This is a genomic window from Streptomyces sp. NPDC048604, from assembly GCF_043199435.1.
GTDB lineage: Bacteria > Actinomycetota > Actinomycetes > Streptomycetales > Streptomycetaceae > Streptomyces.
Window position 1 is genome coordinate 1 of sequence record NZ_JBICVX010000025.1, and the last position, 54,993, is coordinate 54,993.

55 protein-coding genes (1 of these 55 only partly in view) are annotated in these 54,993 nt (G+C 70.6%); 35 read left to right on the plus strand and 20 right to left on the minus strand.

What is annotated here, in order from left to right; translation table 11 throughout:
* The first annotated feature begins 337 nt into the window (after positions 1–337).
* The 3 genes from ACGFMM_RS33930 (at position 338) to ACGFMM_RS33940 (ending at position 1,902) form a co-directional block, all read left to right on the plus strand.
* Positions 338–598 (plus strand): hypothetical protein, encoded by a 261-nt coding sequence (locus tag ACGFMM_RS33930; RefSeq protein ID WP_393650353.1) that lies wholly within the window; start codon positions 338–340, stop codon positions 596–598.
* A gap of 174 nt (positions 599–772) precedes the next feature.
* A complete protein-coding gene (locus ACGFMM_RS33935; protein ID WP_393650354.1) occupies positions 773–1,282 on the plus strand; it encodes a hypothetical protein in 510 nt (169 codons plus the stop codon).
* Between the two features lie 350 nt (positions 1,283–1,632).
* A complete protein-coding gene (locus tag ACGFMM_RS33940; protein ID WP_393650355.1) occupies positions 1,633–1,902 on the plus strand; it encodes a chaplin in 270 nt (89 codons plus the stop codon).
* A gap of 75 nt (positions 1,903–1,977) precedes the next feature.
* Here the strand turns inward: ACGFMM_RS33940 and ACGFMM_RS33945 are convergent, their stop codons facing one another.
* Together ACGFMM_RS33945 and ACGFMM_RS33950 are read right to left on the minus strand one after the other, a co-directional pair.
* Positions 1,978–2,844: a tyrosinase family protein gene (locus ACGFMM_RS33945; protein ID WP_393650356.1), complete on the minus strand. Its 867-nt coding sequence runs from the start codon at positions 2,842–2,844 to the stop codon at positions 1,978–1,980.
* Complete coding sequence (locus tag ACGFMM_RS33950; RefSeq protein WP_393650357.1) at positions 2,828–3,232, minus strand: tyrosinase family oxidase copper chaperone; 405 nt, start codon at positions 3,230–3,232, stop codon at positions 2,828–2,830. Before ACGFMM_RS33950 ends, ACGFMM_RS33945 begins: the two co-directional genes overlap by 17 nt.
* A gap of 177 nt (positions 3,233–3,409) precedes the next feature.
* Between ACGFMM_RS33950 and ACGFMM_RS33955 the strand changes: the two genes are divergently transcribed.
* The gene (locus ACGFMM_RS33955) at positions 3,410–3,907 is read left to right on the plus strand and encodes a DUF5949 family protein (protein ID WP_393650358.1); all 498 of its coding nucleotides are present in this window, start codon (positions 3,410–3,412) and stop codon (positions 3,905–3,907) included.
* A 4-nt stretch (positions 3,908–3,911) separates the two neighbouring features.
* Entirely contained in the window at positions 3,912–4,577 is a 666-nt protein-coding gene (locus ACGFMM_RS33960) for a vitamin K epoxide reductase family protein (RefSeq protein WP_393650359.1), read from the plus strand.
* A 6-nt stretch (positions 4,578–4,583) separates the two neighbouring features.
* Here the strand turns inward: ACGFMM_RS33960 and ACGFMM_RS33965 are convergent, their stop codons facing one another.
* Positions 4,584–5,207, minus strand: a complete 624-nt coding sequence (locus ACGFMM_RS33965; RefSeq protein ID WP_393650360.1) for a TetR family transcriptional regulator — start codon at positions 5,205–5,207, stop codon at positions 4,584–4,586.
* A gap of 26 nt (positions 5,208–5,233) precedes the next feature.
* Entirely contained in the window at positions 5,234–5,920 is a 687-nt protein-coding gene (locus ACGFMM_RS33970; RefSeq protein WP_393650361.1) for a hemolysin III family protein, read from the minus strand.
* Positions 5,921–6,117: 197 nt separating this feature from the next.
* On the opposite strand from ACGFMM_RS33970, the gene ACGFMM_RS33975 reads away from it, so the two are divergent.
* The gene (locus ACGFMM_RS33975) at positions 6,118–7,941 is read left to right on the plus strand and encodes a phosphoenolpyruvate carboxykinase (GTP) (protein ID WP_393650362.1); all 1,824 of its coding nucleotides are present in this window, start codon (positions 6,118–6,120) and stop codon (positions 7,939–7,941) included.
* Positions 7,942–8,101: 160 nt separating this feature from the next.
* Here ACGFMM_RS33975 and ACGFMM_RS33980 read toward each other — a convergent pair whose 3' ends face one another.
* The 6 genes from ACGFMM_RS33980 to ACGFMM_RS34005 form a co-directional block, all read right to left on the minus strand.
* Entirely contained in the window at positions 8,102–8,716 is a 615-nt protein-coding gene (locus tag ACGFMM_RS33980; RefSeq protein WP_393650363.1) for a hypothetical protein, read from the minus strand.
* Positions 8,703–10,286: a substrate-binding domain-containing protein gene (locus tag ACGFMM_RS33985; protein ID WP_393650364.1), complete on the minus strand. Its 1,584-nt coding sequence runs from the start codon at positions 10,284–10,286 to the stop codon at positions 8,703–8,705. Before ACGFMM_RS33985 ends, ACGFMM_RS33980 begins: the two co-directional genes overlap by 14 nt.
* Positions 10,283–11,485, minus strand: coding sequence for a toxic anion resistance protein (locus tag ACGFMM_RS33990; RefSeq protein WP_393650365.1), 1,203 nt, complete (start codon positions 11,483–11,485; stop codon positions 10,283–10,285). The genes ACGFMM_RS33985 and ACGFMM_RS33990 overlap by 4 nt, the downstream gene beginning before the upstream one ends.
* Before the next feature lie 10 nt (positions 11,486–11,495).
* Positions 11,496–12,596 carry a hypothetical protein gene (locus ACGFMM_RS33995; RefSeq protein ID WP_393650366.1) on the minus strand — a complete coding sequence of 367 codons (1,101 nt, stop codon included), beginning with the start codon at positions 12,594–12,596 and terminating at the stop codon, positions 11,496–11,498.
* 160 nt (positions 12,597–12,756) lie between these two features.
* Positions 12,757–13,149: a hypothetical protein gene (locus tag ACGFMM_RS34000; protein WP_393650367.1), complete on the minus strand. Its 393-nt coding sequence runs from the start codon at positions 13,147–13,149 to the stop codon at positions 12,757–12,759.
* 86 nt (positions 13,150–13,235) lie between these two features.
* Positions 13,236–14,447, minus strand: coding sequence for a pyridoxal phosphate-dependent aminotransferase (locus tag ACGFMM_RS34005; RefSeq protein ID WP_393650368.1), 1,212 nt, complete (start codon positions 14,445–14,447; stop codon positions 13,236–13,238).
* 217 nt (positions 14,448–14,664) lie between these two features.
* Here ACGFMM_RS34005 and ACGFMM_RS34010 point away from each other — a divergent pair, with 217 nt between their 5' ends.
* Entirely contained in the window at positions 14,665–15,006 is a 342-nt protein-coding gene (locus tag ACGFMM_RS34010) for a hypothetical protein (RefSeq protein ID WP_393650369.1), read from the plus strand.
* Between the two features lie 11 nt (positions 15,007–15,017).
* Positions 15,018–16,409, plus strand: a complete 1,392-nt coding sequence (gene mptB / locus ACGFMM_RS34015; protein WP_393650370.1) for a polyprenol phosphomannose-dependent alpha 1,6 mannosyltransferase MptB — start codon at positions 15,018–15,020, stop codon at positions 16,407–16,409.
* 16 nt (positions 16,410–16,425) lie between these two features.
* Here mptB and ACGFMM_RS34020 read toward each other — a convergent pair whose 3' ends face one another.
* Both ACGFMM_RS34020 and ACGFMM_RS34025 read right to left on the minus strand, forming a co-directional pair.
* Positions 16,426–18,009 carry an amidohydrolase family protein gene (locus tag ACGFMM_RS34020; protein WP_393650371.1) on the minus strand — a complete coding sequence of 528 codons (1,584 nt, stop codon included), beginning with the start codon at positions 18,007–18,009 and terminating at the stop codon, positions 16,426–16,428.
* 7 nt (positions 18,010–18,016) lie between these two features.
* Entirely contained in the window at positions 18,017–19,279 is a 1,263-nt protein-coding gene (locus tag ACGFMM_RS34025; RefSeq protein WP_393650372.1) for an amino acid deaminase, read from the minus strand.
* A 164-nt stretch (positions 19,280–19,443) separates the two neighbouring features.
* On the opposite strand from ACGFMM_RS34025, the gene ACGFMM_RS34030 reads away from it, so the two are divergent.
* Genes ACGFMM_RS34030 through ACGFMM_RS34040 form a run of 3 tightly spaced genes read left to right on the plus strand, consistent with a single transcriptional unit; the run spans position 19,444 to position 21,613 of the window.
* On the plus strand, positions 19,444–20,448 hold the full coding sequence (locus ACGFMM_RS34030) for a sugar kinase (RefSeq protein WP_393650420.1): 1,005 nt from the start codon (positions 19,444–19,446) through the stop codon (positions 20,446–20,448).
* A complete protein-coding gene (locus tag ACGFMM_RS34035) occupies positions 20,445–21,209 on the plus strand; it encodes an IclR family transcriptional regulator (protein WP_393650373.1) in 765 nt (254 codons plus the stop codon). Before ACGFMM_RS34030 ends, ACGFMM_RS34035 begins: the two co-directional genes overlap by 4 nt.
* Positions 21,206–21,613 (plus strand): RidA family protein, encoded by a 408-nt coding sequence (locus ACGFMM_RS34040; RefSeq protein ID WP_393650374.1) that lies wholly within the window; start codon positions 21,206–21,208, stop codon positions 21,611–21,613. The genes ACGFMM_RS34035 and ACGFMM_RS34040 overlap by 4 nt, the downstream gene beginning before the upstream one ends.
* A 41-nt stretch (positions 21,614–21,654) precedes the next feature.
* Here ACGFMM_RS34040 and ACGFMM_RS34045 read toward each other — a convergent pair whose 3' ends face one another.
* The 7 genes from ACGFMM_RS34045 to ACGFMM_RS34075 form a co-directional block, all read right to left on the minus strand.
* Entirely contained in the window at positions 21,655–23,664 is a 2,010-nt protein-coding gene (locus tag ACGFMM_RS34045) for a serine/threonine-protein kinase (RefSeq protein WP_393650375.1), read from the minus strand.
* 145 nt (positions 23,665–23,809) lie between these two features.
* Entirely contained in the window at positions 23,810–25,144 is a 1,335-nt protein-coding gene (locus ACGFMM_RS34050) for a M14 family metallopeptidase (protein WP_393650376.1), read from the minus strand.
* Between the two features lie 173 nt (positions 25,145–25,317).
* Entirely contained in the window at positions 25,318–27,024 is a 1,707-nt protein-coding gene (locus ACGFMM_RS34055; protein ID WP_393650377.1) for a chitinase, read from the minus strand.
* Between the two features lie 147 nt (positions 27,025–27,171).
* Positions 27,172–27,624 (minus strand): hypothetical protein, encoded by a 453-nt coding sequence (locus ACGFMM_RS34060; protein ID WP_393650378.1) that lies wholly within the window; start codon positions 27,622–27,624, stop codon positions 27,172–27,174.
* 126 nt (positions 27,625–27,750) lie between these two features.
* A complete protein-coding gene (locus ACGFMM_RS34065) occupies positions 27,751–28,173 on the minus strand; it encodes a DUF3592 domain-containing protein (protein WP_393650379.1) in 423 nt (140 codons plus the stop codon).
* 1 nt (position 28,174) lies between these two features.
* Positions 28,175–28,744: a hypothetical protein gene (locus ACGFMM_RS34070; protein WP_393650380.1), complete on the minus strand. Its 570-nt coding sequence runs from the start codon at positions 28,742–28,744 to the stop codon at positions 28,175–28,177.
* Between the two features lie 28 nt (positions 28,745–28,772).
* Entirely contained in the window at positions 28,773–30,323 is a 1,551-nt protein-coding gene (locus ACGFMM_RS34075) for a hypothetical protein (RefSeq protein WP_393650381.1), read from the minus strand.
* 412 nt (positions 30,324–30,735) lie between these two features.
* Here ACGFMM_RS34075 and ACGFMM_RS34080 point away from each other — a divergent pair, with 412 nt between their 5' ends.
* The 19 genes from ACGFMM_RS34080 (at position 30,736) to ACGFMM_RS34170 (ending at position 47,756) form a co-directional block, all read left to right on the plus strand.
* Positions 30,736–31,590: a hypothetical protein gene (locus ACGFMM_RS34080; RefSeq protein WP_393650382.1), complete on the plus strand. Its 855-nt coding sequence runs from the start codon at positions 30,736–30,738 to the stop codon at positions 31,588–31,590.
* A gap of 206 nt (positions 31,591–31,796) precedes the next feature.
* Complete coding sequence (gene cpaB / locus ACGFMM_RS34085) at positions 31,797–32,513, plus strand: Flp pilus assembly protein CpaB (protein WP_393650383.1); 717 nt, start codon at positions 31,797–31,799, stop codon at positions 32,511–32,513.
* A 7-nt stretch (positions 32,514–32,520) separates the two neighbouring features.
* Complete coding sequence (locus tag ACGFMM_RS34090) at positions 32,521–33,774, plus strand: CpaE family protein (protein ID WP_393650384.1); 1,254 nt, start codon at positions 32,521–32,523, stop codon at positions 33,772–33,774.
* 39 nt (positions 33,775–33,813) lie between these two features.
* Positions 33,814–34,224, plus strand: coding sequence for a TadE/TadG family type IV pilus assembly protein (locus tag ACGFMM_RS34095; RefSeq protein ID WP_393650385.1), 411 nt, complete (start codon positions 33,814–33,816; stop codon positions 34,222–34,224).
* A 2-nt stretch (positions 34,225–34,226) separates the two neighbouring features.
* Positions 34,227–34,601, plus strand: a complete 375-nt coding sequence (locus ACGFMM_RS34100) for a TadE/TadG family type IV pilus assembly protein (protein ID WP_393650386.1) — start codon at positions 34,227–34,229, stop codon at positions 34,599–34,601.
* A gap of 87 nt (positions 34,602–34,688) precedes the next feature.
* Complete coding sequence (locus ACGFMM_RS34105) at positions 34,689–36,026, plus strand: CpaF family protein (RefSeq protein WP_393650387.1); 1,338 nt, start codon at positions 34,689–34,691, stop codon at positions 36,024–36,026.
* A gap of 63 nt (positions 36,027–36,089) precedes the next feature.
* Entirely contained in the window at positions 36,090–37,028 is a 939-nt protein-coding gene (locus tag ACGFMM_RS34110; RefSeq protein ID WP_393650388.1) for a type II secretion system F family protein, read from the plus strand.
* Between the two features lie 17 nt (positions 37,029–37,045).
* Positions 37,046–37,930 (plus strand): DUF5936 domain-containing protein, encoded by an 885-nt coding sequence (locus tag ACGFMM_RS34115; protein ID WP_393650389.1) that lies wholly within the window; start codon positions 37,046–37,048, stop codon positions 37,928–37,930.
* A 67-nt stretch (positions 37,931–37,997) separates the two neighbouring features.
* Positions 37,998–39,335, plus strand: a complete 1,338-nt coding sequence (locus ACGFMM_RS34120) for a sensor histidine kinase (protein ID WP_393650390.1) — start codon at positions 37,998–38,000, stop codon at positions 39,333–39,335.
* Positions 39,336–39,354: 19 nt separating this feature from the next.
* The gene (locus ACGFMM_RS34125; RefSeq protein ID WP_393650391.1) at positions 39,355–40,503 is read left to right on the plus strand and encodes a response regulator; all 1,149 of its coding nucleotides are present in this window, start codon (positions 39,355–39,357) and stop codon (positions 40,501–40,503) included.
* A gap of 227 nt (positions 40,504–40,730) precedes the next feature.
* Positions 40,731–40,961: a hypothetical protein gene (locus ACGFMM_RS34130; protein WP_393650392.1), complete on the plus strand. Its 231-nt coding sequence runs from the start codon at positions 40,731–40,733 to the stop codon at positions 40,959–40,961.
* Positions 40,961–41,614 (plus strand): pilus assembly protein TadG-related protein, encoded by a 654-nt coding sequence (locus tag ACGFMM_RS34135; RefSeq protein ID WP_393650393.1) that lies wholly within the window; start codon positions 40,961–40,963, stop codon positions 41,612–41,614. The genes ACGFMM_RS34130 and ACGFMM_RS34135 overlap by 1 nt, the downstream gene beginning before the upstream one ends.
* A gap of 28 nt (positions 41,615–41,642) precedes the next feature.
* Positions 41,643–42,233, plus strand: a complete 591-nt coding sequence (locus ACGFMM_RS34140) for a hypothetical protein (RefSeq protein ID WP_393650394.1) — start codon at positions 41,643–41,645, stop codon at positions 42,231–42,233.
* Positions 42,233–42,871, plus strand: coding sequence for an OmpA family protein (locus ACGFMM_RS34145; RefSeq protein WP_393650395.1), 639 nt, complete (start codon positions 42,233–42,235; stop codon positions 42,869–42,871). Before ACGFMM_RS34140 ends, ACGFMM_RS34145 begins: the two co-directional genes overlap by 1 nt.
* 114 nt (positions 42,872–42,985) lie before the next feature.
* Positions 42,986–43,594 carry a DinB family protein gene (locus ACGFMM_RS34150; RefSeq protein WP_393650396.1) on the plus strand — a complete coding sequence of 203 codons (609 nt, stop codon included), beginning with the start codon at positions 42,986–42,988 and terminating at the stop codon, positions 43,592–43,594.
* Between the two features lie 183 nt (positions 43,595–43,777).
* A complete protein-coding gene (locus ACGFMM_RS34155) occupies positions 43,778–45,790 on the plus strand; it encodes a hypothetical protein (protein WP_393650397.1) in 2,013 nt (670 codons plus the stop codon).
* Complete coding sequence (locus tag ACGFMM_RS34160; RefSeq protein ID WP_393650398.1) at positions 45,768–46,538, plus strand: hypothetical protein; 771 nt, start codon at positions 45,768–45,770, stop codon at positions 46,536–46,538. Before ACGFMM_RS34155 ends, ACGFMM_RS34160 begins: the two co-directional genes overlap by 23 nt.
* A gap of 259 nt (positions 46,539–46,797) precedes the next feature.
* Positions 46,798–47,292, plus strand: coding sequence for a hypothetical protein (locus tag ACGFMM_RS34165; RefSeq protein WP_393650399.1), 495 nt, complete (start codon positions 46,798–46,800; stop codon positions 47,290–47,292).
* A gap of 29 nt (positions 47,293–47,321) precedes the next feature.
* A complete protein-coding gene (locus tag ACGFMM_RS34170) occupies positions 47,322–47,756 on the plus strand; it encodes a hypothetical protein (RefSeq protein WP_393650400.1) in 435 nt (144 codons plus the stop codon).
* A 1,235-nt stretch (positions 47,757–48,991) separates the two neighbouring features.
* Here ACGFMM_RS34170 and ACGFMM_RS34175 read toward each other — a convergent pair.
* The gene (locus ACGFMM_RS34175) at positions 48,992–49,936 is read right to left on the minus strand and encodes a hypothetical protein (RefSeq protein ID WP_393650401.1); all 945 of its coding nucleotides are present in this window, start codon (positions 49,934–49,936) and stop codon (positions 48,992–48,994) included.
* A 244-nt stretch (positions 49,937–50,180) separates the two neighbouring features.
* Between ACGFMM_RS34175 and ACGFMM_RS34180 the strand changes: the two genes are divergently transcribed.
* The 5 genes from ACGFMM_RS34180 to ACGFMM_RS34200 all read left to right on the plus strand — a co-directional run.
* Entirely contained in the window at positions 50,181–51,932 is a 1,752-nt protein-coding gene (locus tag ACGFMM_RS34180) for a polymorphic toxin-type HINT domain-containing protein (protein ID WP_393650402.1), read from the plus strand.
* A gap of 147 nt (positions 51,933–52,079) precedes the next feature.
* On the plus strand, positions 52,080–52,940 hold the full coding sequence (locus tag ACGFMM_RS34185; RefSeq protein ID WP_393650403.1) for a hypothetical protein: 861 nt from the start codon (positions 52,080–52,082) through the stop codon (positions 52,938–52,940).
* A 34-nt stretch (positions 52,941–52,974) separates the two neighbouring features.
* The gene (locus tag ACGFMM_RS34190) at positions 52,975–53,169 is read left to right on the plus strand and encodes a hypothetical protein (protein ID WP_393650404.1); all 195 of its coding nucleotides are present in this window, start codon (positions 52,975–52,977) and stop codon (positions 53,167–53,169) included.
* Positions 53,170–53,228: 59 nt separating this feature from the next.
* Positions 53,229–54,041 carry a hypothetical protein gene (locus tag ACGFMM_RS34195; protein ID WP_393650405.1) on the plus strand — a complete coding sequence of 271 codons (813 nt, stop codon included), beginning with the start codon at positions 53,229–53,231 and terminating at the stop codon, positions 54,039–54,041.
* 91 nt (positions 54,042–54,132) lie between these two features.
* On the plus strand, positions 54,133–54,993 hold the 5' portion of the coding sequence (locus tag ACGFMM_RS34200; protein WP_393650406.1) for a polymorphic toxin-type HINT domain-containing protein. Its footprint extends 672 nt past the window's final position; 861 of the gene's 1,533 nt are visible here — the first part of the coding sequence; it begins with the start codon at positions 54,133–54,135; its stop codon lies off the right edge, out of view.

Consider the following 54,993-nt stretch of genomic DNA (forward strand, 5'->3'; position numbering starts at 1 on the left):
CGGCTTGTCCGCCCCGCGCTTTCGTACCCCCCGACGTGCCCCGGGCGGGCCCCCGCCCGGGCCCCCGGGGGGGCCCCCGGGCGGCCCCCGGGGGGGCGGGCCGGCCGGCCGGGCCCCCCACGGCGCTTTTCGTTTTCCGGTCCGACGATCGCACCGGGTCTCACCGATCGGGTGCAAGGCCCGGAATTCCCCTGACCCGGAGTTTCCGGCGCGAGCAGGGCTCGTTACAGAAGTACGGAAACGACACGCCGGAATCCGACAGGAGAACGGGAGTCCGGTGTGTCCCCTGATGTGCCGGCACGTGCCAGTACTTGACAGCAAGAGGAAGGACTCATTCATGAAGCCCACCAAGGTTGCCGCGGTCGTCGCCGGTTCGATGATGGCCCTGGGCGCGGCGGCGCCCGCCATGGCCGCCGAGGCCACGCCCGGCCTGAACGGTGCGCTCGGTGCGCTCAGCAGCAGCCAGCCCCTCAAGAGCGACGCGCTGAGCAGCACCACCGAAGGCTCCCCGCTCAAGGCCGTCACGGACACAGCCGAGAAGGTCAACCAGGTCGGCCAGGCGGCCCCGCTGCTCGGCGGCCTTCCGCTCCCCAAGTAGTCGCGTCAACCGGCCGCCGCGCCCTCACCGGCAAGGGTCGAGGCGTTGCTGCGATCGGGCGAACTTCGCCACGCGGCGGTCAAGGGACTCGTTCTTGACGACACAGCACCCACCCACCCCACCTCAAGCTCCTGAAGGGCGTGCGCAGTAATGAACCTGCGAAATCGAGCCGGCATGGGAATCCTGATGTCCTGCCTGGCCTCCGCCGCGATGGCGTCGACCGCCTCCTCCGCGTCGGCCGCCGAGGCTCCCGTGGTCCTGCCGCTGCAGGGCCTGGAGACCGCGGCCCCGGGCCTGGACGCGCCGACGGTGGCGAGCGCCGTGCCCCTGCCGGTGCCCGGCGCCCCGACCGGTCTGACGGACGTGCACGGCGGTCTGCCGGACGCCCAGCTGCCCCGGATCCCCGTCGCGGGCTCCGTGCCGGGCACCCTCGTCGAGGCCCCGCTGCCCGAGCTCCTCGACGGCAGCGAGACCGGCAGCGCGCTGCTCACCACGCCGGGCTCGGACCTCGACGCCGTCACGCCGGGCGCCGTCGTCGGCACCCCGGTCGCCGTGCCGGACGGCCGGCCCGGCCCGCTCGGTCTGTCGCTGCCCGGGGTGACCGCGCCGGAGGCCGGGTTGCTCACGCCGGCGCTGTCCGGGGCGCTCGACTCCGGACTGGGCGTCCAGCCGCCGTCGGTCTGACGCCGACGCGGAACGCACCGTACGGCGAATCGTTCTTGTGTGATCGATGGAGGGGTCGTGAAGACACGATTCTTCCCCGCCACTCCAAGGACTTTCGCTCGTTGCGACAGGAGGCTTGTCGCATGGCCGCGGCCCGTGGACCCGGGATTCGTACCGCCGTATCCGACGGCGGGACGGACTCGGGTCCACGGGCCTTCCTTTCGCCCGGCGAAATCGAACGCGAAAGCGTCGGATGATTGATCTGGGCCGGCTGACGTATTGCCCCGTTACCCCTTCCGCGTCACGGCGTTGAACGCCTGTGACGGCCGCGGTTCTCGCGGTCGCGTTTTTCACCGTTCAAGGAGTTCTTGATGTCTCGCATCGCGAAGGCTGCCGCCGTAATCGCCGGCACGGGTGCCGTCGCCCTCAGCGGAGCCGGCCTGGCCGTCGCCGACTCGGGCGCCCACGGCGTCGCCGCCCACTCGCCCGGTGTCGGTTCGGGCAACGCGGTCCAGGTTCCGGTCCACATCCCGATCAACCTGTGCGGCAACACCGTCAACGTCATCGGGCTGATCAACCCGGCGTTCGGCAACACCTGCGCCAACATCGACGGCGACAACGGCGGCGGCTACGGCGGCTGACCACCGCCCCCCGAGCCGAGAGCGGCCCCCCGGTCCGATGACCGGGGGGCCGCTCCGCGTCCGGCCGCGGGGCCCCTACACGTACCGGTAGACGTGCGAGACGTCGAGCAGGTCCGCGGGCCTGACCTGCCACGGTGCCATCGGCTCGTGCAGCGCCGCGACCCGGCCGTGCTGCGGGTCCCCGGACGGCGGCGGCAGGGCCGGCCGGTAGCCGGACCGCGGGTGGCGCCGCTGCCAGCGGGTCCACAGCACGTCGACGAAGGAGTGGTGCAGCCAGAACACCGGGTCGTTGACCGAGGCCCCGCCCAGCATCATCCCGCCGACCCAGCGGTGCACCCGGTTGTGGTTGCGCCAGCTGGCCGGCCCCGAGCCCGGCCCCCAGCCCTCCAGCAGATTCCGGAAGCCGGAGCGGCTGGTGGAGTCCCACGGCGAGACGTCGTACACCGAGTCGCTCAGCGCCCGTTCCACGTCGGCGGAGGTCGGCAGGCCCAGCGGGGCGCGCGGCCGGCCGAGGTCCCGGGTGAGGAAGCGGGTGGTGGTCATCGACACCGTGATCGGCCAGTTGCCGCCGCCGTACGCGAACGGGCCCGTCGTCACCCGCAGATCGCCGGGCCGGCCCGTCCCGCCCATGAAGTCCGCCGCCCACAGCGCGGAGTCCGGGCGGTTGTCCCGGGTCCAGTCCCAGTACGGGACGGTGACCGCCGGGTCGATCCGGCGCAGCGCCCGCTCGAAGTCGAGCAGCAGCCGGCGGTGCCAGGGCAGGAAGCTGGGCGCGCCGTGCGCCAGCCGCAGCCCGCCGTCGCCGTCGGCCCGGTAGTGGTCGATGTGCAGGCGGACGAAGTCGTCGTACGTGCCGCGGCGCTTGAGCTCCAGGACGGCGGAGACGAACCGGCGCCGCTCGGCGGCCGTCAGATCGCGCTGGTTCTTACGCACGTACGCCACGCGGGCTCCCTCCCGGGTGGCCGCCGTGGGCGGCGGCGAGCGGCGACAGCTGCGCGGAGCCGAGCGCGTCGACGGCCGCGCGGGCCGCGTCCAGCGGCGTCGGGCAGGAGCGGTAGTGGTCGAGCGGGGTGAGCCAGCCGCCGTCGGCGCAGCGCATGACGTGCAGTGGGCGGCCGTCGACGCGGACCCGGACGGCGCCGCCGGCGAGCGGCTCGCCCTGGACGCGGCGGCCGCGGTGGACCTCGTCGAAGTCGAAGCCGGGACGGCCGCCGCCGGCGCGGGGTTCGTCGTTGTCCTTGGCGGCGATACGGGCGAGGGCGCCGCCCGTGAAGGCGGTGACGGCCACCGCGAACAGGGTTCGCAGGGCGTAGCGGCGCGGGACGCTCATACGGTTCTCTCCTGGAGTTCTCTCCGGGGCGAAAAGGACGCAAGGGCGAATGCCCTTCTGGGTAGAACGAGAAAACGCCACCGGAGTCACGCGGGAGACACGGGGGCGGGTGAATGTCTGCCGGACGGGTGACAAAGGCTCGGGGCATTCCCCGGCGGACCACTAGCATCCGGCGTCATGACCTCACCGAACGCGATTTCTCAGGCGCGCAGTGCCAATCCGCTGGGAACGCTCACCGTCATTCCCTGGACCATCGGTCCGCACGAGAACGCCTCCATCACGCCCTTTCTGATGGTGTATTCGCTCGGCGACGGCCGTGACGGCCCCGAGGCCGGCGAGGCCGCGATGCGGGCCGCCCTGGAGGGCATGGGTCTGCAGATCGGCGGCGAGGTCGCCGACGGCACCCGGCGGCCCGGTGTGCACCTGCTCGTCGAGGCCCGCCAGGCCGTGCTGACGCTGCCCTTCATGAAGGTGCAGTGCCCGGTGCCGGCGGAGTGGGAGGCGGCCGCGAAGGAGGGCGAGCAGGTGTACCTGATCGTCCCGACGAAGCCGTGGCCCGAGGCGGTGCCGGGGGAGACGGTGACCGAGGCGCGGCTGAAGACCTTCGTCGCCGACGGCGAGGTGGTCCGCGGCGCGGCCCACATGATGCTGCCGGTGCGCCGCATCCAGGGCTGATCCGATGACCGGGGCGGGTGTACGCGACGGGGTGCCGGGTCAGCGGCACCGGCAGGAGAGGTCCCGCGGGACGGCGCTGGAGACGGACGGCGGGCGGATCGGCGCGAGCCGGGCGCTCGGCTGGCTCCTTGTGGTGACCGGTGCGGCGGGCGTGCTCGCCGGCTGGGTCATCACGCTCGACAAGTTCCACCTCCTGGAGGACCCGCACTTCACGCCGGGCTGCAGCCTCAACCCGGTGGTGTCCTGCGGCAGCATCATGAAGAGCGAGCAGGCGGCGGTGTTCGGCTTCCCGAACCCGATGCTGGGGCTCGTCACGTACGGGATGGTGGTGGCGATCGGGGCCGGGCTGCTGGCCGGGGCCCGTTACCGCGGCTGGTTCTGGCTGGGGCTGAACGCCGGCACGCTGTTCGGCGTCGGGTTCTGCACCTGGCTCATGTACCAGTCCCTGTACGAGATCAACGCACTCTGTCTGTGGTGCTGTCTGGCCTGGACCGCGACGATCGTCATGTTCTGGTACGTGACCTCGCACAACGTGCGGACGGGCGTGCTGCCCGCCCCGGCCGGACTGCGCGACTTCTGCGCCGAGTTCACCTTCGCCCTGCCGGTGCTGCACCTGGGGATCATCGGGATGCTGATCCTGACCCGCTGGTGGGACTTCTGGACGAGCTGACCCGCGTCAGGGGCGGGCCCGCAGGGCCGGGCCGCCCCTGAGCGTGTCGACGGTGCGGCCGAGCAGCGGCACCAGCGCCTCCGGGTCGCGGCCGTGCTCGGCCCAGTACACGGTGGCCTCGCGCAGCGCGGCGAGCACGGCCGCGGTGAAGACCCGTACCTCCAGGTCGTCGGCGTCCCGGCCGGTGCGCCGGGCGAGGACGCGGGCCAGCCGCTGCGCGGTCTCCGCCGTGGTCTCGGTGAGCCGGGCCCGTACGGCGGGGAGCTCGACGAGCAGCCGGGCCCGCAGCAGCAGCTGCTCCCGCTGCTCGGTGAGGGCGGCGCTCACGGCGTCGGTCACCACGGCGCGCAGGGAGTCCAGCGGGTCCTCGCCGGGCGGCCGGGCGAGCAGCCGGGCCTCCAGGAGCTCGTCGCCCTCGTCGCTGAGGAGGATGTCCTCCTTGACGGGGAAGTAGCGGGCCACGGTGCTGGGGGAGACGTCGGCCGCGGCCGCGATCTGCTCGGTGGTGGTCGTCTCCCAGGGCTGGGCCTCGGCCAGCCGGTACGCGGCCCGGCGGATCGCGGCCCGGGTCCGGAGCTTCTTGCGCTCGCGCAGGGTGAGCCGGGGCGCCTCGTCGTCGGGGTTCGTCATGGTGCTTCGTGCCGGCCGGGTCGCCGTCAGGCGTGCTGGTAGGCCACCAGCGAGATGCCGACGTAGTGGACGACGAAGGCGGCGAGGGTGAAGGAGTGGAAGACCTCGTGGAAGCCGAACCAGCGCGGCGAGGGGTTGGGGCGCTTCATTCCGTAGATGACGCCGCCGGCGCTGTAGAGCACGCCGCCGACGATGACCAGGACGAGGACGGCGATGCCGCCGGCCCGCATGAAGTCCGGCAGGAAGAAGACCGCGGCCCAGCCCATGGCGATGTAGCAGGGCGTGTACAGCCAGCGCGGGGCGCCGACCCAGAAGACCCGGAAGGCGATGCCGGCCGCGGCGGCCGCCCAGACGGCCCACATGAGCGGGCGGCCGGTGGTGTCCGGGAGCAGCAGCAGGGTGAGCGGGGTGTAGGTGCCCGCGATGATCAGGAAGATGTTGGCGTGGTCCAGGCGGCGGAGCACGGCCTCGCCGCGCGGGCTCCAGTTCCCCCGGTGGTACAGCGCGCTGATGCCGAACAGCAGGCAGGCGGTGAGCACGTAGATGCCGCAGGCGATCCGGGCGCGGGGCGAGTCCGAGAGCGCGACCAGGGTGAGACCGGCGACGACTACAGCGGGGAACATGCCGGCGTGCAGCCAGCCGCGCAGCCGTGGCTTCAGCGGCATGTGCTGGGCCTGCTCCATCTGGGTCTCCTCCGGCACGGCTGCAGTCATGGGCGGAATGCTACCTACGCGCGCGTAGGGTCACGGCCGGAGTGGCCATGCTCACGTGGGCGGCCCTCTGGACATATGGGCACGGAGGTCGGTTACGATCAAATGAGTGCGGTCGGCACCGGATGAGCAGCTACGACGCATCCGGGTCGAGGCCCCCACGGGGCATACATCTGAAAACCCCTCATCAAGGAGCAATCGTGGCGCGCGAGAACGCGGCTCCCACCACCGTCCCCACCCAGCACAAGGAGCTTGTGGCCTGGGTGAACGAGATCGCCGAGATCACGCAGCCGGACGCCGTCGTCTGGTGCGACGGATCCGAGGCCGAGTACGAGCGTCTGTGCGAGGAGCTCGTCGCCAAGGGAACGTTCAAGAAGCTCGACCCGACTCTGCGCCCGAACTCCTACTACGCGGCCTCCGACCCCACCGACGTGGCGCGCGTCGAGGACCGCACCTTCATCTGCTCCGAGAAGGAGGAGGACGCGGGCCCGACCAACCACTGGAAGGCCCCGGCGGAGATGAAGGAGATCTTCGCGGGCTCCGAGGGCATCTTCCGCGGCTCCATGAAGGGCCGCACCATGTACGTCGTGCCCTTCTGCATGGGCCCGGTCGGCTCCCCGCTCTCCGCCATCGGCGTCGAGATCACCGACTCCGCGTACGTCGCCGTCTCCATGCGCACCATGACCCGCATGGGCCGGGCCGTGCTCGACGAACTCGGCACGGACGGCTTCTTCGTCAAGGCCGTACACACCCTGGGCGCCCCGCTCGCCGAGGGCGAGGCGGACGTGCCGTGGCCCTGCAACTCCACCAAGTACATCTCGCACTTCCCGGAGACCCGCGAGATCTGGTCGTACGGCTCCGGCTACGGCGGCAACGCCCTGCTCGGCAAGAAGTGCTACGCGCTGCGCATCGCCTCCGTCATGGCGCGTGACGAGGGCTGGCTCGCCGAGCACATGCTGATCCTGAAGCTCACCCCGCCGCAGGGCGAGGCCAAGTACGTCGCCGCCGCCTTCCCGTCGGCCTGCGGCAAGACCAACCTGGCCATGCTCGAGCCGACGATCCCCGGCTGGACCGTGGAGACCATCGGCGACGACATCGCCTGGATGCGGTTCGGCGAGGACGGCCGGCTCTACGCGATCAACCCCGAGGCGGGCTTCTTCGGCGTCGCGCCCGGCACCGGCGAGCACACCAACGCCAACGCCATGAAGACCCTGTGGGGCAACTCCGTCTTCACCAACGTCGCGCTCACTGACGACGGCGACGTGTGGTGGGAGGGCATGACCGAGGAGGCGCCCAAGCACCTCACGGACTGGAAGGGCAACGACTGGACCCCGGAGTCCGCGACCCCGGCCGCCCACCCCAACGCCCGCTTCACCGTCCCGGCCGCGCAGTGCCCGACGATCGCCCCCGAGTGGGAGGACACCAAGGGCGTCCCGATCTCCGCGATCCTCTTCGGCGGCCGCCGCGCGTCCGCCGTGCCGCTGGTCACCGAGTCCTTCGACTGGAACCACGGCGTCTTCCTCGGCGCGAACGTCGCCTCCGAGAAGACCGCCGCCGCCGAGGGCAAGGTCGGCGAGCTGCGCCGCGACCCGTTCGCCATGCTGCCGTTCTGCGGCTACAACATGGGCGACTACATGGCGCACTGGGTCAAGGTGGGCGCGTCCGCGGACGCCGCGAAGCTGCCGAAGATCTACTACGTGAACTGGTTCCGCAAGAACGACGCCGGCAAGTTCGTCTGGCCCGGCTTCGGCGAGAACAGCCGCGTCCTGAAGTGGATCGTCGAGCGCCTGGACGGCAAGGCCGAGGGCGTCGAGACCCCGATCGGCATCCTGCCGACCGCGGACTCCCTCGACACCGACGGCCTGGACCTGCCGGCCGAGGACCTGGAGTTCCTGCTCAAGGTCGACCGCGACGTCTGGCGCGAGGAGGCCGCCCTGGTCCCCGAGCACCTGAACACCTTCGGCGACCACACGCCGAAGGAGCTGTGGGACGAGTACCGCGCGCTCGTGGAGCGCCTGGGCTAGTCCCCGCACGACTCGTGGCGGGTTGCCCCGAACACCGCCCTGACCAGTGGGGTCACGACGGCTCGCCACGACGCGGGCGGCCCCCGGAGCATCCTCACCGCTCCGGGGGCCGCCGCATGTCCGCCGCACGTTCGCGGACCGGTCGTCCTACAGGCCGCCCTTACAGGTCGTCCTCCGTGAAGATCGTGTGCGCCTGCTGGCGGCGTGACTCGGCGTCCCGCAGTTCGCCCGCGATCGTCGTCATCTTCTGGTGCAGCGCGTTCAGCTGGCGCTCCAGATGCCGCTCCGGCGGCTCCGCGCCCGGTGCCACCCGGTTCCACCAGCGCGTCCGGACGAAGGCGTCCACCGCCTCCGGGATGTCCTGGCGCACCGCCCGGGACAGCGTGTGGACCGACTCCGGGTCCTGCTTCAGCACGTCCGCGACCCAGCGCGGATCCAGCAGCGCCTCCACGACCCCGTCCAGCTCGGTCAGCCGGCCGGCCGCCGCGGGCGGCAGGTCGACCTCCGCGAGATATGTCCGCAGGGTCGCGAAGTTCTCCCGCAGCGCGTCGAGTTCCTCCTCCGGGTCGGGGAAGGGCGGCACCGGCGGAAGGTCGGGCGGGGCGATCAGCGCGCCGGCGCCGTACAACCCGGCGATGACCACCGGCCAGTACGCGCCGGCCAGGCCGGTGAAGGTCAGCACCAGGCCGGCCAGGCCCGCAGCGGAACCGGCCAGGTTCTTGCGGGACTCCAGGTAGCGGAGCACCGGGTTCGAGGTGCGGTCACTGGTAGCCACGGATCTCCTCGAAGGCGCCGTCGAGCGAACCCGTCGTGGCGTCGAACAGCCGGCCGCCGGTGAGGCTCGCGATGCGTTCCAGTTCGCCGCGGTCCGAGTCGCCGAACAGGATCGGGAAGACCGGGGTGCTCCGGCGGTCCTCCGGCAGCCCCTTGTAGTAGGTCTCGAAACCGGACGCCGGGGCGCCCGCGGTGTTCTCGCCGTCCGTCATCAGCACGACCGAGGTGAACGCGGATCGGGTGTCGCCCGAGCCGATGACCCGGTACGCCTCCTGCAGACTGCTGAAGATCGCCGTCTCGCCGGAGGCGGACAGCCGGCCCGCGTCGGCACGGATCGCGGCCAGCGCCTTCTCCGGGTCCTTCGGGTCGACGGTGTGGGTGCGGACCTGGTCCCGCTTCACCGACGAGCCGAACGGCAGCAGCGTGACCTCCTCCCGGTCCCGGAAGTCCTTCGTCAGCTCGGTCAGCGACTTCTTCAGCCGCTCCAGGCGTTCGCCCGACATGGAGCCGGAGGTGTCGAGCACGTACACCGTGCGCGAGGGCCGGCGCAGCCGGTTCTCGTACGCGTCGAGCAGTCCGTCGGCGACCGACCGGCTGCCGGGGAACGGCAGTTCGCGGCGGGCGTCGGCGGCGATCGCCTGCGCCGGCTTCACCCCGGGGACGACCGGGCGGCGCAGCGTCTTCTCGGTGATCAGCCGCTGGGCCTCGGCGCTGCGCAGGTGCGAGGTGAGCCGGCGGGCGGCGTCCTTGGCCTCGGGGCGGGCCGAGGCCAGGGTGGTGAACGGGTAGTCGGCGGTGACGACGCCGTCGCTGGGGCGGACCACCGTCAGCCGCTGCGGCATCGAGAGCAGCACCGACTCGTAGTTCACCAGCGCGTCCACGTCGGAGCGGCGGGCGTACGCGGTGGCCAGCCAGCCCGACGAGCCGGAGGTCAGCTTCTGCCCGGCGAAGAACTCCTTCAGCCGGGGCGTCGCCCGCGCCACGTCCGCGTCGGTGAGCGCGGACTGCGCGCCGGAGAGACCGGAGGCGATCGAGACCAGGGCGGAGAAGCCGGAGTTGGAGCGGACCGGGTCGGTCATGCCGTAGCCGAGCTTGCCGTCGGCGACGGCCCGGTGGACCTGTGCCCAGGTGACCTTCGCCGGGTCCCAGCCGAGCCGGGCGACCGCCTCGGGCCGCAGGCCGAGGGCGACCGGCGAGGTCATGATCGGCGTCTCGCCGGTGATCCGCTTCCCCGCCTCGGGGCGCAGCCGCAGATAGTCGTTGGACGACAGCCAGACGGCGTCGTACGTGGCGTCGGCCCGGCCGGAGGCCACCTGCTCGACGGCGTCGAGGGTGCCCGCGTACGTGGGGCGCACGGTCACGCCGGTGGCCTTCGCGGCGGCGTCCAGGACCGGCTTCATGTCGGCCAGTTCGGAGGAGGCGAGGACGCGCAGGGTGCCCGGCTTGTACGTGTGGTCGTCCTTGCCGTCCTCCTCGCCGCCGCCGCAGGCCGCGGTGCCGGCCAGGAGCAGGGCGGAGGCGAGGAGGGCGGTGGCCCGGCGCAGCGCCCGGCCGGTGTCGGTACGTCTCATCCGAGGCCGCCTTCCAGGGCGCCGGTGCGGCGGGTGCGGTCCAGGTACGCGCTCGCGGTGTGGAGTTCGGCCGTCAGGGACTCTACCGTCGAGGCCATCGCCTCGGTCGCCTGGACCTTGTACGTGTCGATGGCGTCGAGGGTCCGGTAGATCTGCTGGAACGCGGTGCGCAGCGTGTCCGCGGCCACCGCCGGGTCGGCCGCGATCCGCTGGATCTCGCCGGACTGGCCGGCGAGCACGTCCGAGTTGGTGCGGATCAGCTGGTCCGTGGTCGCGGTCAGCGCGTTGATCTGCTCGGTGACCTTGCGCTGGTTCTCCAGCGCGGAGGAGAGCATGACCGCGATCCGCAGCGCGGACACGGTGGTCGTCGCCGCCCGGTCCACGCCCTTGATCAGCTCGTCGTTGTTGCGCCGGACCACGTCCATCGCGAGGTAGCCCTGGGCGCAGACCGCGAGCTGGGTCAGCAGGTCCTGGTGCTTCTGGCGGACGGGGAAGAGCACGTCGGCGCGGAGCGCGTCGGCCGCGGTGGGGTCCGGGGTCCCGGCGATGTGCGCCTCGACGGCGGCGTCCAGGGCCTCGGTGAGCACCGCGTACTCCTGGAGCTTGCCCATGGTCTCCCACAGCCGGGTCCGCTCGGTCTGCAACGCGGCGTTGTCCCGGCGCAGTTCGTCCTGGCCGCCGCGGAGCGTGGTCACGATCCGGTTGAGGGTGGCCTGCGAGGTGGCGTACTTGGCGATGTGGTCGCGGACCTTGTTGCCGCCGGGCAACTTCGCGAGGAGCTTGCGGGCGCCCTTCGCGGGGGTGTCGCGCGGGTCGAGGTCGTCGATGGTGCGGCGCAGCTCGACCAGCGAGGAGCCGACCCGGGAGGAGGCGTCGCCGCCGCCGTCGGACAGCGAGCGGACGGTGCGGTCCAGCATCCGGTTGGTCTGCTGGGCGGCGCTGCGGATGTCGCCGCCGCCGAGCGCGGTGATCTCGCCGATCCGGCCGGCGAACTCGGGCGAGCGGGGGTCGATGCCGGCGAGCGAGCCGACGTAGTCGGCGGCGCGCCGGGTCATCTCCGTCACGACGGTCTCGTCCAGCGGGACGAGGCCGGACGCCTGCTCGCTGCGGACCGGGGCGACCGGCTCGGGCGGGGTCAGGACGAGCGCCGGTTCGTCGCCGGGCGGGGTCAGGAGCGGCCCCTGCGGGCTGGTGGTCATGCGTGTCCCCCTAGGAGCGGGCCCGCCGCGCCATCTCGTGCAGCACCTCGCTGGTGGGCACGGGCGCCTGGCGGACTCCGGTGAGCGTCTGGTTGATGCGGTCCTTGTGGGCCGCGGTGGCGGCGGTGAACTCGGCGGCGGCGCCCTGCGGGCGGAAGCCGTGCCGGACCGCGAGCTTGCGCAGCTCCGGGTCGGTGGCGAGCAGTTCGCCGACCGCGCGGCCGTTCTCGCTGAGCGGGACGACGGTGTGGTCGCTGCTGACCGTGGAGTCCGGGTAGAGCAGCACCAGGTCCCCGAGGTCCTGCTTCGCGAGCAGCTGGGAGGCGACCTGGGACTCGTACACCAGGACCAGCGGGTTGCCGACGCCGCTGATGAAGTCGCGGAACGGCGCGTCGGAGCCGGACTGCTGGGCGCCCTGCACCTGGGTGAGCTTGCGCAGCAGCGGCGCGGTGCGGTCCACGGCCGCCTTGTCGCCGGCGACCTTGCCGCCGTCGGCGACGTAGCTCGCGGCGGCGAGGTACAGCGCGCCGGAGTTCGAGGCGACGGGGTCGGTCGAGGTGATGAACAGCGTGCCGCTCAACTCCTGGTGTTTCTCCGCCCCCTTGAGCTGCTGCCAGGTCCGGTCGGCGCGGGCGGCGGCCAGGTACGCCTCCATCTTCAGCGTGCCGCCGGCCCGACCGTTCAGCTGCGCGAGCCCGTTGGCCGCCAGCACCTCGGCGGCGCCGCGGTGCGCGACGACGACGAGCGGCGAGTAGAACGGGCGCTGCGGCGCGCCGGTCACCTTCGACTTGGCCCGCAGGGTGTCGGCGGGCGCCTTGGACGACGGGAACGAGAAGTCGTAACCCGTGAGGGTCAGTTGCTCCATGTCCCAGGACCCCGAGGTGTCCGTCGTCACGGTGTAGCCCTTGGCGGCGAGGGCCTTCACCACGTCGGGATCGTCGAAGAACTCCGCCTTCTCCGACCCGATCACTCCACGCACGGTCTTCGTTGCCGTGCCCTCTCCTGTGTCGCGGCCTGCGACGACGGCTGCTGCCACTCCGCCGATCAGCAGCACCGCCAGGATGATTCCCACGATGCGTCTCACGGGGGCAATCTGCTCGCGGAAACCCACATTCCAGGGGGAGTTGGGTGGACGCGAGGTGAAGCTGGTATCGCGGTACCGAACCGGAGCGGGCGGTTTCGGTACGGGGGCGTCGAAAGGCTCTTGACGCCGTGTCAGGCGTGGGTGGCGCCCGGTCCGCGCCGCCTCCCCGGCGCGCGGACCGGGGCCGTCAGGGGGCGCCGACCAGGTCCTGGCCGGCGAGGGCCGCGCTGTGCGCGTCCATCCGTTCGGCCGCGAGGATCGCGGCGGCGGTGTCGGCCCGGGAGGCCGCGACGAGCAGTGCGCGGCCCGCGAGGGCGTGCGCGCGGCGGTGCAGTGCGGCGTCGTCCGCGCCGGACAGCCCGGCGTGCCGGGCCGGGGGCGCGCCGCGGAGCCGGGCGACCTGCTGGGCGATGCGCTCGCCGGCCGGCCCGTCGCCGAGCTCGTCGGTGACCGCGAGCAGTGCGGAGAGGTGCCCGGCGAGCTGGATGTCCAGCTCCTCCTCGCGGGAGCGGTGCGGGTACGTGTCCTGGGCGTCGTCGGCCGTCCGGTGGACCGACTTGGTGCGGATCGGTTCGTACATGGGGACGGCCTCCTGAGGCGGTAGCTCTGGAGACAGCCTACATTGGATTTGGTCTAAAGTTGAGTGCGGTCCGGAGTGTGCCCGCCTTATGGCTGGCTGTAGCCGTCCAGGAACCTGCCGATCCGTGTCACCGCGTCCGCCAGATCCGTGGTGTTCGGCAGCGTGACGATGCGGAAGTGGTCCGGCTCGTGCCAGTTGAAGCCCGTGCCGTGCACCACCATGATCTTCTCGGCGCGCAGCAGGTCCAGGACCATCTGCCGGTCGTCCTTGACCTTGTAGACGCTCGGGTCGAGCCGCGGGAACAGGTACAGCGCGCCCTTCGGCTTCACGCAGGTCACGCCCGGGATCTGGGTCAGCAGCTCGTACGCCACGTTCCGCTGCTCCAGGAGCCGGCCGCCCGGCAGCACCAGGTCCTCGATCGACTGCCGCCCCTGCAGCGCCGCCGCCACCGCGTGCTGCGCCGGCATGTTGGCGCACAGCCGCATGTTGGCGAGGATCGTCAGCCCCTCGATGTACGACTCCGCGTGCGCCTTCGGGCCGCAGACCGCCAGCCAGCCGGAGCGGAAACCGGCCACCCGGTAGTTCTTGCTCATCCCGTTGAACGTCAGGACCAGCAGGTCCGGGGCGATCGCGGCGGTCGGGGTGTGCGTCGCGCCGTCGTAGAGGATCTTGTCGTAGATCTCGTCCGAGCAGACGATCAGGTTGTGCCGACGGGCGATCTCCGTCAGGCCGCGCAGCATCTCGTCGTCGTAGACCGCGCCGGTCGGGTTGTTCGGGTTGATGATCACGATCGCCTTGGTGCGGTCGGTGATCTTCCGCTCGATGTCGGCGAGGTCCGGCATCCAGTCGGCCTGCTCGTCGCAGCGGTAGTGCACCGCCGTGCCGCCGGCCAGCGAGACGGACGCCGTCCACAGCGGGTAGTCCGGCGCCGGGACGAGGACCTCGTCGCCGTCGTCGAGCAGCGCCTGCATCGCCATCTGGATCAGCTCGGAGACGCCGTTGCCGAGGTAGATGTCCTCGACGGAGAGCGGGATGCCCTTCGTCTCGTAATGGCTCATGATCGCGCGGCGCGCGGACAGCAGGCCCTTGGCGTCGCCGTACCCGTGCGCGTCCGCCAGATTGCGGAGCACGTCCTCCAGGATCGCCGGCGGGCACTCGAAACCGAACGCGGCCGGGTTGCCGGTGTTCAGCTTGAGGATGCGATGACCGGCAGCCTCCAGCCGCATCGCCTCCTCGAGCACCGGGCCCCGGATCTCGTAACAGACGTTGGCGAGCTTGGTCGACTGGATCACCTGCATGCCGAGAGCTTACGGCGGGGGCGCACGGGACGCTCCGTGTTTTGGGACACGTCGGACGCTCCGCCCCCTTCCGGGCGGGGCCGGCAGCCGGGCGGGACCCGGCCACCGGACGGGTGTGCACGAGCCCGGCGCACGACCGTTACGATCTGCGCACATGTGTGCGTCCAGGCATCGAAGAAGGAGCCGGATACCGCGCTGGGCCCCGGTCGGTGCAGCCGTGGCGTTCCTCGGCGTGGCGGTCGGCGGGCTCGCCGCGCTGTTCGGCGGCGGCTCCTCCGGCGGGCCCGCGCGGCCGGCGTCCGAGCAGCAGCGCCGGGAGGCGCCGGAGCTGATCGGCGGCGGAGCGGGTACGGGGGCGGCCGCGCCGTCCCCGGGCGCGTCGCAGGACGGCCGCCCGTCGGCGGATCCGGATCCCTCGCCCTCCGCCTCCGCGCCGAAGGCCGTCGCGTCGCGTACCGCGACCGCGCCCGTCCAGAGCTCGCCGCCCGCCTCCGCCGATGACGCGGACGGGCCCGGGAAGCCCGGCAAGGGCCGCGGGGCGAACCGGCGGCCCAGGTAGGTTGACCCGTCATGTGGGTGTGGAGCGCTTCCGGCTGCCGGTGGCTCGGTGCGGCCGGGTCGCTCGGCATCGCCGTGGGCGGGCTCGCGGCGGGCACGCTGCCGGTCCGTGACCCGTGGGGCCTCTGGGAGCCCCGCGGCTCCCTCGCCACCGTGGCCGGCGCCGTCCTCGCGTACCTCGGGCTGACGCTGCTCGTCGCCGCGTGGTGGCGGTACGGGGCGCTGCTCGCCCGCGGGGAGCGCGACCGGGTGCTCGTCACGCTCGGGTGGTGGGCCGCGCCGCTGGTGCTCGCGCCGCCGGTGTACAGCGCGGACGTGTACAGCTACATCGCGCAGGGCGCGATGGTCCTGGAGGGCCACGACGTGTACGCCGCCGGGCCCTCCGTGCTCGGCCCGGGCGATCTCGGCGCGGACGCCGCCGACAGCGTCGGCGGGCACTGGACCTCCACGCCCGCGCCGTACGGACCCGTCTTCCTGCTCCTCGCGAAGGCCGTGGTGTGGGCGACGGGCGGGACGCTCGTGCCCGCCGTCCTGGGCATGCGGCTCATCGCCCTCGGCGCGCTCGCCCTCATCGTCTGGGCCGTACGGGGGCTGGGCGGCGGGCCCCGGGCGCTGTGGCTGGCCGCGCTCAACCCGCTGCTGCTGATCCACGTCGTGGGCGGGATGCACAACGACGGGCTGATGATCGGGCTCATGCTGGGCGGTGTGCTGCTCGCGGTGCGGGGGCGGTGGGTGCTCGGCAGCGTGCTCGTGGGGCTCGCGATCATGGTCAAGTCGCCGGCGGCGGTGGCGCTGCTGTTCGTCGCGGTGATCGTCGCGCGGCGGGGCGGGCCGGTGCGGGGGGCGCTGGTGCGGGGGGTGCTGGGGCCCGGGCTGGTCGCGGCGTCCGTGGCCGCCGCGGCGTCCGTGGCGGCCGGCACCGGGTTCGGCTGGCTGCGCACGCAGGGCGTCGCGGGCTCCATCCACACGGCGCTGTCGGTCACCAGCGACGTGGGCCTGGGGCTGGGCCTTCTGGTGGGCGAGGGCGCGAAGCCGGTGGTGCAGCAGCTGGGGCTGGCCGCTGCGGTCGCGGTCATCGGCTGGGTGGCCTGGCGTACGTGGCAGGGGCGGCTCGACCCGGTGCGGGGGCTGGGCGTCTCGCTGCTGACCCTGGTGGCGCTCTCCCCGATGGTCCAGCCGTGGTACTTCCTGTGGGGCACGGTGGCCCTTGCGGCGGCGAGCGCGTGGAGCGGGCGCGCGTGGCATGTGGCGGCGGTCCTGTCCGCCGCCCTCGTCTACGAAACCGCCCCCTCCGGCCACACCCCTTGGTACGGCTTCGTGGCGGCGGCGGTTGTCGCCGGCGTTGTGGGTGTTCGTACCGCAGGGCGGTGGGGGTACCGCGCCCCTGCGGCGCACACCGCGTGAGACCGTCCGTGTTCGGCTATCCCGCCGTGCGTCTTACCGAGCGGCCCGCCAGGACGTCCGTGCGCCTGCTGTTCTCGATGACGAACTTGCCGTCTATCAGGACGTGCGGGATGCCGGTGGGGAGCGTGCGGGGCGTCTCGTACGTCGCTCCTGCCGCGACCGTCTGCGGGTCGAACAGGACCAGGTCCGCCCGGTAGCCCTCGCGGACCAGGCCGCGGTCCTGGAGGCGGAGCCGGGCCGCGGGGCGGGAGGTGAGGTGGGCGACGCACTCCTCCAGGGTGAGGACGCCCTCCTCCCGTACGTACCGGCCCAGGTACTCCGGGAACGTGCCGTACGCCCGCGGGTGCGGCTTCGCGCCCTGGAGGATGCCGTCCGAGCCCCCGGTGTGCACCCGGTGCCGCATGATCGCGCGGACGTTCTCCTCGTGGCCCACGTGGTGCAGGATCGTGGAGCCGAGGCGGTCGTCCAGGAGGAGGCGGCGGGCCGTGGGCCAGTCGGGGACCCGGTGGCCCACGAAGGGGGTCAGGCCGGGGTTCGTGACGCCTGAGATCTCGATCGTGTTCCAGTCGACCGGCACCCCGTGGCAGCCGTCCGAGCCGAGTTCCTCCAGGTGGTGGCGGATCCGCTCCGCGGTCGCCTCGTCGCGGAGGCGCGCGAGGAGCGCCTCGGGGCCGCCCTCGTGCGCCCAGCTCGGCAGGACGGCGGCGAGCGTCGTGCAGCCGGGGGTGTAGGGGTAGGTGTCGAGGGTGATGTCCGCGCCCTCGTCGAGGGCGCGGTCGAGGAGGGACAGCAGTTCCGGGGCCCGGCCCTTGTTCACGCCGAAGTTCATCGTGGCGTGGGCCAGGTGCAGCGCGCAGCCCGCGTCGCGGGTGAGGGCGACCGTCTCCGCGTACGCCTCCAGGGCCCCGGCCCCGTACGAGCGGTGGTGGGGGCAGTAGTAGCCGCCGTACCGCGCCACGACCCGGCAGAGGGCGGTGAGTTCGGCGTCGGGGGCGTACATCCCGGGGGTGTAGGTGAGGCCGGACGACATGCCTACCGCGCCCTGTTCCATGCCCTCCGCGACGAGTTGCTTCATGCGGACGAGTTCGGCGTCGGTTGCCGGGCGGTTCTCCCAGCCCATCGCGTACATGCGGACCGTGCCCTGTGGGATCAGGTACGCGGCGTTCACCGCGATCCCGCGGTCCAGGCGGTCCAGGTACTCGCCCACCGTGCGCCAGTCGAGGTCGAGGTCCGATCCGTCGCCGTTCCAGCCGGTGATCGCCCTGCGGACCTCGTCGAGCGTGCGGTCGTCGACGGGCGCGTACGACAGGCCGTCCTGGCCGAGGACTTCGAGGGTGACGCCCTGCGCGGCCTTGGCGCTGTGGTCCGGGTCGCGGAGCAGCGCGAGGTCGCTGTGGGCGTGCATGTCGATGAAGCCGGGCGCGAGGGCCAGGCCCTCGGCGTCGAGGATCCGGGTGCCGGTGGGACGCTGGCAGCCCGCCGCCGCGGCCTCCTTGACGATCGAGACGATGCGGCCGTCGTCGATCGCGACATCGGCGCGGTACGAGTCCGCGCCGCTGCCGTCGACGACCTCGGCGTCACGGAGGACGAGATCGGTCATGGTTCTCCTAGAAGAACGTGCGGATGAACTCGACGACGGTGCCGTCCGCTTCGACGACCGGGATCAGCTGCCACTTGTCGAAGCTGGTGCACGGGTGCGAGAGGCCCATGCCGACCCAGTCGCCGACCTGGAGCTGGGCGGTGGGGTCGGTGCGGAGCCAGGCATGCTGGTCGGAGAGGCCGGTGACGGTGATCCCGGCGGCGTCCCGGATCTCGCCGTCCGGGCTGCGGACGACCTGCGCCTCGGGGAGGTGGAGGTCGTACGCGGCGTCCCGCTTGCCCGCGTTGGTGAACGCCTGCTCGGGGGTGGGGCGGGAGATCACCTGGGACCAGAGGCGGAACGCGGGCTGCAGCGCGCCCTCTTCGGGGATCCGGTTGAACGGGGTGAGCTTGCGGTACTGGCCGTCGTCGTGCGAGACGTACGCGCCGGAGCGCAGCAGCTTGAGGACGGGGCGGCTCAGTTCGGGGATCTCCGCGAAGGCGTCGGCGACCACGTCGAACCAGGCGCTGCCGCCGGCGCTGATCACGATCTCGTCGGTGAAGCGGCCCGCCTTGTCGAAGTCGGCGGCCAGCCCGATCAGCCGGTCCAGCCAGTCCCGTACCCGCTCGGGGGTGGCCTGCGGGACCTCGCCCTCGTAGCCGGCGACGCCGACGAGGCGCAGGGTGTCGACGGCGGCGACCGCGTCGGCGATCGCGAGACAGTCCGCCTCGGTGCGCGCGCCGGTCCGGGCGCCGTCGCCGGCCCCGAGTTCGACGACGACGTCGACCGGGCGGGGCGTGCCGCGCAGGGCTTCGTCCATCAGCTCGACGCCGCGGACGGAGTCGACGTAGCAGAGGAAGCGGAACTCGGGGTCCTCGGCGAGTTCGCGGGCGATCCAGCGCAGGGCGGCGGCGTCCACCACCTCGTTGGCCAGGAAGATCCGCTGGATGCCGAAGGCGCGGTAGACGCGGGCCTGGTGCGGGACGGCGGCGGTGATGCCCCAGGCGCCGTGCTCCAGCTGGCGCTCGAAGAGCTGCGGGGACATCGAGGTCTTGCCGTGGGGCGCGAAGGCGAGGTCGTGGCGGCGGGTGTACTCCTCCAGGAGGCGGAGGTTGTGCTCCAGGCGTTCGGCGGAGAGCGCGAGGACGGGGGTGGTGAACCCGCCGGTGAACAGGTTGCGGCGTTCCGCGGCCAGCTCGTCGAGGGTCAGGCCCTGGGCGTCCGGCGGCAGGGACTTGAAGCGGTGGTCGACGCGCTCGTCGTTGAGCCGGTCGGGCCGGACGGCGGGCATGGGTGCCTCCTCTTGTGTTGCATTGTGTGCAACGATCGTTGCGTGTATCGCTTCTTGGTGTCTAACATCCGGGCCGACGCCGGGTCAATGGATCCGCCTGACCGACGAGGAGCCCGAGGGTGACCAGTGCATCGGACGCGGACGTCGTCTGCGTGGGCGAGTCCATGGTCACCTTCGTACCCACGACCGCGGGCCGTCTCGCCGACGTGCCCGCGTTCGCCCGGACGATCGGCGGCGCCGAGTCCAATGTCGCCTGCGCGCTCGCGGCGGCCGGACACCGGGCGAAGTGGGTCGGCCGGGTCGGCGCGGACGGGTTCGGCGACCATCTCGTCGAGGCGATCGGCGCGTACGGCGTCGACGTCTCGGCCGCCGTACGGGACCCCGCCCGGCCCACGGGCGTCTACTTCCGCACGGCGACCGACCGCGCCACCGACGGCCACGAGGTCCTCTACTACCGCGCCGGTTCCGCCGCCTCCGCCATGTCCCCGGCGACGGTGCCGTGGGAGACGGTCGGCGGGGGGCGGATCCTGCACGTCTCCGGCATCACCGCCGCCCTGTCGGACGACTGCCGCGCGTTGATGCACGAGCTCCTGGCCGCCCGCCCCGGCCGCCCGCTCGTCTCCTTCGACGTGAACTATCGGTCCGGGCTGTGGCGTGACGGGCAGGGGGCGGGAGTGCTCCTGGAGCTGGCGCGGGGGGCCGACGTGGTGTTCGTGGGGGCGGACGAGGCGGTGGAGGCGTGGGGGCTGAAGAGCACCGGTGCCATCGCCGACGCACTGCCCGGGCCCGGGCTCGTCGTCGTCAAGCTCGGCGCGGGCGGAGCGATCGCCTTCGACCGGCGTCCGGAAGCCGGCGAGGGCTTGGAGGACGCCGACGGCACCGCCACCCTCGTCCGTGCCCCCCGCGTCGATGCCGTCGCCCCCGTCGGCGCCGGTGACGCCTTCGCCGCCGGGTTTCTGTCCGCGACTCTCCGGGGCCTCGGGGTCAAGGAGCGCCTGCGCCACGGGCATCTCATGGCCGCCGCCGCCCTCACCGTCCCCGGCGACCTGGGCGTTCCCCCGGCCCGTGCACACGCCGACCGGCTCGTCGCCCTGTCCGACGACGCCTGGGGGAGACTTCGTCTCGGCCCCGGCTGGACGGGGGACGACCAGGAGGTACGTACGCCATGAGCCAGACCGTCGATCGCGCGCTCAGCATCCTGCCGCTGCTCGCCCAGGGCCCCGCCGACCTCGGGCAGGTCGCCGAGCGGCTCGGCGTCCACAAGTCGACCGCCCTGCGCCTGCTGCGCACCCTGCACGAGCACGGCCTGGTCTACCGGCAGGAGGACCAGCGGTACCGGCTGGGCGCCCGTCTGTTCGCGCTGGCGCAGGAGGCCGTGGAGAACCTCGACGTCCGCGAGATCGCCCATCCCCATCTGGCCGCCCTCAACGAGCAGATCGGGCACACCGTCCACCTCGCCGTGTACGAGGAGGGCGAGGTGCTGTACATCGACAAGGTCGAGAGCCGCTACCCGGTCCGCATGTACTCGCGGATCGGCAAGCCCGTCGCGATCACCGTCGCCGCCGTGGCCAAGCTGCTCCTCGCCGACCTGCCCGAGCCGGAGCGGCGGGCCCTCGCCGCGAAGCTCGACTACCCGCCGTACACGCCCCGTTCGACGCCGAACGCCGCCGCCTTCCTCGCGGAGCTGGCGACCGTACGCGAACAGGGCTGGGCCACCGACCTCGGCGGCCACGAGGAGTCCATCAACTGCGTCGGCGCGCCCATCCGCGGCGCGGACGGCCGGGTCGTGGCGGCCATGTCGGTCTCCGCGCCCAACGTCGTCGTCACCGCCGAGGAACTCCTCGCCCTGCTCCCGCTGGTGCGCCGCACCGCCGATGCGATCAGCCGGGACTACTCCGGCACCACCCCTCCGAAGGAAGCGACCGCATGACCGAGAAGATCGCGATCACCCCGTCCACGCACACCGCCCCGCCGGCGAGGTTCTCGCACGGCGTGCGGAAGGGCAACATCCTCCAGGTCGCCGGCCAGGTCGGCTTCCTGCCGGCCGTCGAGGGCCAGGCCCCGAAGCCCGCCGGCCCGACCCTGCGCGAGCAGACCCTCCAGACCTTCGCCAACGTCAAGGCGGTCCTGGAGGAGGGCGGCGCGAGCTGGGACGACGTGATGATGCTGCGCGTCTACCTCACGGACGTCGACCACTTCGCCGAGATGAACGAGATCTACAACGAGTACTTCGCGGTGGAACTGAAGGAAGCGCCCGCGGCCCGCACGACGGTGTACGTCGGCCTCCCGAAGGGCCTCCTCATCGAGATCGACGCCCTCGCCGTCCTCGGCTGAACCCGAGCCGATCCGCCTGGGACCGGTGAGGCCCGGGGCACTCAGGTGCCGCGGGTGCACAGGACGTTGTCCCCGCCGTCGATCTTCCAGGTCCAGTAGTCCTTGCCGCAGTTCTGGCCGGGTCCGAGGAATCCGGTGATCTGCATGACCTCGTTCTTCCCCTGGGGCACGGTGTCGGCGGCGCAGCGCCACAGTTCCATGAGGTCCGCGGTGGCGTTGCCGTCGGCCTTCACGAGGGCCGGGAAGCACTGTCCCGTGGCGAACTTCCGCTCCAGGCACAGGATGATCTTGCCGCTCACTTCGGAGCTGTGCAGCCAGTAGTGCATGTCGATTCCCTCGTCGCAGTCGCCGGCGTCGACGGCGCCCGAGTACTTCGCGTACACGCGGGTGTAGGCGTTCGGTGTTCCGCAGTCGACGACCTCGGGGAGGCTGGTGGACCACCTGTCGTAGCCGTCGTCGTACACGGTGAGGCAGTCGCCCTTGTCCACGGCCCGGAAGGCCAGGTCCGCGGGCTCCGGGGTCGGGGTGGGCGTGGGAGTGGCGCCATACGAGGAGCCGCCGCTCGAACCGGGGTTGCCCGAGGGGGTGTCGGACTTCCAGGGCTGCCAGACGAAGACGACGAAGGCGAGGGCGAGGAAGAACAGGGTGAGAGCTCCGTCGACGGAGCTCTTGTGGCCCGAGCCGGTGCGCGTCGGAGGCAGCGCGGCGGCCGGGCCGGCCGTCGAGGCGCGGGCTGCCGAGGGCGTCGACGGGCGGGGGCCGTTCCCGGATGCGCCGGAGGGCGTGGGCGGTTGCTGCTGCTTCCGGCGGTTCTCCTCGGCGGCCCGCTCCCGCGCCGCCTTCGCGTCCGCCTCGGCCCGGGCCTTCGCCTCGGCGGCCTTCGCCTCGGCTTCCCTCCGGGCCCTGGCCTCGGCCTCCGCCTGGGCGCGACGCCGTAATTCCTCCTCGCGTCGCCTGCGGGCCTCCCGGGCCTCCCGGGCGCGGGCCTCCTCCGCCTCGCGCTCGTGTGCCTCCCGCGCCTTGCGCTCCCATTCCTCCTGGGCCGCCTGCGTGTACACGTGCGTCGGGCCGGGACCCGGCACCGGCCGGGTCCGCTGGTTCTCGGTCAGGTCCTCGGCCGTGCCCTGGTCCAGGGTCCGCCCCTGGCGCGCGTACTCCTCGATCAGCGAGGTCCACCTCGGCGGCAGCCAGCGCGCGCCGGACGTCGACTCCGGCAGGCCGGCCAGCGCAGTGGTGAACTCCGTCAGGACGTCCCGCGGCTCGGGCCGTGCGCCGGGGTCCAGCGCGAGGCACGGGGAGACGAGCGGGGCGAGTGCCTTCGGGAGGCCGGAGAGGTCCAGTTCGGCGCGCTGGACCTTGACGAGGAGCCGCAGCGTGTCGTCGTCGTGCGGGTACGGGGGCCGCCCGACCGCGAGATGGAAGAGCGTCGCCCCGAGGGAGTACACGTCGGACGCCTCGGTCGAGGGCTCGCCGCGGGCCTGTTCGGGGGAGGTGAACGCGATCGTGCCGAGCGTGAGGCTGGTGCGGGTGAGGTCGGCGGCGTGCGAGATGCCGAAGTCGATGAGCCGGGGGCCGCCGAGCGGCAGCAGGATGTTCTGCGGCTTCACGTCCCGGTGGACGATCCCGGCGTCGTGCAGGGTGACCAGCGCCTCGGCCGTTCCGGCCGCGACCCAGCGCACCGCCGAGGCCGGCACCTTGCCTTCGGTGCGGACCAGTTCGGCGAGCGAGGGTGCCGCGATGTACTCGCTCGCCATCCAGGGCTGTTCGGCGTCGGGATCGGCGGCGAGCACCCGCGCCGTGTAGGCGCTGTCGACGCGCCGGGCCAGGGCGACCTCGCGGGCGAACCGCCGTCGGTCGGTCTGTCCGATGTCGCCGTCGACGAGCGGTGTCTTGACGGCGACCAGAGGCCCGTTCCCGCGCCCCGTCGTTCCTATGGGGCGGGCGAGATACACCCGGCCCATGCCGCCCGAGCCCAGCCGGCCGAGCAGCCCGTACGGGCCGAGTCGTCGTGGGTCGTCCGCGCCGAGCGGCTGAACGCGCGCCCCTGTCATGCCGTACCTCCCCCATGGCACCGTTCCCCCTCCACAGTGGCACGCCGGAGGCGGACTGGCCATGAGGTTCCCTGTCCGGGACAGGTCCGGGACAGGGAGTCGTGCGCGGGGCCCCGGCCCGACGGACCGGGGCCCCCTTGCGGCGTCAGGAGCAGTACTGCGCTTCCTTGCCGATGGAGCGGTACATGCAGTCCGAGTTCTCGAGCAGTTGGAGGACCGCGTCGCGGTTGCGGCTGGTCTCGCGCTCGATGACCTCGTCGGGCGGGTAGAAGCCGCCGTTCCAGGAGGACGCCGGGTACATCTCGAAGGTGTACCCGAAGATCTTCTGGCTGCCCCACAGCCAGTCGTCGATCGAGCCGTCGGTGATGTACAGGTCGCTGGACTGCTCGGGGGTGTAGCCGTTGCTGGCGGCCATCTTGCCGCCGACGGCGGCGAAGGCGTCGCGGTCGTCCTGGGTCATGCCCGGGGCGGTGTCCGCGTTGGTGTAGCCGAACGGCCAGAGCACCAGTTCGCTGTACGTGTGGAAGTCGATGCCGGCCTTGATCTGCTGCTTGCCGCCCACGATGCGGGAGCGGACGAAGTCGGCGACCACCTTGACCTCGGGGGCCGACTCGGGGGTCTTGCCGCGGTACGTCTCGGAGCTGAAGGAGCCCGAGGAGCCGCCGCAGCAGCCCCACTTGAAGTTCCAGTTGCGGTTCATGTCGGTGCCGACGTACGAGGAGCCGGAGTTGGGCTGTCGGTTCTTGCGCCAGCTGCGGTAGGAGCCGGAGGCGATGTCGTACTCGCCGCCGTCCGGGTTGAGGTCGGGCACGATCCAGATCTCGCGGCCGTTCACCACGTTGGTGATCCTGGAGTCCTTGCCGTAGCCCGCGCCGAGTTCGCGCAGCAGGTAGAGCGCCATCTCGACGGTGAGGTGCTCGCGGGCGTGCTGGTGGTGGGTGAAGAGGACCTCGGGCTCGGCCTCGTCCGTGGCCACGTTGTCGCTGATCTTGATCGCGACGAGGTCGTGGCCCTGGTAGGACTTGCCGATGACCTGCTTCTTCATGATGCCCGGGTAGGCGGCGAGGCGCTGGTCGATCTCGGCGTTCATCTCCGCGTAGTTGTGGTACTTCGCGTCCGCGGAGGGGAAGTCGAGCGGTTTGACGGCCTTGCCGGCGAGGGAGCGGTCGGGCGGGCCGGGCAGCGCCACCGGCTTGTGGCCGAGCGCGCGCAGTTTGCGCAGCTGGGCCTGGTTGGCGCTGACGACGACGGAGTGGTCGTCGGCCTCGTCGATGGAGACGCCGGTCGCGGTGAGCGCGCTGCGCTCGGCCGCGGTGGCCGGCCCGTGGATCTCGTACTGCCGGATGACCTCTTCGGCGGCGGCGGTCGGCTCCGCGTCGGCGCCGGCCTGGCCGGCGCCTGAGGAGAGGGGTGCGGCGAGGGTGAGCGCCACCAGGGCCGCGAGGGTGGCGGTCCTTCTGCCGCGGGTTCGAAGTCGCATGCTGTCTCCTGGGTGGGGAGTGTGGGGGTGTGCGACAAGCAGGCGGTGCGGGTGTCGGGCCATCCTCCGACCGTGACATGCTCCGGTCAAGACTGCCTTCGGACATCTTGCAGTACACACGGCAGCGCCGCCGGGGGAGCGGCGGCGCTGCGGTCCTTACGAGTGAAGTCCGGTCACGGCAGGTTGTGGACGTGCGGCCCGACCGCGTTGGACCAGGCGTTGCCGGCCGTCGCGTCCCAGTTCGTCGACCAGGTCATGGCGCCGCGGATCCCCGGGTACGTCTGGGACGGCTTGAAGCTGCCGCAGCCGGTGCCGCGGGCCAGGCAGTCCAGCGCGTTCTTCACGATCTGCGGGTCGACGTAGCCGCTGCCCGCGCCCCGCGTGGAGGCGGGCACGCCGAGGCCGACCTGGGAGGCGTCGAGGCCGCCCTGGAGCTGGATGCAGGCCAGCGCGGTCAGGAAGTCCACCGACCCCTGGCTGTACACCTTGCCGTCGCAGCCCAGCATCGAACCGCTGTTGTAGTACTGCATGTTGACCACGGTGAGGATGTCCTTCACCGCGAGCGCCGTCTTGAAGTACTCGGTGCCGGTGTTCTGCATGTCGATGGTCTGCGGGGCCATCGTCAGCACCATCGACGAGCCCGCCTTGGCGGACAGCTGCCGCAGCGCCTTCGTCAGGTACGTCGAGTTGATGCCGTGTTCGAGGTCGATGTCGATCCCGTTGAAGCCGTACTCCTGCATCAGCGCGTACGCGCTGTCGGCGAAGGCGGTCGCGGACGCGTCGCTGTTGATCGTGACGTTGCCCTTCTCGCCGCCCACCGAGACGATCACGGACTTGCCGGCGGCCTTCTTGGCCGCGACGTCGGCCTTGAAGTCGGCGACGGAGGCGTAGCCGACGGCCGGGTCGAGGTTGAAGGTGATCTGGCCGGGCGTGGCGGTGGAGTCGGCGAACGAGACGGCGATGATGTCGTACTGGGACTGGACGTCGCGCAGCTTCTGCACCGTCGCGCCGTTGTTGAAGTTCTGCCAGTAGCCGGTCAGCGCGTGCTTGGGCACGGCCGGGCCGGGGCCGGGGGTGCCCGTCCTGGCCGTACGGGCGGTGATCGCCGCCGACTTCGCGGACTCGCCCGCGGAGTTCGTCGCGGCGACCTGGAACTGGTAAGCGGTGTCGGCCGCGAGGCCGGTCACCGTCGCCGAGGCGGCGGAGACGGTCTGCGCGAGGGCGCCGTCCTTGTAGACCTTGTAGCCGGTCGCGCCGGAGACCGCGTTCCAGCTCAGCGGGATGGACGAGGAGGTCGCGGTTCCCGCGGCGAGACCGGCCGGGGTGGCCGGGACGACCGGGTCGGGGTCGGTGCCGCCGCCCCCGTCCGGCCCGAACACGCTCACGTCGTCGACGTGGTAGGCGGCGGTGCCGTACCAGCCGTGCGTGTACACCTGCACGGAGGTCGTGGACGCGCCGGTGGTGAAGGTGGTCGTCAGCTGCTTCCAGGACGGCGAGTCGGGCGTCCACGTGGAGACGTCGGTGGTCCCGGTGCCGGTCGCGCCGAGGTACGCGTACCCGCCCTGCACCCAGGCGCTCAGCGTGTACGTCGAGTTGGGCTTCACGGTCACGGTCTGCACGCACTTGGCGTTGTCCAGGCCGGCCGGGGTGGCCTTCAGGGCGCCGGCCCCGGTGCGGACCGGCGAGGAGACGACGGCGCCGGAGCCCGCGGAGCAGCTCCAGTTCGTCAGGCCGGACTCGAAGCCGGCGTTCTTGGCGACGTTCACGTCGGCCGCCTGTGCGGTGCCGGCGGTGCCGAACAGGGCCAGCCCTGACCCGACGGCGAGCGCGAGCGAGGCGCCGAGCAGGCGACGCCCTCGGGCGCGTGTGGTGCGGTCCACTTGCTGCCTCCAGTGGGGAGTTGGGGGTGTGGTGGCCACCGCGGGTGAAATCTGGTCCAGACCAATTGAGTTGTCAAGACCTCTGGCGCCCCGGGAACGCCGAAGGCCCCCGCGTCCGCGGGGGCCTTCCGGCGACGGCGAGCGGAGTCAGTCCTGCTCACGCAGCCGTTCCGCCGCGTACCCGGCGATGCAGCCGACGACCAGGACGGCGATCGACATCAGCACGCTCAGCACCCCGAGATTCCGCCACGGCAGCCCGGCGCTCAGCGCGAAGCCCACCAGCTGCGCGGCGACCGGCACCACGAAGGCCGCGCTCATGTGCTGGACGGTCGACTCCCGGTGCGGCTCCGCGTGGACGCGGGCCGAGACCCAGACGGCGAGCGCGATGCAGACCGCGTTCGGCAGGTGCACCAGCCACAGCACGTTGACGAACGACTCGAGGCGCTCGGGCGTGGCGAAGGTGCCGTAGAAGTAGGCGGTCTGGAGGTAGGAGGTCAGGAGCAGCACGACCAGACCGGCCGCCCAGGCCTTCAGCAGGGCGAATATCGGCCGTCCGGTGTCGGCCGGGGCCGGTGAGCCGTAATTGCGGTAGTACGACATGGGATATCCCTGGGATCCGAGTGGGGGGAACGGGGGCGTAGGGGGCAGGGGGACCCGGCCCGGCGGCGTGGGGTCCGCCGGGACGGTGGTACGGGTGGTGCGGCCTCAGGTGGTGCGCGGAGCTCGTCAGCCGGCGAGCTCGTGGAAGAGCAGGATCAGGAAGAGCAGGCACGCCAGTCCGCAGCCGGTCACCACGACGAGGCCCAGCCGCACCGGCGCCCAGTTGTCCCGGCCCGCGATGGTCGCGGTGCGCTCCGGGTCGGCCGGGTCGTACGCGACCGTGACCTGCGTGCCCTTGCTCATCGTCCAGCCGGCGAGATCCTTGAACTCCACCTCGCGCCCCTCGGGGGTGCGGAACACGAAGTAGTGGTCCTTGGCGTCGGAGTCCCGGTCCGGGTACTCGACCCTGCTGCACTCGCCGGTTGTACGGACGCCCCGGCGCAGCGTGCGCAGCACGGTGAGCAGCCGGCGCCCGTACGACGCCGCGAACACACCGAACAGCACGGCCATGAAGCCGAAGAACAGCAGGCTGCCGCCGGGGACGTCCATGTCAGTGGACCTCGATCGATTCGATGATCTTCGCCAGGTCGGCGTCCGTCAGCTTGCCCTGCTGGGCGTCGATGCGGATGGCGAAGGTCTTGTCCTTCGAGTCCAGGCCGGTGACGATCGTGCCGTTGATCTTGGCGCCCTTGACCGGCTGGCCCTTGTCCCCGTCGGAGACGAAGGCGAAGTCGATCCGCTGCGCGTCGTCGGTGCCGGCGACCTCGACCTTCTTCGTGCCCTCGATCTTCGAGCCGAGCTGGACGCCCGCCTCGGCGGCGATGGCCGCCTGCTCGGCGTCGTGGGCGGTGGTGAAGTTCAGCTGGACGGTGATGATGCCCACCGTCCGGTCGCCCTCGGTCAGGTCGGCCGCGGCGGCGTTGTACTTGCTCCGCTCCGCGTCGCTCTGCGGCTTGAACGCCGGCGGGTACGCGACGTCGACGCCCTTCGTCGTCAGCTCGGACCAGCCCTCGGGGACCGCCGCCGCCTTGCTCTGGTCGTCGCCTCCGCCGCAGCCGGTCAGGGCGAGGGCGACGACTGCGCCCAGCCCCAGGGCCGCCGCGCGCTGGAAGATCTTCATGACGGTACTCCTGCTCCCCTTGTCCGGATCAGTTCGCACAGTAGCTGTACGGGACATAGGACCGCGATCCACCCTGGGGGGCGCCCAGGAATTCGGCGTCGTTGAGCGTTTCTTCCTTGCGCTCCGTCGAGACCGAGAATCCGAGGCTGAGTCCGAGGTTCAGATCGAAACCGTATTCCGCGGCGTCGGTCTTTCCGGTGTACTTCGTCTTGCTCGACATTCCCTTGTCGAACATGAGCTGACCGAACGGGTCGTCGTTGCCCGGGCGCTTCGTCGGCGCGTTGTCGTTGAACATGTAGTCCCACGGCGTGCCGAGGTCGCTGTTCTCGGAAAGCCAGTCCTCGACGATCTTGCGGTCGGCGTTGCCCTCGTCGCCCTTGGGGATCACGATCGAATTCGTGATGACCTCGATGCCGGTCTCGGCGTCGGAACCCTTGATGCCGCCGCTGCCGCCCCGCTTGTCGTCGTCCTTCTTCCCGTTGTCGCCCTTGCCCTTGGCGCCGTCCTTGGTGCCGCCCTTTTCGACGGTGCGCGTCATGTCGACCCGGATGATCCTTCCGGTGTCCTTGTCCTTGGTGACCGTCATCGTGCCGGTCTGCGTCGTGGACGCGGAGTGCTCGCCGTTCAGCGGGCCCGCCTCGTATCCGACCTTCGTGCCGTACTCCAGGGACATGGAGTACGTGTAGGACTTCGTGCCCTTGTAGTTGTTGTCGGTCCAGGTGCCCTCGGGCGAGATCTTGACGTTGCCGCCGAGCGTCGCGCTCAGCTTCTTGTCGTCGCCGGCCGAGAGCTTCAGACCGCCGGAGGCCGAGCCCTCGGCGCCGAACTTGCCGTACGTGATGTTGCGGTTCTTGCCGAGGTCGCGCTCGATCCGCTCCCGGGTCTCCTCCTCCTCCTTGAGGGGGCCGGTGCCGAAGAGGTACAGGATGCTGTCGCCCATGCTGGCCTCGGCGCCGCCGGGCATCGTGCGGCGCATCTCGTACATCTGGAGCTTCTCGATGTCGTCGCGGAAGCGCTTGGCCTCGTCCTCGCTCTCGAACACCCAGGTGTCGCCGTTGGTGACCTTCACGCCGGCGCCGAGCTCCAGCGTGTCCGCGCCGAGCTTGCCGACCTTGAGGCCCGGCTTGAACTCCTTCTTGGCGGCGATCGAGGCGGCGTCCGTGAAGGTCATCATGACCATCTTGTCGTTCTCGTCGACCTTGCCGTCCTTGTTGAGGTCGGTCTTCGACTGGAAGTGCTGCTCCTGGAAGCCGTACTCCTTGCCGAACTCCCAGAACAGGAACTTGGCCTTGGAGCCGGCCTTGTCGCTGATGGCCGAGATCTGACAGAGCGGGGGCTCGTAGTCGGCGTCGGTCTTGGGGGCCGCGGCCGGGTTGCTGCTGCCGCAGGGGCCGCCGCTGAAGGACAGCAGACAGCGGAACTTGTCGGCGAGCTGGGAGTCGACGCCGGTGCCGAGCAGCGCGGCGACGACGGCGACGACGACGACGGTCGCGCCGACGTAGTCCAGGGCCCCGGCGCCGCGGTCGTCGTACGGGGAGCCGTCGGGGCGCAGTGAACGCCCCCATGTGTCACGCGGCATATGTGTCTCGCGCCACAATCTGGACCCGGCCGGTATTCGGCTCCTTCGTCGCATACCGCGCCCCCTCCGAACTCTGCCGCACGGCTGCGGCCTCCTCGAGATTTCTCCGAACGGAAGCCGACAGTACGGATCATGCGGTGGGGCGTGCGTAGGCCCTGGGACCCCATTGCGGGCCCACCTCGGGGACTGGGCCCGACCCAGCCGCGACGGGAATGTTGGTAGAACACTGAACTAGCGGACGTTTTGCCCGAATTGACCCGTAGGGGTCTTGTGATGGTTGCCCGCTCGGGACCTGATGGGTGTTCTCTGCGCCGTAGGAGGTGGATAAAGTGCTGATACCTGAGCGCGGGAGAGAATGAGTGAACTGCGGCCGCCGGACCTCCCGGCGACCGGAGGTGAACGGGGAATCAGCGTGCCGACCGCCATTGCCGTCACCAGTACGGAACTGGTGCTGCCACCACAAGATCATCAAACGCCGACCGCCGCGCTTCTGCAACACCCTGACGCGCAGCCGCTGGAGGCCGCACTGGCCGACATGCAGGTTCTGGTCGAGCAGCACGGCTATGTCGTCGCGGTGTACCCGGCGTCCATTCCGGCGGCACACGAGCGACGCCTGCACACCATCCGCGCGGTCCTCGAGACCGACCGCATCGCCCTGCTGAAACTCGACCTGCCGCCGCTGGGCGTCGCCGTGCTGGTACGTCAACTGCGCCAGCTGTCGATCTGCGACTTCAGCGCCGGCGTGGTGGCCTCGGCGGCCCGCCTGCTCTCGCACTACATCTACGCGGGCGCCCTGCTGAACTCGGTCACCCGCCTCGACCGCGTACCCGTCAGCCTCAAGTCCCACGCCAAGTCGTGGGTGCCGGGCTCGCAGTTCGCGGTCCTGGCCAACCCGTCGCCCCAGCTCGTCAAGGTCGGCGCCGGGGACCTGACCGGCCCCGAGTTCGGCACCCACCTCGCCGTCGCCAAGGGGCAGCTCCAGTCGGACTGGGTCACCAGTACGCTGGCTCCCGCCTGGCAGGTGCAGGGGGTGCAGGAGGTGACGCTGCCGGCGGATTCCGCACGCTGGTGGGGTACGTCGAAACTGGTGGAGTTCGCCGCCTTCCTGCCGAACATCTCGATCGTCTATCAACTGGTCTCCTCCGTCAGACGCGAGATCTGCACCTGGTGCGGCCTCGAACTCATCGGGGACCGGTGCGGGTTCTGCGCGGCTCCTCTGGGAACGGCGGAGAACCAAAACCACGCTCATGGTGTCCTGAACCCTTAGGGGGCATCGAGGAACGCCGAAGGTGTGTCCCGTGAGAGACGGCTCCAAGGTCCCAGGTGCGCCCCTGATGCGCGTGTTCCGCCCCCCACGTACTACGGATCGATCCGCTCGAAGCTCTGCTGCACAGCACCGCGCCCACTGCACAGAACCTGCATCGCAGCTCGTCCGCCTGCCCGTAACCGTCTCCCGATGAGGTTGTCCCGCCCATGAATTCACGCCAACGCCGCGGCGTCGTTCTCCTGCTCCTTTCCGTGCTGTGCGCCTTCGCCGCCTTCGCCGGTGTCCTGTCGGTGATCAGCGACGTGAATTCCAAGGTGGGGCCCGAAGTCACCGCGTACCGGCTGAAGACCGACATAGCCCCGTACACCAAGCTCGAGACGAATCAGTTCGAGAAGGTGAGCATGCCCAAGCGGTGGCTGTCGCCGAACGCGATCACCGACATCAGCGTGATCGACCAGAAGACCGCCGTGACGGCCCTGCGGCGCGGTTCCCTCCTCCAGGAGGACATGATCGTCAAGCGTCCCGCGCTGGAGAACAACCAGCAGGAGATCGCCATCATGATCGACGCGGCGACGGGTGTCGCGGGCAAGATCACGCCGGGCGCCCTGGTCAACATCTTCGCCACGTTCAACGACGAGGCGCTGGGCGACAAGAAGCCGGCCGAGTCCCGCATCATCGTCGCCAACGCCAAGGTCCTGGACGTCGGTCAGCTGACCGCCCTGGAGCCGAAGAAGGACGACCGCAACGCCGGTGCGTCCGAGGCGGTGCCGATCACCTTCGCGCTGAACACCCAGGACGCTCAGCGTGTCGCCTTCGCAGAGTCATTTGCTGTGAACCTTCGTCTCGCCCTCGTCGCAAAGGGCAGCCCCACCACTCTGAAGCCCGGCGACGACCGGTACACGCTGCAGGAAGACACGAGGTGACCTTCGGATGACCACACGCATCCTCCCCGCGGTCGGTGACACCGACGCCGCCCGATCCATCACCACCCTGCTGAGCCAGCTCCCCGACGCGGAGCCGGCCCAGCCGGTGGGTGACTCGACCTCGCTCATCGACCTGCTCTCGCAGCTGGCGAGCGAGTCGCTCGACGAGCTCCCCGAGGTCGTCCTGGTGCACGAACGGATCGGTCCGGTCCCCGCGCTGGAGCTGATTCGTGAGGTCGCCCTGCGGTTCCCGGCCGTCGGCGTCATCCTCGTCACCGCCGACGCCAGTCCCGGCCTGTACTCGGCGGCGATGGACTCCGGCGCCCGCGGCCTGGTCGGACTGCCGCTCTCGTACGAGGAACTGGCCCAGCGCGTCCAGGCGGCGGCCGCCTGGTCCACCGGCGTCCGCCGCCACCTGGGCCAGGGCGCCGACATGTTCAGCGGCCCCGGCGGCAAGGTCCTCACCGTCAGCGGCGCCAAGGGCGGCGTCGGCGCCACCCTGATCGCCGTTCAGGTGGCGCTGGCGGCGCAGGCGTCCGGCAAGAGCACGGTGCTGATGGACCTGGACCTGCAGGCCGGTGACGTCGCCTCGTACGTCGACGTCCAGCACCGCCGGTCGATCGTCGACCTGGCCGGCATCCAGGACATCACGCCCCGCGTCCTCCAGGACGTCGTCTACTCCGGCGACAAGGCGGGGAACGTCTCGCTGCTCCTGGCTCCCGCCGACGGCGAGCGGGCCGAAGAGGTCAACGACCGCTCCGTGCGCCAGGTCATCAGCGCCCTGCGCAACAAGTACGAGATCGTGGTCATCGACTGCGGCACCGTGCTGAACACCGCGAACGCCGCGGCGATCGAGATGGCCGACACCTCCCTGCTCGTGACGACCCCCGACGTGATCACGGTGCGGGCCGCCAAGCGCATGGTCGGCCTGTGGACCCGCCTCCAGATCCGCAAGGCCGAGGAGACGGTCACGGTCGTCAACCGCTACATCCGCAACACCGAGATCCAGCCGCCGCTCGTCCAGAAGATCACCGGGACGAAGGTGGCCGGCGTCGCGATCCCGTCCAACTTCAAGGAACTGCAGGCGTCCGTGGACGCCGGCCGGATGCAGGACCTGGAGGCCCGAGCCGTCGTCAAGCAGGCGATGTGGGCGCTGGCGGGCGAGCTCGAACTCGTGAAGCGCGAAGAGCAGCCGGAGAAGGCGGGCGGACGCGCCAAGGGCGGCGACCGCGGCTCCTTCGGCCTGCGCAAGCGCTCGTAAACCACTCGTCTTCAGACATTCAAGGGGGAACGTCGAGTCATGGGTTCACCAGAGATACAGAGGGGAGCACGGTTCCGGTCGAATGACCGGGGCCAGACCTCCATCGAGTTCGCGGGCACCTTCCCGCTGATGCTGCTCGTCCTGGTCGTCCTGTGGCAGTGCGCCCTCATCGGCTACACCTTCTCGCTGGCGGGCAACGCCGCGGACAAAGGCGTACGGGCGGGCACGGTGACCGATCGCATCTGGCTGCCCGGCGGCCGCGAGCAGGCGTGCGAGGACGCCGGCCGGGACGACCTGCCGGAGCAGTGGCGCGGGGCCGACATCGACTGCTGGCGCGACGGGGACCTCGTCAAGGCCGAGGTCGAACTGGAGATCCCGCTCCTCTTCCCCGGCGGCCCCAGGATCGGCATCGACGTCCGGGGCGACGCCGCGGCAGCGAGGGAGAACTGACGATGAAGCTCCGTGCACAGCGCCGAGACCGCGACCGCGGACAGGCCGGGATCGAGCTGGTCAGCTGGACCCCGCTGCTGCTCTTCGTCGGCCTCCTCGTGATCCAGCTCGGTCTCGGCGTCTTCGCCGCCCAGCAGGCCGGCACCGCCGCGCGGGCGGCCGCCCGCGCGCAGTCCGACCAGCGCAACGACGTCTGGTTCGAGCGGGCCGCCCGTGAGTCGCTCTCCGACTTCCTGGAGAAGGACAACGGCGCCCGGATCACCCGGAGCGGCTGGGGCGACGAGGTCACCGTGACCGTCCGGGTCAAGGTCCCGTCAGTCGTACCCGGCATCAGCTTCGGCGACGCGGAGAAGAGCGCCACGATGCCGAGGGACTGATGCCTCCGACGCCTCGTCGAGGTGAACCCCGTACGCACGACCGAGTAGACGACCAGCAGCATCCAGCAGCATCCAGGAGTTGACGACATGAGCTTGAGGGCACGCATCAACAGCCCTGAGCCGAACAGTGGCCAGAACGAGGGCGACCTCCTCGTCGGTGTCTACCGCGCCAAACTCCTCCAGGAGATCGACCTCGCGGAGATGTCGTCGCTCGCGGCGGCCGAGCGCCGGGCCCGCCTGGAGCGGGTCCTGGGCCACATCATCAGCCGCGAGGGCCCCGTCCTCTCCACCAACGAGCGCTCCCAGCTCATCCGGCGCGTCGTCGACGAGGCCCTGGGCCTCGGCATCCTGGAACCGCTGCTCGAGGACGCGTCCGTCTCCGAAATCATGGTCAACGGCCCCGACCAGGTCTTCGTCGAGCGCGGCGGCCGGCTCGAACTGCTCCCGATGCGCTTCTCGTCGTCCGAGCAGCTCATGCAGACCATCGAGCGCATCGTGTCGACCGTCAACCGCCGTGTGGACGAGGCGAACCCGATGGTCGACGCCCGTCTGCCCTCAGGCGAGCGTGTCAACGTCATCATCCCGCCGCTGTCGCTGACCGGCCCGATCCTCACCATCCGACGGTTCCCCCGGGCGTTCACGCTCGCGGAGATGATCGGCCTGGGCTCGCTGGACGAGCACATGATGGTGCTGCTCTCCGGTCTGGTGCGGGCCAAGTTCAACGTGATCGTGTCCGGCGCCACCGGTACCGGAAAGACCACCCTGCTCAACGCGCTCTCGGGACTGATCCCCGACGGCGAACGCATCGTGACGATCGAGGACTCCGCCGAGCTCCGGCTCCAGCAGACCCACGTCATCACCTTGGAGAGCCGGCCCGCGAACGTCGAGGGCAAGGGCCAGATCACCATTCGCGACCTGGTCAAGAACTCCCTGCGTATGCGACCCGACCGCATCATCGTCGGTGAGGTCCGTGGCGGTGAGACCCTTGACATGCTCCAGGCGATGTCGACCGGTCACGACGGCTCGCTCGCCACCGTCCACGCGAACAACGCCGAGGACGCGCTCATGCGACTCCAGACCCTGGCGTCCATGTCCGAGGTCGAGATCCCCTTCGTGGCGATCAAGGACCAGATCAACAGCGCCCTCGACGTCATCGTCCAGCTGACCCGTCACACCGACGGTTCCCGCCGCATCACCGAGATCGCCATCGTCGACTCGCACGGCCGCGAGGACTACCGGATCGTCTCGGTCTGCAAGTACCACGCCCAGCCCATGGCCGCCGACGGCCGGATCTACGGCCACTGGGAGTACTACCCGCTGCCGCGTCGCATCGCCGAGAAGCTGTACATGAGGAGCGAGCCCATTCCCGCCGCGTTCGGAGTCGCCCAGTCCGACGACCAGCTGAACATGCGCAAGTCGGCCTAGGCCGCCCGACGGCCCCGCCCCACGTCCCCCCATCCGCCGCTCACCCGAAGGTTCCCGCCCGACATGGACAAACTCCCGCTTCTGACGATCGGAGTCACGCTCGCCGCGTGCGTGCTCGTGGTGATAGGCGTGCACACCTTCTCGTCGGGCAAGGCCCACCAGGAGGAGCTCTACCGGCGGATGTCCCAGACGGGACAGTACGAGGGGGTGGGCCGACGCCGGCGGTTCGGCAAGGTCGACCGCCGACTGCGCGGCACGAAGCTCGGCAACCACATCGAGCGCAAGCTCGCCGCCACGGGTCTGGACATGACGCCCGGCGAGTACGCCGTGTACGTCGTGGCCGTGCTCGTGGTCCTGTACTTCATCGTCTCGTCGATCTTCGCCCCGTTCTTCGGCCTGCTGGCCGCCGCGATCGGCCTGTGGGGCGGCAACGCCTTCCTCAACATGCAGATCAACAAGCGGACCGAGGCGTTCATCAACCAGCTCCCCGAGCTGACCCGGCTCCTCGCCAACGCGACCCAGGCCGGCCTCGCCCTGCGTACGGCCATCGCCATGGCGTGCGAGGAGATGGACGACCCGGCGCGCTCCGAACTGCGGCGCGTGGCCGATCAGCTCGCCGTCGGCCACTCCCTTGAGGACGCGCTCAACGAACTGAGCGAGCGTCTGCCGTCCCGCGAACTCACCGTTCTCATGACGACCCTGATCCTCTCCAGCCGCGCGGGTGGCACCATCGTCACCTCGCTGCGCAACCTCACCGACACGCTGGAGGAGCGCAAGGAGACCCGACGCGAGGTCAACACGCTGCTCTCGCAGGTGAAGATGACCGCCGTCATGGTGCCGCTCCTCGGCATGGGCTTCCTGCTCATCATCGACAGCATGCGCGACGGCGCACTCGACGACATGACCGCGGCCACCACCGGAAAGATCGCGGTGATCGTCGCAGCCGGCCTCTACGCCACCGGCTTCTTCCTGATCACCCGACTCACCAAGATCCGTACCTGAAGGGCGAGGACGCTGTCATGGATCTGATTCTCTCCCTTGTCATAGGCCTCGCCGTCTGGGGCGCGTTCCACGGCGTACGCATGTACCGCGCGGACGCCAAGCTCCCCGGCGACCTGGTGTCGGCCCTGGAGTCCGGCTCCTCGCGCACCTCGGCCAGCGGTTCGATCATCGACAAGCTCGGTGAGCGGCACGTCGGGCGTGTGCACAAGATCATGGGCCCGAAGCGCGTCGACGCGATGCGCAAGAAGCTCGACCTCGCCGGCAACCCCAACGGCATGACCGTCAACCGCTACGCGGCACGGAAGGCCGGCTACACCCTCCTGGGCGGCGCCGCGGCCTTCGCCACGCTGATCAACGGCCAGGTCTTCCTCGCGGCCATCTTCGGGATCTACGGCCTCTTCTGGGTCGACTTCCTGCTCCGCATCGCCCTGCAGAAGCGCCGGGACGACATCGAGCGCACGCTCCCCGACTTCCTCGACGTCCTCGCGGTCGTCGTCTCCGCCGGCCTCGGCTTCCGCCAGGCGCTGGAGCGCGTCTCCGAGAAGTACGAGGGCCCCTGGGCCGACGAGCTCAAGATCACCCTGCGCCAGATGGACATGGGCATGGGCCGCCGCCAGGCGTTCGAGGAACTGCGCCGGCGCAACGACTCCGAGCAGGTGTCGATGTTCGTCTCCGCGCTCCAGCAGGGCGAGGAGCTCGGCGCCCCGATCGTCGACACGCTGATCCAGATCGCCAACGACATGCGCCGCACGGACGCCCAGCTGGCGCGCCAGAAGGCCTCGAAGGCCGTACCGAAGGCGACGCTGCTGATCACCAGCTTCATGCTCCCGGCCACGATGATCCTCATCGGCGTGGGCTTCTACTACGCCTCCGAGGTCGACTTCGGCTCCATGTTCGGCTGATCCACCAGCGACACGACACGACACGACACGAGAACGAGAGAAGGGGAGAGAAGGGGGTGACGACCGCATGACGAATCAGCCCGGCGGTATCAGCGGCGGACTGCCGCATCCGGCGATGGAGCCGGCACCTGCACCTGGCATTCCGATCCAGATCAACGCACTTCAGGCCCTGTGCAGACAGCTCTTCGGCTTCCGGCTCGCCATGACGGCGCTCGCCACCCCGTTCGCCCTCGCCAAGGCCGAACACGGTCTGGCCGGCTGGCTCATAGGAGCGGCCGTCCTGGTCACGGTCATGGGCTCGTACGCCCTGCTGCGGGACTGGGAACGCTTCGGCCCGTTCCTCCTGAAGCACCCGTGGCTGCTCGCGGTGGACATGATCTTCGGCGCGCTGCTGCTGTTCGCGGCGTCGCCGAACTCCACGCTCGCGTACGTCACCATCTGTACGCCGCTCCTCGCCGGCCTGGTCTACAGCTGGCGGGGCGGCGCGGTGTTCGCGGTCTGCCAGGTCGCGCTGCTCGCCGCCGCCTACGGCGTCAGCCCGGCCGAGGCCGACATCTCCGCGCTGCTGCTCGTCGGCCTGTGTCTGATGGCCGGCGCCGTCGGCAGCACCCTGCGCGGGCTGCTGCTCCGCTTCGGCGCCGCGTCCACCGCACTGACCGAGACCCGCGCCCGACTGGCCGTCAACGAGGCGGTCGAGGGGGAGCGGGCCCGGCTCGCCCGCGAGATGCACGACTCCGTCGCGAAGACCCTGCACGGTCTGGCGCTCGCGGCGGACGGCCTGGCCAGCACGGTCGAGCGGATGGACCCGCTCACCGTGAAGCACCAGGCCGAACTGGTCGCCCGTTCGGCCCGGCGGGCAGCGGCGGAGTCCCGGGAACTCCTCTCGGACCTGCGCCGCGAATCGGGCCTCGACGGAGGCGTCGACGTCCTCACGGAACTGGAGGCGCGGACCGCCGACTTCTCGCGCCGCCACAGCTTCCGGGCGACGTTCCGCCGCCTCGGCGCGATCCCCGTCCCGCCGATGCCGCAGGTCATCGCCCGCCATGCGCTGACCATCGCGGGCGAGGCCATGGAGAACGCGCACCGGCACGCCCGTCCCACGCACGTGGAGGTCTCCGCCGGCATCGTCGGCGACGTCCTGCGGATCAGCGTCTACGACGACGGCACCGGCCTGCCGGCCGGCACCACGCTCGACGACCTCAGACGAGCCGGGCACTTCGGCCTCGTCGGCATGGTCGAGCGGGCCGCGTCCATCGGCGCGCGCATCCGCATCGGCAAGGGCCGGGCCGCGCAAGGCACCGAAGTGCGACTGGAACTGTCCATCTCCGCGCTGGGCCCGGAGTGGGCCCGACTGCTCCCCCCACAGCACGTTGTCACTCCTTCCCTGACGTCCCCCACCTTCTGAGAGAGAGGAGGCCGCAACCATGCCGGACGACGTTTCCCCCAGCTCTGGGCAGCACTGGACCCAGCAGCATCACGTCTCGCAGCACACCTCGTCGCATCCGTCACCGCTCAGCTCGACCCACACCGCCGGAACACCGGTTTCCGGAACACCGGTTTCCGGACCATCGGTGTCCGGATCGCACGTTCCCGGATCGCCCGTTCCCGCTCCGTCCGCGCCCCCTGCCCCCGCCGCTTCCGGGGGCTTCCCGGCGCTGCCGCAGCACCCTCCCACCCCGGCCCCGCCGCTGCGGGTCGTCGTCGCCGACGACAACCCCGTCGTACGGGCGGGTCTGACCGTCTTGCTTTCCGGGCGCGACGACATCGAGGTGGTCGCGGAGGGCGCGGACGGCCGACAGGCATACGAAGCGGCCGTCCAGCACAGGCCCGACGTGGTCCTCCTGGACGTCCGCATGCCGGGCGTGGACGGCATATCGGCCCTGCCGCACCTGGTGCGGATCGCTCCGGTGCTGATGATGACCTACAGCCGCGAGAGCGAGATCGTGCACGAGGCGCTGCGCCTGGGCGCGGGCGGCTACCTCGTCCACGGCGAGTTCACCGCGGACCAGCTGGTCGCCGCGGTGCGCGACATCAAGCAGGGCCGGGCCCACTTCACCCATTCGGCGTCGCAGGCGCTCATCGAGCAACTGCGGGGCGGCGTGCCCGCCCAGGGCGGGCACCACCTGCCGGAGGGCCTGGGCACGGCGTTCACCGGCCCCGGCTACCAGCCGGCCGTACCACAGCAACCGTCTGCACCCGCATACGACACAAGCGGGCATCATCAACCCATGCCGCCAATAAACCCGCAGGTGAACGCGGTTGGAGGCGTTCCGGCTCCGCAACAATCGCAGCAAAACCCTTCGCTTTTGCAAGCGAATATGGGACAGTCTTCAACGGGTCCCCAGACGAGCGGGGCCCTGCTGTCCGAACTGAGCCAGAGGGAGGTGGAAGTGATGGACCTGATCGCGTCGGGCATGACCAACCAGCAGATCGCTGCCACCTGCTTCATCAGTCAGAAGACCGTCAAGAACCACATCAACCGCATCTTCGCCAAGCTCAACGCCGGCAGCCGCGGCGAGGCCATCGCCATCTGGCACGGCGTGACGCGAGGAGGTGCGTCCCGCCATGTCTGAGGACGCGACCTTCGTGGGCCCCCAGGCCCACGGCAGCGAGCGTAGGGCCCAATCCCCGGATTGGGACCGCAGTTGGGCCCTGAGGCCCATGCCCGAGGGTGTTGCCCCGGCGTACGTTTCTCATGTCGACAGCGAGACCGGCCAGGAGGAAGCCGGAAGCGCGAACGACACGAAGACTTACGCAGAGTCGGCCGGCAAGCGGTCGGCCGAACCCGGAGGGGAACATCATGAACGACGTCATGCTGAAGGCTGCCGCCACCACCAAGGTCTACGTCGGCTCCTGGGTGAACACCCGCGTCGACGCCCTGCAGAAGCGCCGGGACCGTGGTCAGGGCGCGATGGAGTACGTCGGCATCACGATCCTCGTGGTCGCGATCCTCGCGGCGCTGCTGCAGACGAACATGGGCGAGACCATCGCGAACAAGTTCAAGGAGAAGATCAACAGCGTCATCAAGTAATGCGACGCTTCCACCGCGAGGCAGGGCAGGCCGCACCGCTGTACATCGCAGCGGTGGTCGGTCTGCTCTTTCTCGCGTTGATGTTCTTCGCGTTCGGTCAGGCGGACGTCAGCCGCAACAAGACACAGACTGCGGCCGACGCCGCTGCGATTGCGGCGGCCCAGGAATCCCGGGACGACCTCGACAACGCTCTCCGTGAGCACATCCTCGCGCGTGACGTGGCGTGGCTGGCAGCTCTGTTCAACAACGGCAACGTCCCCGAGCGGCGTGACGGCTGCTGGGGTTCACCGCGCTTCGCCCGGGCCAACGAGGCCCGGCAGGTCGACTGCAGGGAACTGTGGGACGGCCGCTGGGGCGTGACGGTGGACGTCGAGGCGACGAAGTCGGTGGGCAAGAGCATCGTCGAGGGGACGGAGACGAAGTACGCGGAATCCAAGGCCACGGCAGTGGTCGAGTTCCGCTGCACCTTCGAACCCCCCGAGGTGCCCAAGCCCGAGGACGGGGACGACGACGACCAGGGCAAGGGCAACGACAAGAAGCCCACTCTGGGTGGTCTCGAGTGTGACGGCAAGGACTGGGAGATCGACCCAGGCAATCTGAACCTCCTTCCGGGCATGGCGGACCTGTTCAACGTCCGCCTGGCCGAGGACTGACCGCGAGCGAAGTAAAGGAACACCAGTCATGAGCATTCGGCATGTGAGGACGACGCGTCGCGCCGGCGCGGCCGCTCTGTTGGCGGCAGCCCTTACGTTCACGCTGTCCGCCTGTGGCGGCGACGACGGCACGGGCAAGGAGAACACCTCCGCGTCCCAGGGCACCGGGAAGGGCGAGCCGTCCAAGAGCGGCGACGGAAAGACCTACCCGGACAGCAGCAAGGTCATCGCCACCTTCAAGGGCGAGAAGGGCCTTGAGATGGTGATCCACGAGGCCAAGCGTGACGCGGGTGGTTTCCTCACGGTCACGGGCGAGATGAAGAACACGGGCAGCGAGGACTTCACCACTCCGGTCCAGTGGAACGGGCCGGAGCAGGACGTCGCGCTGACGGGACCCTCCTTCGCGGCGATGACCCTGACCGACGCCAAGGAGAAGAAGCGGTACTACGTGCTGCGGGACACGGACAACCGTCCGCTGACCACGACGAAGTACACCTCTTCGATCGTGGCCGGTGAGTCCCTGGCCTTCTTCGCCCAGTTCCCGGCGCCGCCCACCTCCACCACCGAGGTCGGCATCACGTTCCCGGGCTTCACCACCGGCACGATTGAGATCTCCTGATGACCCTGACCCTGACCCGTACCCGGCGTAGGGCCGTGCGCGTGGCCGGTGTCGCCGTCACCGGGGTGCTCGCTCTCGGCCTGCTGGCCGCGCCGAATGCTCTTGCCGATGAGAATCCGTACCCGTCGGCGTCCGCCACGCCGCCGGTGAAGATCGACCCGAACGACCCCGACCTCAAGCTCCCCGAGGGCGGCACGCTCGCGCCCGCCAAGGTGCTCGACATCAAGTCCGTCGTCGAGGACCTGGAGGGCAACGAGCGTCGGGAGGACACGAACACCGACATCAAGTTCGCGCTCCAGGCGGAGGTCCTGTTCGGCAAGGACAGCGCCAAGCTGTCCTCCGCGGCGAACGCCCGGATCGCGGCCATCGCGGCCGAGATCAAGAAGCAGGACGCGAAGAAGGTCCGCGTGTTCGGCTTCACCGACAACCTCGGTTCGTCGGCGCACGGCGACGTGCTGTCCAAGCAGCGCGCCGAGGCCGTGCACACGGTGCTGGCGAAGGAGCTGTCCTCCGCCGGGATCACGTACGAGATCCGTGGCTACGGCGAGCAGTACCCGATCGCGGACAACAAGACCGAAGAGGGCCGCAAGAAGAACCGTCGCGTGGAGGTCTCCTTCCAGCGCGGCGCCGGCGGGTGACCTCGCGGAGTTCAGCAGCCTGAAGGCCGGGGCCGTACGGGATGTCTCCCGTACGGCCCCGGCTCGTTGAGCGGCGGCGCGAGGCTGTCGGTGGCGGGTGGGAGACTGCCGCGCATGACTGACTCGGACATGAAGTCGGACCTGCTCCGCTACCTGCAGGACGCTCGCGACGCCCTGCTCTGGAAGCTCGACGGGCTCTCGGAGTACGACGTCCGCCGCCCCATGACGCCGACCGGCACCAACCTGCTCGGCCTGGTCAAGCACGTGTCCGGGGTGGAGCTGGGGTACTTCGGGGACACCTTCGGGCGGCCGTTCTTCGACGAGGCGTCGAGGCCGGCCCCGGCCTGGTACCGGGAGACCGCCGAGGACAACGCCGACATGTGGGCGACGCCAGAGGAGACGCGGGAGCAGATCACGGGCCTGTACCGCCAGGCCTGGCAGCACACGGACGCCACGGTGGCGGAGCTGCCGCTCGACGCGACGGGGCTCGTGCCCTGGTGGCCGGAGGAGCGCCGGCAGGTGACCCTGCATCACGTCCTCGTACGGGTGCTCGCCGACACCCAGCGGCACGCGGGCCACGCCGACATCCTGCGCGAACTCACCGACGGCGCGGTCGGATGGAAGGCGGACAACGACAGCCTGCCGCCCGGCGACGCGACGTCGTGGCAGAACCACCACGACCGTTTGGAGCGGGCGGCACGCGAGGCGTCGGACGGGGTGTGACCTGCAACAGGACCTTGGCAACCGCACATTGATTGCGCGATTGCGCCGAGTGTAGTCATCAGCATCAGTATCCAAATGTGCTGGCTAGACTGCTACTTCCTTGGTGCGAGGCCCATGACTGGGCCCATGATTGGGCCCACAGGCCTATGTGCATTTGCAAATTCCCTCGCTAGTGTCGTGGCCATGTCTTACATGGGCGGGGATTCAGGGCTGAGCGGCATGTGGCCGCCGGGGGGACGCGACCGGCGGGCGGGCATGCCGCGGCAGTTGGTGTGGGCGCGGGCCGGGTTGTTCGCGCAGGCGGCATTGGCGCTGCTGGGTACGTCGGCGGTCTGGCTCGGGGGCGGCGAGATGTCGGCCCGCCTGGCCGGGACGCTGATGGTCGCGGCGCTGCCGGCAGTGGTGGGGGCGGCGCTGTGCCGGGTCATGTGGGTGCGGGGCCGCTGGGTTCCCTGGGCGGTTCTGGGCGTTCAGGTGTGGTGGTTCTGGAGGTTGCTGGGCTTCCTGGCGGAGGGCTCGTGGCGGGGCGTCACCCAGCTCCTTCTCCCGGCGGCGATCGCCTGGCTCGTCACCCGACGGCAGGTGCGGGAGTGGTTTGCGCTCGCACCTGAAGACCGCTCCGAACGCCCGGAGTTCTCGCTGCCCCACATGATGATGTGGCGGCGCGACCGGGGGCAGACATCGACCGAGTACGTCGGGCTGCTGGTCGTGGTCGTGGCCGTGATCGGCGGTCTGCTGGCGGCAGGCGTCAACACCGAGATCGGTAGGTCCTTCCGCGCCGTGGTCTGCAGCGTGATCGGCGCGGACTGCGGGGATGCCGGCACAGGCGACGCCGCGGCCGGCGCGCCGTCGGAAAGTCGGAGCGACCCCGCGAACACGTCGACCGAAGCTGAGCCCGCATCGCGTCCGAAGGAGGACGACCGGGGCGCCTTGGAGAAGGGCTTCGACTGGTTCAAGGACGAGGCGGCCGAGTTCGGCGGCGGCATCAAGGACAAGTTCGTCGAGGAGTACTACGACGGACCCAAGCAGCTGATCGAGGGCCTGGTCGACGACCCGCTCGACACGGCCGACAAGCTCGTGACCGGCGTCTTCGACGAGATCAAACGGCCCTGGGCGGAAACGTACGACGCCTGCAAGCAGGCATCGGCCGGCTTCAGCGTCGGCGGCGTGAACAACTGCGCATGGAAGGTGACGGGGCGCTTCACCCCCCTCGGCCTGGTGGACTTGGTCGTCGACGACGACGTCAAGAATTCGGCCGAAGACGGCAACTGGGGCCGCGCCGGAGGCCAGTTCGTCTACAACGGCGTCACCACGTTCCTCCCCATCATGAAGGCTGGCAAGGGCTTCTCCCTGATCAACAAGATCAATAAAAAGGGCATGGGTGCGGGTAGGGGCGGCGAGTCTCTGCAGAAGGCGACCGACGCTGCCGGCGAGGCCCGCAGGGCGGCGAAGGCCGGCGATCTGGACGGCGCGAAGAAGGCGGCCGACGAATCCCAACGGCACGCTGACGATGCGGCCGAGAGGGCCGCGAAGGAGGGGGCTTGCCCTCTTGCTGCAGGTGATGGCCGCCTCGTCCCGTACGGGGGCGGTGGTGGGTCGAGCCTCGGGGTTGCGGGCTCCGGTACGGGAATCATGGCCGGGGACTCGGTCGAGGGTCAGGTGGCCGTCCTGGCGGCCGGACGCGGCAAGAGGGGCCAGGCCTGCCAGGAAGCGCAGAAGGCGCAGCAGCAGGCGGACGAGGCGAAGAAAGAGGCAGAGAATGCCGCGACCGCCCGTGACAAGAGGCGGGCGGAGAAGATTGTGGAACGTGCCCAGTCGGGGAAGACCCGCAAGGCGCCGAATTATCACGGGCGGCTCCCCGACGATCTGGAGACCGATATCCTCGCCGACCCTGCTGCGGTGTTCTCCTCGACGGGTACCAGCGGCCGCCTTATGTTCCAAAAGGACGGCAACATCGTGATCGTGGAAGGCAGGGGACCCAGGGCGGGTCAGGTAGTGACCAGCTATGGAAGGTCCGGCCCGCGAGGAGACAGCGGAGCTGCCATCTTTGGTGGATCTCCGACTGATCCAGGGAAGCCGGTCACCGAGGAAATGATCGCCCAGGGAAAGATCCCCACCCCGCAGGGTGGCACGCTTCCGCCCGGTGTGCGGATCGAGATGAAAAAGGAACGAAATGGACGACATCATGCTCGGTGACATGCCTGTGCGTGTAGTGCCAGGTGGCCCGATGCCCTTGTCTGTGGACCTGAGATTCGGTGAACAGTTGGTCGTCGCGGGGCCCTACCGAAGTGCGGACGATCACGAGCGGCACCTCTTGGCGACGAGCGGTGCCGGGTCGTGGGTGGCCGACGCCTGCGATGAGCTGCGCTTCGCCTCGGGTACAGGCGCGCTGGTGAGCGCCTGGTTTCAGGTTCCCGGGAGAGTCGCTCAGGATAGGGCCGATCTGAGTGCCTGGCTCGATGTGGCTCGGGTCGGTGTCCGTCTCGCAGTTGACCCGGGAAGCGATTTCGAGCTACCGCCGGTATCCGTGCGGTGGTGTGAGCGTTCCGGCTCGGCATTGGTCTGTCTGACCGAGGAGGGCTTCTCGGAGGATGCGTCCGTTCGTTCGCGGCTCACCCTCGCCAAGGACTTGGACCTGCTCGTTGCCGATGGACGATACGTGGGTTGGCTACTGGAACACCCCGCTGCACATCTCAGTAACTCCTGGACAGAGGTGCCGGATTCCCCTGAAGACCCCGAGCTCGGCGCCTGGGTCGCTCGATTCTTCACACTCACCGACGACGACGTCTTCGACACGATCGTGGATGGCGAACCCGCGCCGCTCGAACCGCTCGGAGAACTGTTGGCGGAGGTCCACACCGAGACAGGGGACCTGACCCGTCGCAAGATCTTCCGGGATGTGCTGGACGAAGTGCTCGACTGGCACAGCGGCTTTGATGCTTGAGGCGGCCGCTGGGCGTGTAGTCCCGGACTGACGACGACGTCCGGTGACCTGAGGCTGGCCTGGGACGTGTCTATGACCGGCGCCGTCCCGGACCCTCCCGACGAGCACGGGGCTGCGGTGCGCCTTGCCACCGCGGTTGGGACGACCGTGCTCTATCCGGGGGCGGATGCGGGCGCATCGTCGGCGTACTGGGCGGCTCTGCCGGACGGGCAGGTGATCCGCGCCCGGATCGCGCAATACGGGCGACGAGGAGCGGCTGGTGACGGTCGAAGCCGCCGAGGCGCCGATCCCGCAACTGCCGTGTGCTCGTGTGCAATTGCTGCCCGAGGTGTACTGGGCGGAGCGCTTCGATCTCCCCGTCACTCATGCGTTCGTGGCCGAGACCGACCCGGACGGCGTTGCGCCTGCGCAGAGTCAGGCGAACCGGGAGCGTGAGGAAGTCATGCTCTGGGAGAAGCTGGTTCGGCGTCTGGAAGGGGACTGGGCGCCGACGGGACGCTACCCCGAGGAGTCGTACCTGGAGGACCTGCGGACGCGAGACGCCCTGGCCGAGCGGCTGGTCGCCGCGCCGCCCGCTCTGCGGGACCCGTTCGCCGGCGCCGCTGACGCTCTCGACGAGGTGTTCCGGGCCCACACGGAGGATGACGGCGGGGAGTTGCTGGGACGGGTGACGCGGTCCGGTGCGGCGGTGCGGGAGCGTGGCTGGTGGTGGCAGCGGCGGCCGCGGCGCGTGCCGTGGCCATCGGGGTATTGATCGTCCTCTGCTGAGGTAGCGTCCGGCGCATGACTGGTGGCGGTGCCGGAGTCGGTGCCGGTGCCGGCGAGGCGGAACGGGCCGTGGCTGCCGTGCGGCTTGTACAGGACCTCGTGGCGAAGGTGCCGGGGTTCGAGGAGGCGTACGAGGCGCATGTCGTCGGCGAGCACGGTGTTCTCCCACATGTGTTCTTCACCGTCGACGTCGTCGAGGAGACCGTCTCGTCCTACCTGGGGGAGGGGGACCCGGACGGTCCCGACTGGAGGCAGGTCCTCGCGTTCCTGGAGGACGAGAGCCGGAGCGCCGTTCCTGGGGCGTGCTCGGTCATCGTGACGTCGTTCCTGGACGACCTCCCGTACGAGGGGCAGCCCGGCTGCGGGCTGGCGGCGCACCTCGGCCCGGTGATGGGAGCCAAGTTCAGGGAGCTGCGGCCCTGGTGGGTGGCCTTGGGGTCCGGTGTGTGACGGCGGGCCGCCGTTGGGCTTGGGGTGTGGGTGGGGGGTACTTGGGGCGGGGGTCGCTGGTGGGCTTCTGGTGCGGCCGCCCTCTTTTCGAGTGTGGCCCCTGGAGGCGCCGGGTCAAGGGCGCTCCTTCGTCGCGTCGCTTCGCGATTCCGCTGACGCTCCACCCTTGACCCGGCGCCTCCAGGGGCCTTTTCACACTCGGAGGGCGGCCGGGGGTGGGGGTCCGCGCGGGGCCTCCTTTGCGGCCGGGCTTGTGGGGCGGCCGGCGGGCCGGGTGGGGGTTGGGGTGCGCGGCTGTTGAGTGGGGTGCCCATTGCCGTCTCGGCGGCTGTCGGCGGTCGCGGGGTGGGGCGCATGCCCCGCTGATCATTGCCCGGTGGTCGGTTGGGGGCGGAGGAAGCGGACTCTGTCGTTTCGGGCCACGGCAGAAGGGTGCGGGAGCTCGTGAGTCACACGGGTCTCGTCTGGTCGCTCCCGTACCGTCCCGGTGCGTCTGGACCATCGAAACGACGACAGCGACGTCCCCTCGGGCCTGTGGGTGGTGATGGCTGGGGTGGGTGTTGCGTGTGTGACGGTGGGGGTGGGGAGTCCCGTCCCTGGCTGGTGTGTGGTGGTGGGGGTCGGACGTTTCGGGGGTGTGGAGTGGGGGCCGGGGTCTCGTGAGTCACAGAGTTCTCTGCCGGTCTCTCCTGTATCGCTCCTCGGTGTTGGGAGCACTCGAAAGACATCCCCTCGCTCCCCAGGGCTGGCCGGGCCGCTCTGTGCGGGCTCGGGTGTCCTTGTGTTTTCCGGGTCGTCACGTGTGGGGCGGGTGTTGCGGTGGGTGGCGGCCCCTTGCTGGTACGTGTACTGGTACGCGCGCCCGTCTTTCGCCCCCCACCGGACATTGACCAGTGGGGCATGCGGCTCCGCCCCGCGACGGCCGGTGGTCGCCGAGACGGCATTGGGCACCCCATTCAACTGCCGCGCCTCCCCGACCCCCACCCAACGGCCGGTCGCCTTACTTGCTCAGGCACCCCCGCGCCCCCTGCGTGGGCCCGGCCCCCGGGCCGCCCTCCGAGTGTGAAACAGCGGGTGGAAGGGGTGGGTCAAGGGTGGAGCGTCAGCGGAATCGCGAAGCGACGCGACGGAGGAGCGCCCTTGACGCTCCCCTTCCAGTCGCCACACTCGATCAGAGGGCGGCCCCACCAGAAGCCCACGAGCAACCCCCCGCCCCCGGAACCCAGACCTGCGCCTCAAGGGCCCTCGCCCGACAGGTCTCTGAGGGCCTGCTTGACCGCGGCGACCACTCCAGCCGGGCGGCCGAATACCTCGGCTCCTGTGAAGCGGAGGATGCGGCGGACGCCGGGGCAGCCGGCGAGGGTGTTGTAGCGGCGGATGTCGCGTTCGTGGGCGTGGCGGGTGCCGTGGAAGGCGTAGCCCTCGATCTCCACGACGAGGCCCGCGGCGCGGAAGTAGAAGTCGGGTCGTACGGCGCGGCCGTTCGGTGTGCGCAGTACGGGCTGGCACTCGGGGCGCAGGCCCGCGTCGTGCAGGTGGAGGCGGGCCACCGTCTCGGCGGGCGAGCCCGCGCCGGGGTCGGCCAGGCGCAGCCATCTGCGCGCGGCCGGGGCGCCGGGCCGGCGGGCCCGCAGCTCGGCGGCCACCGCCTCGGCGCCGACCAGGGCGTCGCGGCGTACGCCCCTGACCACACGCCGCGCGAGGGCGGAGTCCGCCGGCACCACGGCCTCCTCCCGGCAGCGGGCGGCGCGCATGAGGTCGGCGACGGTACGCGCCGGCGTCGTCACCCGCAGCCCTCTGCGCACTACGTGGTCCCGCCCGGCGAGCCCGGGCGCGCAGTGGACCCGTACTCCGGGCCGGGCGGCGGAGCGGCGCGGGTGGACGAACTCGAGGGTGTCCGGGCCGGACTCGGGCCCCGCGGACAGCAATTCGATGCGCAGCACCGCGGCGGCGGTGCGGTGGCTGCACACGAGGTCCGGGGTGAGCAGCTGTATCGCCACGGCCCTCGTCCTCCAGTCCACCTCCCTCCCCGGCACAGCCCACGCGCCTCGGCACAGCCGCTGCCAGCCCTCGGCGCGCAGCGCACCGCGGAGGCTGCTCGGCGGTACGCCGGCGTCCAGGGCCCATGCGGTCAGGAGGATTCCGCCCGGGGCCATCACCGTGAGGTCGAGTTCGCGCATGCCGGTAACGATCCACCCGCGTCCCCGATCCCGCACCCCCTGTGGATAAGGGGTGGGGCGGCGGCCCTCCTGGGAGAGTTTGGCGTCGAGTTGATGACGCGTCATGACGCTGCGTGCGTGGGTCCCTGGGCCCATGTGAGCTAGAACAGTCGAACGTAGAGTGACGTGTATGTCGTTGTCACGGGGTCTGCGGAGAGTTCGACGTCGCTTGCGCGCGGGGGTGCCGCGCACAAAGGGACGCCTGATGGGGCTGCGTAAGTCGCAGTCGGGGCAAGGTGCGTTGGAGTACGTCGGTCTGATCGTGGTCGTGGTGGCGATCGTCGGCGCGCTGCTTGCGACCAACATGGGCCCGGAGCTCGCCGGCAGTTTCAAGACTGCCGTCTGTGAGGCCACCGGTGGCGACAACTGCGGTGGTGACACCGACGATCAGGCTGATGGCACGAACGGCGACGCGGGCGATCAGCCGGCCGGTGACGGCGGTGACAAGCCCAAGTCGCAGGCGCAGATCGACTACGAGAAGGCGGTCAAGGACCTTCAGGACGCTCAGAAGGCGGAGAAGGACGCGGGCGACAAGGCCAAGGAGGCCGCGAAGGAGCTGGCGAAGATCCTGGCCGAGGAGCTCGGGATCAAGGACGCCTTCGACTGCATCACCAAGGGCGACATGGGGGCGTGCACCGAGACGCTCATCAACGTCCTGACGAGTCTTATCGGTGGTGCGATCGGGAAGTTGGCCGCGAAGTACGGCGCTCCGTGGAAGTGGAAGAAGGCCGCCGAGCTGATCAAGAAGATCAAGAAGCACGGCGGTGATCTCTACGACGGCATCAAGGACCTGATCAAGAACCGGAAGAAGGTCCAGGACGCCCAGAAGAAGGTCGACGACGCGAAGAAGAAGGTCGACCAGGAGCAGAAGGACAAACCTGACGAGAAGGAGCCGGACGACAAGCCGACCACCTGCCCCGTCAGCCACAGCTTCCCGCCCGGCACCCGGGTCCTCGCCGCCGGCGGTCTGTCCCTCCCGATCGAGTCCGTCCGGCTCGGCGACGAGGTCCTCGCGACCGACCCCGCCACCGGTCTGACGACCCTGCGCACGGTCACCCGTACGTTCACCACCCACGACGACAAGGACTTCACCCGTCTGACGACGTCCGCCGGCACGGTCACGGCCACGGACACGCACCCGTTCTGGCTGGTCGACGAGCGCCGTTGGGCCGACGCCGGTGAGATCGAGCGGGGCGACCTGCTCCGCGTACCGTCCGGCGCGACCCTGACCGTCGCGAAGGTCGACCGGTTCACCCAGCGTCAGACCACGCACGACCTGACGGTCGCCGGGCTGCACAGCTACTACGTCGGCGTCGGCCGCGGCGCCGTGAGCGTCCTCGTCCACAACAACGACTGCAACAAGGCGAAGGCCCGCACCGAGGACCAGATGAAGGACCTGGCGAAGGACAACGCCAAGTCCGCGTCCGACTACCAGGAAGTCCTCGTCAAGGAGAAGGTCGAGGAGGCGCGGAAGAAGGCGCGCGAGCAAGCTCAGAAGGAGGGCAAGTCCGAGGACGAGATCAAGAAGGCCGAGGACGACGCCGGCAAGAAGGCCAAGGAGTTCGCCGAGAAGGACTACACGACGGCGGTGATCCGCGCCCGGATCCAGAACCCCACGACGGGGGAGTGGGAGGAGCGCACCTTCGTCGCGCTGAGCGGCAACGGCAAGAAGCTGTCCCCGGCGCAGATCGCGGCGGCGAAGGCCAACGGCCACGTGCCCGTCCTGATGAACTTCAAGGGCGCCACGCACGCCGAGCAGAAGATCCTGCTGTACGTCGACAAGCTGGGCGGTCAGCCGATCGCCGGCGGCGCGTCGAGGAACGTCTGCAAGGAGACGTGCAAGCCGCTGATCAACGGCGGCGGCGGCAAGGTGTCCGGCGATGTGATGCCGGGCAAGGGCACCGGAGTGCGGACCTTCTGGTTCCCGGACAACGGGCCACTGCCCAAGAAGAAGTAGCCGGTCAGCGGTTCGCCCGGGGCGGTCGTCCTAGACTGCCCCCCGGCGGACCCCGACGACGGACCCCGACGACGGACCCCGACGACGGACCCCGACGACGGACCCCGACGACGGACCCTGACGACGGAAGACGGAAGTGGGAGAGAAGTGAGCGACGTGGAGCTGTCGGACAGCGTGGCAGGCTTCGCCTTCTCGGCCTCCTCCGAGCAGGCCGCGGCCTTCGTGGCGGCCTGTGCGGAGCGCGCCGGGGCCGTCGCCTTCTGGGCTCTCGCCGGGTCGACGGGGCAGGCCGCGCCCGAGCCGTGGTTCCGGGCCCTGGAACTGTTGTGGGAGCCCGGGCCGGTGGACGACGCGCAGGTGAGCGCCGTCTACGACGAGCTGCAGGCGCTCCTCGACGCCATGCCGGAGGACGGCGGCGACCTCGACTCGCTCGCCGCCGAGGCCTGCGACGTGGTGCACTCCGCGCTCGGGGTACTGCTCTGGGGCGACCCGATGGGCGCGACGCAGATCGCGCTGTCGGCGGCGGAGTTCGCGGCCGGACTGGGTGAGCAGGCGGGCGAGGATCTGGCCGCCCGCGAGCTGGTGGCGCAGGAGCGCGACGTCCGGGCCATCGAGGCGGGCGGCGACCGGCCGGACCTGGCCGCACTGCGCGCGACCTCGGCCGAGGACGGTCGGCAGTACGTGACCGTCGCCGCCGCGTGGCACCGGACCCCCACGCTCCGCGTGACCGCGACCGTCGACCGCTCCGCCGTCATCGCCAAGCACGCGAACGCCGTGCCCCACTACGGCGTCGTCGGCCGCATCGTGGAGGGCGGCGGAACCGGCCGGTACGTACGGGTCGACCGCCTCGCCGACGGGGTCGCCGAGGGCGCGGATGCCGAGGGCGTGATGATCCGCGTCGCCGACGATCCGGACGTCACCGTCGACGTCGAGGCCGAATGGGTCGAGGACTGGCCCGCCGTCGAGGAGGCCTTCGAACGCGACGGCCGCCGCATCGACTGGTCCTGATGCGCCGGGCCCAGCCGCCCCGACCGCGGTGTCGATGACCCGGTGGGTCCTGGAGGAGTTCGGTCGCGCGGCCGGGGAGTTCCGGGGCCGGCGGGTGCTCGCGGGCCTCTCGGACGACGAGGCCTGCGCGTTGCTGGAGCTGGGGGAGGAGCCCGGCCGGCTGGGCGACGGCGACCTGTTCGACTACCGGGCACGGCGCTCGAGAGTCTGTCCCTCCGCTTCGGCGTGACGACGGACCCGGCCGAGGCCACGTACCTGCTCGGCCGCGAAGCGGAAGGAGCCTGAGGAATGATCGCCGACCTGCTGCTCGGCCGGCTCCTCGACCCCGCCGTCCTCGCCGCGGCGCTCGCCGACGCGGTCGGGGTGCCGGTCGGGCGGGTGGACGTGTGCCACGAGCACGGCGACATGGACGCCCGTGACTGGGAGGCGGACGTCGTGTGCACCTACCACTTCCTGCGCGGGGACCTCGCGATGAGCCTCAGCCTGTACGTACGGGACGAGGAGGGCGCCGAGGGCTCGGAAGGCGAACCGCGACTGGCGGCGGCCCTCGCCGCACGGACCGGGGCGGGCGTGGTGTACCCGGACGACCGTATCGATCCGGAGACGTGGTGGCTGGCCGACCCCGGCGGCACGGTGACCCGGATGCGGCTCGTCTCCTCCGACTACGGAGAGGAGTGGGACGACGAGCGGCCTGTGTACACGGTCGACGCCGTCGAGTACCCGTCCGTGGCCTTCCCCGACGCGAAGGTGACCCCGCTCGCCGAGATCCTCCGCGGGACGGTGATCGCGACGCCCGTCGCCTCGGCGTTCTACGCCGGGCGCCCGGTCGGCCGGCTCTACTGCTGGGAGCGGTTGGTCCGGCGCATGGCGGCCGGCTGGCCACCGGCCGGGCGCTACCTGCCGGAGCTGTACGAGGAGGACCTGGACGCTCGGGACTCGCTCGAGCGCGAGCTCGCGGCGCTGCCGGATCCGGCGGGGCTGACGGCCGCCACCGCCGAGGTCGACGCGCTCTTCCGCGAGCTCACCGAGGAGGACCCGGCGGCGCCCGCCGACGCCCGCTGGTGGCGCACCCGGCGCCCTCGCCGCACGTGGGCCGATTGACGCGTCCTGCGGAAGCGACGACGGGCCGGCTGAGTCCTGATTGGGCCTCAGGGCCCATGAATCCGGGGGGAGTTGTCCCTAGAGTCGAGGCATGTCGCTGCCACGGGGGTTCCGCAGGGTCCGGCGCTGCGCTCGCGCGCTGATGCCGCGTACCGACGTTCGTCTGCTCGGTCTGCGTAAGTCGCAGTCGGGTCAGGGGGCGTTGGAGTACGTCGGTCTGATCGTGGTCGTGGTGGCGATCGTCGGCGCCCTTCTCGCGACCAACATGGGCCCGGAGCTGGCCGGCAGTTTCAAGACCGCGGTGTGCAAGGTCACCGGTGGCGACAACTGTGGTGGCGGTGCCGACGACCAGGCGGACGACGGCAACGGTGACGGTGGCGATCAGCCGGCCGGTGACGGTGGCGAGAAGCCGAAGTCGCAGGCGCAGATCGATTACGAGAAGGCGGTCAAGGAGCTTCAGGACGCCGAGAAGGCGGAGAAGGACGCGGGCGACAAGGCCAAGGAGGCCGCGAAGGAGCTCGCGAAGATCCTGGCCGAGGAACTCGGGATCAAGGACGCCTTCGACTGCATCACCAAGGGCGACATGGGCGCCTGCACCGAGACGCTCATCAACATCCTCACGAGTCTCATCGGTGGTGCGATCGGGAAGCTGGCCGCGAAGTACGGCGCTCCGTGGAAGTGGAAGAAGGCCGCCGAGCTGATCAAGAAGCTCAAGAAGCACGGCGGTGATCTGTACGACGGCATCAAGGACCTGATCAGCAACCGCAAGAAGGTCGCCGACGCTCAGAAGAAGCTCGACGACGCGAAGAAGAAGCTCGACCAGGAGAAGAAGGACAAACCCGACGAGAAGAAGCCCGACGACGAGCCCACGAAGTGCCCGACAAAGCACAGCTTCCCGCCCGGCACCCGGGTCCTCGCCGCCGGTGGTCTGTCCGTCCCCATCGAGTCGGTA

What these genes read in the sequence shown, in the direction of transcription:
- ACGFMM_RS34150 (WP_393650396.1), top strand. Translation starts at nt 42,986, where the DNA reads ATGACTGACTCGGACATGAAGTCGGACCTGCTCCGCTACCTGCAGGAC.
- ACGFMM_RS34110 (WP_393650388.1), top strand. Translation starts at nt 36,090, where the DNA reads ATGGACAAACTCCCGCTTCTGACGATCGGAGTCACGCTCGCCGCGTGC.
- ACGFMM_RS34190 (WP_393650404.1), top strand. Translation starts at nt 52,975, where the DNA reads ATGACCCGGTGGGTCCTGGAGGAGTTCGGTCGCGCGGCCGGGGAGTTC.
- ACGFMM_RS34065 (WP_393650379.1), bottom strand. Translation starts at nt 28,173, where the DNA reads ATGGACGTCCCCGGCGGCAGCCTGCTGTTCTTCGGCTTCATGGCCGTG.
- mptB (WP_393650370.1), top strand. Translation starts at nt 15,018, where the DNA reads ATGTGGGTGTGGAGCGCTTCCGGCTGCCGGTGGCTCGGTGCGGCCGGG.
- ACGFMM_RS34155 (WP_393650397.1), top strand. Translation starts at nt 43,778, where the DNA reads ATGTCTTACATGGGCGGGGATTCAGGGCTGAGCGGCATGTGGCCGCCG.
- ACGFMM_RS33965 (WP_393650360.1), bottom strand. Translation starts at nt 5,207, where the DNA reads ATGACGAACCCCGACGACGAGGCGCCCCGGCTCACCCTGCGCGAGCGC.
- ACGFMM_RS34075 (WP_393650381.1), bottom strand. Translation starts at nt 30,323, where the DNA reads ATGCCGCGTGACACATGGGGGCGTTCACTGCGCCCCGACGGCTCCCCG.
- ACGFMM_RS34090 (WP_393650384.1), top strand. Translation starts at nt 32,521, where the DNA reads ATGACCACACGCATCCTCCCCGCGGTCGGTGACACCGACGCCGCCCGA.
- ACGFMM_RS34035 (WP_393650373.1), top strand. Translation starts at nt 20,445, where the DNA reads ATGAGCCAGACCGTCGATCGCGCGCTCAGCATCCTGCCGCTGCTCGCC.
- ACGFMM_RS34125 (WP_393650391.1), top strand. Translation starts at nt 39,355, where the DNA reads ATGCCGGACGACGTTTCCCCCAGCTCTGGGCAGCACTGGACCCAGCAG.
- ACGFMM_RS34020 (WP_393650371.1), bottom strand. Translation starts at nt 18,009, where the DNA reads ATGACCGATCTCGTCCTCCGTGACGCCGAGGTCGTCGACGGCAGCGGC.
- ACGFMM_RS34120 (WP_393650390.1), top strand. Translation starts at nt 37,998, where the DNA reads ATGACGAATCAGCCCGGCGGTATCAGCGGCGGACTGCCGCATCCGGCG.
- ACGFMM_RS33990 (WP_393650365.1), bottom strand. Translation starts at nt 11,485, where the DNA reads ATGACCACCAGCCCGCAGGGGCCGCTCCTGACCCCGCCCGGCGACGAA.
- ACGFMM_RS34170 (WP_393650400.1), top strand. Translation starts at nt 47,322, where the DNA reads ATGACTGGTGGCGGTGCCGGAGTCGGTGCCGGTGCCGGCGAGGCGGAA.
- cpaB (WP_393650383.1), top strand. Translation starts at nt 31,797, where the DNA reads ATGAATTCACGCCAACGCCGCGGCGTCGTTCTCCTGCTCCTTTCCGTG.
- ACGFMM_RS34045 (WP_393650375.1), bottom strand. Translation starts at nt 23,664, where the DNA reads ATGACAGGGGCGCGCGTTCAGCCGCTCGGCGCGGACGACCCACGACGA.
- ACGFMM_RS34070 (WP_393650380.1), bottom strand. Translation starts at nt 28,744, where the DNA reads ATGAAGATCTTCCAGCGCGCGGCGGCCCTGGGGCTGGGCGCAGTCGTC.
- ACGFMM_RS33930 (WP_393650353.1), top strand. Translation starts at nt 338, where the DNA reads ATGAAGCCCACCAAGGTTGCCGCGGTCGTCGCCGGTTCGATGATGGCC.
- ACGFMM_RS34145 (WP_393650395.1), top strand. Translation starts at nt 42,233, where the DNA reads ATGACCCTGACCCTGACCCGTACCCGGCGTAGGGCCGTGCGCGTGGCC.
- ACGFMM_RS34140 (WP_393650394.1), top strand. Translation starts at nt 41,643, where the DNA reads ATGAGCATTCGGCATGTGAGGACGACGCGTCGCGCCGGCGCGGCCGCT.
- ACGFMM_RS34095 (WP_393650385.1), top strand. Translation starts at nt 33,814, where the DNA reads ATGGGTTCACCAGAGATACAGAGGGGAGCACGGTTCCGGTCGAATGAC.
- ACGFMM_RS34025 (WP_393650372.1), bottom strand. Translation starts at nt 19,279, where the DNA reads ATGCCCGCCGTCCGGCCCGACCGGCTCAACGACGAGCGCGTCGACCAC.
- ACGFMM_RS34060 (WP_393650378.1), bottom strand. Translation starts at nt 27,624, where the DNA reads ATGTCGTACTACCGCAATTACGGCTCACCGGCCCCGGCCGACACCGGA.
- ACGFMM_RS34105 (WP_393650387.1), top strand. Translation starts at nt 34,689, where the DNA reads ATGAGCTTGAGGGCACGCATCAACAGCCCTGAGCCGAACAGTGGCCAG.
- ACGFMM_RS33955 (WP_393650358.1), top strand. Translation starts at nt 3,410, where the DNA reads ATGACCTCACCGAACGCGATTTCTCAGGCGCGCAGTGCCAATCCGCTG.
- ACGFMM_RS34000 (WP_393650367.1), bottom strand. Translation starts at nt 13,149, where the DNA reads ATGTACGAACCGATCCGCACCAAGTCGGTCCACCGGACGGCCGACGAC.
- ACGFMM_RS34115 (WP_393650389.1), top strand. Translation starts at nt 37,046, where the DNA reads ATGGATCTGATTCTCTCCCTTGTCATAGGCCTCGCCGTCTGGGGCGCG.
- ACGFMM_RS33985 (WP_393650364.1), bottom strand. Translation starts at nt 10,286, where the DNA reads ATGAGACGTACCGACACCGGCCGGGCGCTGCGCCGGGCCACCGCCCTC.
- ACGFMM_RS34100 (WP_393650386.1), top strand. Translation starts at nt 34,227, where the DNA reads ATGAAGCTCCGTGCACAGCGCCGAGACCGCGACCGCGGACAGGCCGGG.
- ACGFMM_RS33970 (WP_393650361.1), bottom strand. Translation starts at nt 5,920, where the DNA reads ATGACTGCAGCCGTGCCGGAGGAGACCCAGATGGAGCAGGCCCAGCAC.
- ACGFMM_RS34130 (WP_393650392.1), top strand. Translation starts at nt 40,731, where the DNA reads ATGAACGACGTCATGCTGAAGGCTGCCGCCACCACCAAGGTCTACGTC.
- ACGFMM_RS34030 (WP_393650420.1), top strand. Translation starts at nt 19,444, where the DNA reads ATGGTCACCTTCGTACCCACGACCGCGGGCCGTCTCGCCGACGTGCCC.
- ACGFMM_RS33940 (WP_393650355.1), top strand. Translation starts at nt 1,633, where the DNA reads ATGTCTCGCATCGCGAAGGCTGCCGCCGTAATCGCCGGCACGGGTGCC.
- ACGFMM_RS34160 (WP_393650398.1), top strand. Translation starts at nt 45,768, where the DNA reads ATGGACGACATCATGCTCGGTGACATGCCTGTGCGTGTAGTGCCAGGT.
- ACGFMM_RS33935 (WP_393650354.1), top strand. Translation starts at nt 773, where the DNA reads ATGGGAATCCTGATGTCCTGCCTGGCCTCCGCCGCGATGGCGTCGACC.
- ACGFMM_RS34135 (WP_393650393.1), top strand. Translation starts at nt 40,961, where the DNA reads ATGCGACGCTTCCACCGCGAGGCAGGGCAGGCCGCACCGCTGTACATC.
- ACGFMM_RS34180 (WP_393650402.1), top strand. Translation starts at nt 50,181, where the DNA reads ATGGGGCTGCGTAAGTCGCAGTCGGGGCAAGGTGCGTTGGAGTACGTC.
- ACGFMM_RS34175 (WP_393650401.1), bottom strand. Translation starts at nt 49,936, where the DNA reads ATGCGCGAACTCGACCTCACGGTGATGGCCCCGGGCGGAATCCTCCTG.
- ACGFMM_RS34195 (WP_393650405.1), top strand. Translation starts at nt 53,229, where the DNA reads ATGATCGCCGACCTGCTGCTCGGCCGGCTCCTCGACCCCGCCGTCCTC.
- ACGFMM_RS33960 (WP_393650359.1), top strand. Translation starts at nt 3,912, where the DNA reads ATGACCGGGGCGGGTGTACGCGACGGGGTGCCGGGTCAGCGGCACCGG.
- ACGFMM_RS34005 (WP_393650368.1), bottom strand. Translation starts at nt 14,447, where the DNA reads ATGCAGGTGATCCAGTCGACCAAGCTCGCCAACGTCTGTTACGAGATC.
- ACGFMM_RS33950 (WP_393650357.1), bottom strand. Translation starts at nt 3,232, where the DNA reads ATGAGCGTCCCGCGCCGCTACGCCCTGCGAACCCTGTTCGCGGTGGCC.
- ACGFMM_RS34040 (WP_393650374.1), top strand. Translation starts at nt 21,206, where the DNA reads ATGACCGAGAAGATCGCGATCACCCCGTCCACGCACACCGCCCCGCCG.
- ACGFMM_RS34050 (WP_393650376.1), bottom strand. Translation starts at nt 25,144, where the DNA reads ATGCGACTTCGAACCCGCGGCAGAAGGACCGCCACCCTCGCGGCCCTG.